This is a genomic window from Acidovorax sp. BoFeN1 (genome assembly GCF_003345135.1).
In the GTDB taxonomy this organism is placed as follows: Bacteria; Pseudomonadota; Gammaproteobacteria; order Burkholderiales; family Burkholderiaceae_C; genus Acidovorax; species Acidovorax defluvii.
The window spans coordinates 1-43,197 of record NZ_QOZT01000026.1; the positions used below are offsets into that span (position 1 = coordinate 1).

35 protein-coding genes and 1 pseudogene are annotated in these 43,197 nt (G+C 66.0%); 14 read left to right on the top strand and 22 right to left on the bottom strand.

Annotated features, from left to right (window positions below):
• Positions 1-167 precede the first annotated feature (167 nt).
• Both DTW89_RS08235 and DTW89_RS08240 read left to right on the top strand, forming a co-directional pair.
• Complete coding sequence (locus DTW89_RS08235; protein ID WP_114655589.1) at positions 168-788, top strand: flavin reductase family protein; 621 nt, start codon at positions 168-170, stop codon at positions 786-788.
• A gap of 109 nt (positions 789-897) precedes the next feature.
• Positions 898-1,980 (top strand): calcium/sodium antiporter, encoded by a 1,083-nt coding sequence (locus DTW89_RS08240; RefSeq protein ID WP_201740969.1) that lies wholly within the window; start codon positions 898-900, stop codon positions 1,978-1,980.
• Here DTW89_RS08240 and DTW89_RS08245 read toward each other — a convergent pair.
• The 7 genes and pseudogenes from DTW89_RS08245 to mnmG form a co-directional block, all read right to left on the bottom strand.
• Positions 1,890-2,619: pseudogene (locus DTW89_RS08245) on the bottom strand (class I SAM-dependent methyltransferase). The gene DTW89_RS08240 and the pseudogene DTW89_RS08245 sit on opposite strands and share 91 nt — an antisense overlap.
• Before the next feature lie 29 nt (positions 2,620-2,648).
• A complete protein-coding gene (locus DTW89_RS08250) occupies positions 2,649-3,572 on the bottom strand; it encodes a ParB/RepB/Spo0J family partition protein (protein WP_024813536.1) in 924 nt (307 codons plus the stop codon).
• A gap of 5 nt (positions 3,573-3,577) precedes the next feature.
• On the bottom strand, positions 3,578-4,117 hold the full coding sequence (locus DTW89_RS08255; protein ID WP_114655590.1) for an RBBP9/YdeN family alpha/beta hydrolase: 540 nt from the start codon (positions 4,115-4,117) through the stop codon (positions 3,578-3,580).
• A 34-nt stretch (positions 4,118-4,151) separates the two neighbouring features.
• Entirely contained in the window at positions 4,152-4,964 is an 813-nt protein-coding gene (locus DTW89_RS08260) for a ParA family protein (protein ID WP_114655591.1), read from the bottom strand.
• A gap of 22 nt (positions 4,965-4,986) precedes the next feature.
• Positions 4,987-5,601 (bottom strand): LysE family translocator, encoded by a 615-nt coding sequence (locus DTW89_RS08265; protein ID WP_024813533.1) that lies wholly within the window; start codon positions 5,599-5,601, stop codon positions 4,987-4,989.
• 95 nt (positions 5,602-5,696) lie between these two features.
• On the bottom strand, positions 5,697-6,377 hold the full coding sequence (rsmG, locus tag DTW89_RS08270; protein WP_114655592.1) for a 16S rRNA (guanine(527)-N(7))-methyltransferase RsmG: 681 nt from the start codon (positions 6,375-6,377) through the stop codon (positions 5,697-5,699).
• A complete protein-coding gene (mnmG, locus tag DTW89_RS08275; RefSeq protein WP_114655593.1) occupies positions 6,374-8,359 on the bottom strand; it encodes a tRNA uridine-5-carboxymethylaminomethyl(34) synthesis enzyme MnmG in 1,986 nt (661 codons plus the stop codon). Before mnmG ends, rsmG begins: the two co-directional genes overlap by 4 nt.
• 366 nt (positions 8,360-8,725) lie before the next feature.
• Between mnmG and DTW89_RS08280 the strand changes: the two genes are divergently transcribed.
• The 4 genes from DTW89_RS08280 to gstA all read left to right on the top strand — a co-directional run bounded on the left by DTW89_RS08280 (position 8,726) and on the right by gstA (position 11,570).
• Entirely contained in the window at positions 8,726-9,319 is a 594-nt protein-coding gene (locus DTW89_RS08280; RefSeq protein WP_114655594.1) for an NADPH-dependent FMN reductase, read from the top strand.
• A 68-nt stretch (positions 9,320-9,387) separates the two neighbouring features.
• Positions 9,388-9,642 carry a YkgJ family cysteine cluster protein gene (locus tag DTW89_RS08285; protein WP_114655614.1) on the top strand — a complete coding sequence of 85 codons (255 nt, stop codon included), beginning with the start codon at positions 9,388-9,390 and terminating at the stop codon, positions 9,640-9,642.
• Positions 9,643-9,885: 243 nt separating this feature from the next.
• Positions 9,886-10,659, top strand: a complete 774-nt coding sequence (locus DTW89_RS08290) for a class II aldolase/adducin family protein (RefSeq protein ID WP_114655595.1) — start codon at positions 9,886-9,888, stop codon at positions 10,657-10,659.
• A 302-nt stretch (positions 10,660-10,961) separates the two neighbouring features.
• Complete coding sequence (gene gstA / locus DTW89_RS08295) at positions 10,962-11,570, top strand: glutathione transferase GstA (RefSeq protein WP_114655596.1); 609 nt, start codon at positions 10,962-10,964, stop codon at positions 11,568-11,570.
• Here the strand turns inward: gstA and DTW89_RS08300 are convergent.
• Entirely contained in the window at positions 11,563-12,858 is a 1,296-nt protein-coding gene (locus tag DTW89_RS08300; protein WP_236637079.1) for a YbfB/YjiJ family MFS transporter, read from the bottom strand. The two genes, gstA and DTW89_RS08300, sit on opposite strands and share 8 nt — an antisense overlap.
• Positions 12,859-13,122: 264 nt before the next feature.
• Between DTW89_RS08300 and DTW89_RS08305 the strand changes: the two genes are divergently transcribed.
• A complete protein-coding gene (locus tag DTW89_RS08305; RefSeq protein ID WP_024813525.1) occupies positions 13,123-14,223 on the top strand; it encodes an alkene reductase in 1,101 nt (366 codons plus the stop codon).
• A gap of 144 nt (positions 14,224-14,367) precedes the next feature.
• Here DTW89_RS08305 and DTW89_RS08310 read toward each other — a convergent pair whose 3' ends face one another.
• Together DTW89_RS08310 and DTW89_RS08315 are read right to left on the bottom strand one after the other, a co-directional pair.
• Positions 14,368-16,023, bottom strand: coding sequence for a methyl-accepting chemotaxis protein (locus DTW89_RS08310; protein ID WP_114655598.1), 1,656 nt, complete (start codon positions 16,021-16,023; stop codon positions 14,368-14,370).
• Positions 16,024-16,143: 120 nt separating this feature from the next.
• Positions 16,144-18,423 (bottom strand): heavy metal translocating P-type ATPase, encoded by a 2,280-nt coding sequence (locus tag DTW89_RS08315; protein ID WP_114655599.1) that lies wholly within the window; start codon positions 18,421-18,423, stop codon positions 16,144-16,146.
• A 151-nt stretch (positions 18,424-18,574) separates the two neighbouring features.
• On the opposite strand from DTW89_RS08315, the gene DTW89_RS08320 reads away from it, so the two are divergent.
• The 4 genes from DTW89_RS08320 (at position 18,575) to DTW89_RS08335 (ending at position 21,742) form a co-directional block, all read left to right on the top strand.
• Complete coding sequence (locus DTW89_RS08320) at positions 18,575-18,772, top strand: heavy-metal-associated domain-containing protein (RefSeq protein ID WP_024813522.1); 198 nt, start codon at positions 18,575-18,577, stop codon at positions 18,770-18,772.
• Positions 18,769-19,236: a Cu(I)-responsive transcriptional regulator gene (gene cueR, locus DTW89_RS08325; protein ID WP_114655600.1), complete on the top strand. Its 468-nt coding sequence runs from the start codon at positions 18,769-18,771 to the stop codon at positions 19,234-19,236. Before DTW89_RS08320 ends, cueR begins: the two co-directional genes overlap by 4 nt.
• Positions 19,237-19,295: 59 nt before the next feature.
• Positions 19,296-20,483: an acetyl-CoA C-acyltransferase family protein gene (locus DTW89_RS08330; protein ID WP_114655601.1), complete on the top strand. Its 1,188-nt coding sequence runs from the start codon at positions 19,296-19,298 to the stop codon at positions 20,481-20,483.
• Between the two features lie 80 nt (positions 20,484-20,563).
• Positions 20,564-21,742: an acyl-CoA dehydrogenase family protein gene (locus DTW89_RS08335; protein WP_114655602.1), complete on the top strand. Its 1,179-nt coding sequence runs from the start codon at positions 20,564-20,566 to the stop codon at positions 21,740-21,742.
• A gap of 21 nt (positions 21,743-21,763) precedes the next feature.
• On the opposite strand, the gene DTW89_RS08340 is transcribed toward DTW89_RS08335, so the two are convergent.
• Positions 21,764-22,828, bottom strand: coding sequence for a recombination-associated protein RdgC (locus DTW89_RS08340; protein WP_114655615.1), 1,065 nt, complete (start codon positions 22,826-22,828; stop codon positions 21,764-21,766).
• 311 nt (positions 22,829-23,139) lie between these two features.
• Here DTW89_RS08340 and DTW89_RS08345 point away from each other — a divergent pair, with 311 nt between their 5' ends.
• A complete protein-coding gene (locus DTW89_RS08345) occupies positions 23,140-23,691 on the top strand; it encodes a Spy/CpxP family protein refolding chaperone (RefSeq protein ID WP_114655603.1) in 552 nt (183 codons plus the stop codon).
• A gap of 393 nt (positions 23,692-24,084) precedes the next feature.
• Entirely contained in the window at positions 24,085-24,471 is a 387-nt protein-coding gene (locus tag DTW89_RS08350) for a YkvA family protein (protein ID WP_114655616.1), read from the top strand.
• Positions 24,472-24,928: 457 nt separating this feature from the next.
• Here DTW89_RS08350 and DTW89_RS08355 read toward each other — a convergent pair whose 3' ends face one another.
• The 3 genes from DTW89_RS08355 to DTW89_RS08365 all read right to left on the bottom strand — a co-directional run bounded on the left by DTW89_RS08355 (position 24,929) and on the right by DTW89_RS08365 (position 31,732).
• A complete protein-coding gene (locus tag DTW89_RS08355; protein WP_114655604.1) occupies positions 24,929-29,803 on the bottom strand; it encodes an EAL domain-containing protein in 4,875 nt (1,624 codons plus the stop codon).
• 275 nt (positions 29,804-30,078) lie between these two features.
• On the bottom strand, positions 30,079-31,185 hold the full coding sequence (locus DTW89_RS08360) for a 3-deoxy-7-phosphoheptulonate synthase (protein ID WP_114655605.1): 1,107 nt from the start codon (positions 31,183-31,185) through the stop codon (positions 30,079-30,081).
• 58 nt (positions 31,186-31,243) lie between these two features.
• On the bottom strand, positions 31,244-31,732 hold the full coding sequence (locus DTW89_RS08365) for a C40 family peptidase (protein ID WP_114655606.1): 489 nt from the start codon (positions 31,730-31,732) through the stop codon (positions 31,244-31,246).
• Between the two features lie 187 nt (positions 31,733-31,919).
• On the opposite strand from DTW89_RS08365, the gene DTW89_RS08370 reads away from it, so the two are divergent.
• The gene (locus DTW89_RS08370; protein WP_114655607.1) at positions 31,920-33,779 is read left to right on the top strand and encodes a choice-of-anchor I family protein; all 1,860 of its coding nucleotides are present in this window, start codon (positions 31,920-31,922) and stop codon (positions 33,777-33,779) included.
• A gap of 288 nt (positions 33,780-34,067) precedes the next feature.
• Here DTW89_RS08370 and DTW89_RS08375 read toward each other — a convergent pair whose 3' ends face one another.
• The 8 genes from DTW89_RS08375 to dinG all read right to left on the bottom strand — a co-directional run bounded on the left by DTW89_RS08375 (position 34,068) and on the right by dinG (position 43,012).
• Complete coding sequence (locus DTW89_RS08375; RefSeq protein ID WP_114655608.1) at positions 34,068-35,990, bottom strand: putative bifunctional diguanylate cyclase/phosphodiesterase; 1,923 nt, start codon at positions 35,988-35,990, stop codon at positions 34,068-34,070.
• Positions 35,987-36,547: a YfiR family protein gene (locus DTW89_RS08380; protein WP_114655609.1), complete on the bottom strand. Its 561-nt coding sequence runs from the start codon at positions 36,545-36,547 to the stop codon at positions 35,987-35,989. Before DTW89_RS08380 ends, DTW89_RS08375 begins: the two co-directional genes overlap by 4 nt.
• A gap of 5 nt (positions 36,548-36,552) precedes the next feature.
• Positions 36,553-37,134: a TonB-dependent receptor domain-containing protein gene (locus DTW89_RS19905; RefSeq protein WP_269089838.1), complete on the bottom strand. Its 582-nt coding sequence runs from the start codon at positions 37,132-37,134 to the stop codon at positions 36,553-36,555.
• Complete coding sequence (locus tag DTW89_RS08385; protein ID WP_269089839.1) at positions 37,031-38,497, bottom strand: TonB-dependent receptor plug domain-containing protein; 1,467 nt, start codon at positions 38,495-38,497, stop codon at positions 37,031-37,033. Before DTW89_RS08385 ends, DTW89_RS19905 begins: the two co-directional genes overlap by 104 nt.
• Positions 38,498-38,960: 463 nt before the next feature.
• On the bottom strand, positions 38,961-39,542 hold the full coding sequence (locus DTW89_RS08390) for an NnrU family protein (RefSeq protein WP_114655610.1): 582 nt from the start codon (positions 39,540-39,542) through the stop codon (positions 38,961-38,963).
• Between the two features lie 152 nt (positions 39,543-39,694).
• Positions 39,695-40,312: a 3'-5' exonuclease gene (locus tag DTW89_RS08395; protein WP_114655611.1), complete on the bottom strand. Its 618-nt coding sequence runs from the start codon at positions 40,310-40,312 to the stop codon at positions 39,695-39,697.
• A 103-nt stretch (positions 40,313-40,415) separates the two neighbouring features.
• On the bottom strand, positions 40,416-40,775 hold the full coding sequence (locus tag DTW89_RS08400; RefSeq protein WP_086910857.1) for a zinc ribbon domain-containing protein YjdM: 360 nt from the start codon (positions 40,773-40,775) through the stop codon (positions 40,416-40,418).
• A 62-nt stretch (positions 40,776-40,837) separates the two neighbouring features.
• Positions 40,838-43,012 (bottom strand): ATP-dependent DNA helicase DinG, encoded by a 2,175-nt coding sequence (dinG, locus tag DTW89_RS08405; protein WP_114655612.1) that lies wholly within the window; start codon positions 43,010-43,012, stop codon positions 40,838-40,840.
• Positions 43,013-43,197 lie beyond the last annotated feature (185 nt).

Below are 43,197 nucleotides of genomic sequence, written 5' to 3' on the forward strand. Positions count from 1 at the left end.
CCCCTTGGTCGCGTCAAACTTTGAACGTTTTTGACCTGTAGCCCTTGCAGATAAAGCGCTATCAGCTATCTAATTAACAGCAATACGGGCCCGGCAGGCGATGAAATGCAGAGCCTCTGGCGCCAAAATATTGAGAAACCCCGCTTCCCCCTACCGCTCCTTTGCCCATGACCGCTGACATCCACACCTACGAACCCCGCCTGGGGCACGGCCTGCCGCACGATCCGTTCAACGCCATCGTGGGTCCCCGCCCCATCGGCTGGATCTCCACCCAAAGCGCCACGGGCGCGTTGAACCTGGCGCCCTACAGCTTCTTCACTGCGTTCAACTACGTGCCGCCCATCGTGGGCTTTGCCAGCATTGGCGCCAAGGACACGCTGCGCAACATCGAGGCCACCGGCGAGTTTGTGTGGAATTTGGCCACTCACGATCTGGCCGACGCCATGAACCAGAGCTGCGCCGCCGTGCCCCCCGAAGTCAGCGAGTTTGAGCTGGCGGGCCTCACCCCCCTGGCCTCCGAGAAAGTGCGCCCACCCCGCGTGGCCGAAAGCCCTGTCACGTTTGAATGCCGCAGCACACAGATCGTGCAGCTGCAGGGCATCGACGGTGAAAAGGTGCCCACCTGGCTGGTGCTGGGCGAAGTGGTGGCCGTGCACATCGCCAAGGCGCTGCTGAAAGACGGCGTGTACGACACGGCAGGCGCCGGCCACATCCTGCGCGGGGGCGGCCCGGCCGACTATTTCACGGTGGGGCCAGAGCAACTGTTCCGCATGCACCGGCCCGCCTGAGAAGGTGTGAACGCCGCAGCGCCGGGGCCGGCCCAATACCCCACAGTGGACGGCCCTGCTCCCCAGCGGGCACACTCGATTCCCTCATGGTTCTGAAGCTGGTGTTTTGATGCTGCATTTTCTGATGTTCGCCGCAGGGCTGGCCGCGCTGGTGGTGGGGGCCGACCTGCTGGTGCGGGGCGCTTCGCGGTTGGCCCTGTCGTTTGGCATTTCGCCGCTGGTGGTGGGGCTGACCATCGTGGCCTTTGGCACCAGCGCCCCCGAGATGGCGGTGTCGACCGGGGCCGTGCTCAATGGCCAGACCGGCCTGGCCATGGGCAATGTGGTGGGCAGCAATATCTTCAATGTGCTGTTCATCCTGGGCCTGAGCGCCCTCATCGCCCCGCTGGTGGTGCATGTGCAGATCATCCGGCAGGAGGTTCCCATCCTCATGGGGGCCTCGCTGTTGCTGCTGGTGCTCGGGCTCGATGGCCGCATCAGCCTGACCGACGCCGCGCTGCTGTTTGGCCTGCTGCTGGCCTACACCGTATTTCTGGTGGTGCAGTCGCGCCGGGAAACCCAGGCCGCCCAGGCCGAGTTCGAGGCCGAAATCCACGCCCCCGCTGCCGGCGCCTGGGATGCCCGCATGCCGGTGCAGATCGCGCTCATCGTCGCCGGGCTCGCGCTGCTGGTGCTGGGCTCGGACTGGCTGGTGGGCGCGGCCGTGGTGTTTGCCAAGGCGCTGGGCGTGAGCGACCTGGTGATCGGCCTGACCATCGTGGCAGCGGGCACCTCCATGCCCGAGGTGGCCACCTCGGTGGCCGCCGCCCTCAAGGGCGAGCGCGACATCGCCGTGGGCAACGTGGTGGGCAGCAGCACCTTCAACATTCTGGGCTGCCTGGGGCTGGCCGGACTGGCGGCGGGCAGCGAAGGCCTGGTCGTGGCGCCCTCGCTGATGGCCTTCGACATCTGGGTGATGCTGGCCGTGGCGCTGGCCTGCCTGCCCATCTTCCTGTCGGGCCGCGAGATCGCCCGCTGGGAAGGCGCCGTGTTCCTGGGCTACTACGCGGCCTACGTGTCCTACCTCATCCTGGCCGCGCAGCAGCACGATGCGCTGCACACCTACTCGGCCGTGATGCTGGGCTTTGTGATCCCGCTCACGGTCGTCACCTTGGTGGTGTCGCTCATCCGGCCCTCCCGGGGCGTGCAGTAAACCCACGCCGCCCTGCCTCCAGGCGCCTGTTGCCGGGCATGCGGCTGCACCCCTGGCACGGGAAATTCCAGACTCACCAGCCAGGCGCCCGGGGCCATTTCGGCGCAGCCTTTGGCCCAGGCACGGGCCATGCTTTCGGGGCGCTGGAACAGGTAGACGAGCTGGTAACCGCTCCAGTCGGCACGCCACATGTCGCCCCAGTGCATCTGCGCCCAGGGGCACCGGCGGGCGCACAGCCAGCGCAGGGGTCGGCTCCATTCCAGCCCCTCCAGCCGGGCCAGGGGGTAGGCCTGGCGCAGCGCAATCAGGCCGTCGCCCAGACCGCAGCCCGCATCGAGCACGCGCGCGCCAGGCGTTCAGGGGGTAGACCAGCAGCAGCAGGGCCAGCGGCACCAGCCAGGCCCAGGCGGGCAGGCCCGCCGCACCCGTGAGGGCCAGCGACAGCGGAAATCCCGCCGCAATCAGCCCACGCTGCCACCAGGTGCCGCCCAACACGCTGGCAGCCGTGCCCAGGCCACAGGCCAGCACCAGCGCCCATGCCGCGGGCAGGTGCGCGCGCTGCAGGGCCACAAACGCCAGCCACGCCGCCGCCCAGGCCAAGAGCGCCGGCAAGGGCCATGGCAAAAAGCGGCGAACCATGTGGGGCAAGGGCCCTGCGTTCGGCCGGGTCAGGCGTTGCCGCGCAGCCGGTCGATCAGTCCGTTCAGGGCTTCCAGCGAGCCGAACTGGATGGACAGCTCGCCCATGTCTTCCATGCGGCCATTGCGTTTGACGCGCTTTTTCACACGCACCTCCACCTCGGCCATGAGCAGGTCCGAGAGTTCTTCTTCCACCCGCTTGAGGTCGCGCGATTTTTCCTTTTTGGGCCGCGTGGCCACCAGGTTGAACTCGGCACCGATCTTTTTGACCAGGGCCTCGGCCTCGCGCACCGAGAGTTTTCGGGCGGCGATCTGGTTGCCGGCGGTGATCTGCGCAGCGCGGTCCAGCGCCAGCAGCGCACGCGCGTGGCCCATGTCGATGTCGCCCGCCATCAGCATGGTCTGCACGGGCTCGGCCAGGTTCAAGAGGCGCAGCAGGTTGCTGGCGGCGCTGCGCGAGCGGCCCACGGCCTGCGCGGCCTGCTCATGCGTGAGGCCGAACTCTTTCACCAACCGCTGCAGGCCCTGCGCCTCTTCCAGCGGATTGAGGTCTTCGCGCTGGATGTTCTCGATGAGGGCCATGGCGGCGGCGGCCTCGTTGGGCACGTCGCGCACCAGCACGGGCACGCTGTCCAGCCCCGCCAGGCGCGCCGCACGAAAGCGCCGCTCGCCCGCAATGATTTCGTACCGGCCCGCGTTGTCGCCCTCGACCAGGCGGCGCACCAGAATCGGCTGCATGATGCCCTGGGCCTTGATGGATTCGGCCAGCTCGTACAGCGCGCCCTCGTCCATGCGGGTGCGCGGCTGGTACATGCCGGGCACCATGTCATCCAGGCGCAGGCTGCTGGGCAGCCCCGCATCGGCGGCCTGCGCCTTTTCAGCCGCCTCGGCCACCTTGGGGCCCAGCAATGCTTCGAGTCCGCGGCCGAGGCCCTTGGGTTTTTTGGTGACCATGTTCGTCAATCTTTCAAAAGGGTGTACAGCAGGTGGTGGCCCTCGGGCCAGTCTGCCAGGCCGGATTCGGCATTGAGGTGGCCGCGTGCGCCGCCGTCGACAAAGCGTGCGCCCCAGGCCTCGCCCAGGCCTTCGGCGCGCTCATAACTGCAATACGGGTCGTTGCGGCTGCCCACCAGCACGGCGGGAAACGTCAGCGGCTGGCGCGCAATGGGCGCCCAGCCGTGGATTTGCGCGGCCAGATCGGGGCGCTCCACATCGCCGGGGGCGACCAGCAGCGCGCCCTGCACGCGGTGGGCGTTGGGCGAATGCGCCGCCCACCAGGCGGTAAGAATGCAGCCCAGGCTGTGCGCCACCAGCACCACGGGGCCGTCAGCATCGACCACGGTTTCTTCCAGCCTTGCCGACCAGTCACCGCGCAGCGGGCGCATCCAGTCGTGCTGCTCGACGCGGTGGTAGCCGTGGCGGGCCTCCCACAGGCTTTGCCAGTGGTCGGGGCCAGAGTTCTGCCAGCCGGGCAGCAGCAAAATGTTGGACGCCTTCATTACTATTGTTTTGATAGCTATCAGCGCTTATCCATCAAGCGCCAGAGGGCATTTTGACCATGGAACTTGCTGCTGCAGGCATGCTTTGCACGCGCTCGACCATCTCTTGCGCAAACTCCACAAAGGCCACGCTGCCCTTGGCGGCCGGGTCAAACACCACGCCCGGCAGCCCATAGCTGGGCGCCTCGGCCAGGCGCACGTTGCGCGGGATCACGCTGTTGAACACCTTGTCGCCAAAGTGGCCCTTGAGCTGGTCGCTCACCTGCTGCTGCAGCGTGATGCGCGGGTCGAACATCACACGCAGCAGGCCGATGATCTGCAGGTCGGTATTGAGGTTGGCGTGCACCTGCTTGATGGTGTTGACCAAATCGGTCAGGCCTTCGAGCGCAAAGTATTCGCACTGCATGGGCACGATGACGCCGTGGGCGCTGCACAGGCCGTTGAGGGTGAGCATCGACAGGGACGGAGGGCAGTCGATGAGCACAAAGTCGTAGTCGCCCCCCACCTCGGCCAGCGCGGCCTTGAGGCGCTTTTCGCGGTGCTCCAGCGCCACCAGTTCCACCTCGGCACCGGCCAGCTCGCGGTTGGCACCCAGCACCCAGTAGCCGCATTTGTCGGACAGCACTGCTGCCTCTTTGACCGACGCAGATTCGAGCAGCACGTCATAGACCGTCAGGTCCAGGCTGCGCTTGTCCACGCCCGAGCCCATGGTGGCATTGCCCTGCGGGTCCAGGTCGACCATCAGCACGCGCTGACCAATCTTGGCCAGGCCCGCAGCCAGGTTGACGGTGGTGGTGGTCTTGCCAACGCCACCCTTCTGGTTGGCAACGCAAAAAATCTTGGCCATGTGGATGCTGTGGTGGTGGGGGTTATTTGGAGATGGCCAGCTTGATGCCAAAGCCGATCAAAAAGACGCCGGCCACTTTTTCAAGCACGCGGGCAATGCGGGGGTTGGCGCGCATGCGCTCGGCCAGGTGGTGCGTAAGCAGCACCACGGTGAGGCCGTAGGCCAGGGTCAGGGCGGCAATGGTGGCGGCCATCACGCCAAAGGTGAGCATGCCCTGATGGCGTGCCGGGTCCACAAACAGCGGGAAGAACGCCATGTAGAACACGATGGCCTTGGGGTTGAGCAAGGTGATGAGTGCAGCCTGCTTGAAATAATGGCGCGGCTGGATGTTGAGGATGGGCTGGGCACCCGGCTTGGCCGTGAGCATCTTGAAGCCCAGCCAGGCCAGATAGGCAGCGCCCAGCCACTGCACGGCATGGAAAGCCGTGGGGTAGGTGGCCAGCAAAGCCGCCACACCAGCCACCGCCGCCCACATCAGCACCTGGTCGCCCGCGATCACACCCAGCGTGGCCGCCAGACCGCCACGCACGCCGCCCTTGCTGGTGGAGGTGATGAGCGCCAGGTTGCCGGGGCCCGGGATGGCCAGAAACAACACAATGGCGGCGACAAAGGCGCCGTAGTCTGCAATGCCGAACATGTGGGATTCCTCTGGAAGGCTGGAAGGTCTGCGCAGCGCTGCGGACCGGAGCCCGAGTTTACGCGACCACCCTTGCCTCGCCTCAAAAAGATCCGTCAGGCGGGCTTCATCCAGACAATGCAGCGCTCGGCATCCAGCCCCGGAACGGTGAGCTGTTCCACGTGAAACACCTGCACTTCGGCGGGCAAGGCGGCGATTTCGTCTGCGGGGTGCTTGCCTTTCATGGCCAGCCAGACCCCGTGCGGCATGGCCAGCGCACTCTGTGACCAGGTCACAAAATCGGGCAACGAGGCAAAGGCGCGGCAGCTGATGATGTCAAACGGCGTCGTGAGGGTCTCGACCCGCGCGTGCACGCCATGCAGGTTGCGAAGTTTCAGGGCCACCGCCGCCTGCTGGATGAACGCCGCCTTCTTGCCCACGGTATCGACACAGCTCACGTCAACATCCGGGCAGCAGATGGCGAACACCACGCCAGGCAATCCACCTCCCGAGCCTACGTCAAGCAGGCGCACGCCCCCCCCGCCCTCGCCAGTCTGCGCAACCACATGGCGGCGCAGCGGCCCCACCGCCGCAAGGCTGTCGAGCAGATGGTGGGTGAGCATCTCCTGCGGGTCCCGCACGGCCGTGAGGTTGTAGACCTTGTTCCACTTTTGCAGCAGGGACAGAAACTCGAGCAACTGGGTGATTTGTGCCTCGGTCAGACCCAGGGCCAGGGCGTCTACACCCGCCTGCAGCTGCTTGCGCAGGGCGTCGTTGTGGACCGCTGCTGTCGTCATGCCACCACCTGCCCTTCGGCCGTGGCAGGCAAAGCCGGGGCCACCGCAAACTCCTTGAACCCGCCCTTCTTCAAATGCACCATCAGCAACGAGATCGCTGCCGGCGTAATGCCCGTGATGCGCGAGGCATGGCCCAGGGTTTCGGGCCGGTGGCGGCTGAGCACCTGGCGCGCCTCGATGCTCAGAGCCGTCACCTGCATGTAGTCCAGGTCTGGGGGCAGGCGCAGCTTTTCGAAATGTGCGGCGCGCTCCACCTCGCCTTTTTGCCGGTCGATGTAGCCCGAGTACTTGGCAGCAATCTCCACCTGCTCCACCACGGGCACGCTCAGCTCTCCCAACGTTTCACGTGAAACATCGGCCGAAGCGTACTTGCCGCCGTCCATCGACATCAGGTTGGCGTAGTTCACGTCGGGGCGGCGCAGCAGCTCGAACAGGTTGTACTCATGCTCGATGCTCTTGCCCAGCACCCGCTCCGACTCGGCCGCAGGCAGGTTGCGCGGGTTCACCCAGGTGGCTTTGAGGCGCTCGGTTTCACGTGAAACCGCATCGCGTTTGCGGCTGAAAGACTCCCAGCGCGCATCGTCCACCAAGCCCATGCGGCGCCCGGCTTCCGTCAGGCGCATGTCGGCGTTGTCCTCGCGCAGCTGCAGGCGGAACTCGGCCCGGCTGGTGAACATGCGGTAAGGCTCGGTCACGCCCTTGGTGATGAGGTCATCCACCAGCACGCCCAGGTAAGCCTCGTCGCGGCCGGGCAGCCAGGGCGCCTCGCCCCGGCACTGCAGCGCGGCGTTGAGCCCGGCGAACAAGCCCTGCGCCGCCGCCTCTTCATAGCCCGTGGTGCCATTGATCTGCCCGGCGAAGAACAGACCCTGAATCTGCCGCGTCTCGAAGCTGCCTTTCAGCGCGCGCGGGTCAAAGTAGTCGTATTCGATGGCGTAGCCGGGGCGCAGAATGTGCGCGTTCTCCAGCCCCGGCATGCTGCGCACCAGCTCGTACTGGATGTCGAACGGCAGGCTGGTGCTAATGCCATTGGGGTAAAACTCGTGCGTGGTCAGCCCCTCGGGTTCCAGAAAAATCTGGTGGCTGTCCTTGTCGGCAAAGCGGTTGATCTTGTCTTCTACGCTCGGGCAGTAGCGCGGGCCCACGCCCTCGATCTTGCCGGTGAACATGGGGCTGCGGTCAAAGCCGCTGCGGATGATCTCGTGCGTGCGCTCGTTGGTGTGGGTGATCCAGCAGGGCACCTGCTGGGGGTGCATCTGTGCATTGCCCATGAAGCTGAATACGGGCACCGTGCCCTCGTTCACGCCGCCGGGCATGCCGTCACCGGGCTGCTCGGTGCATTTGGAGAAGTCGATACTGCGCCCATCCAGCCGGGGTGGTGTACCAGTCTTCAGGCGGCCCTGCGGCAGTTGCAATTCTTTGAGCCGTGCCGACAGCGACACCGCTGGCGGGTCGCCCGCCCGGCCAGCTGCGTAGTTGTTCAGCCCCACATGGATCTTGCCGTCCAGGAAGGTACCCGCCGTCAGCACCACCGTGCGGCTGCGAAATTGGATGCCCACCTGCGTGACGGCGCCCACCACGCGATCGCCCTCCACCATCAGGTCGTCCACCGCCTGCTGAAACAGCCACAGGTTCGGCTGGTTCTCCAGCATGCGGCGGATGGCGGCCTTGTACAAAATGCGGTCGGCCTGCGCGCGCGTGGCCCGCACGGCGGGGCCCTTGCTGCTGTTGAGAATGCGGAACTGGATGCCGCCCTCGTCCGTGGCCAGCGCCATCGCCCCGCCCAGCGCGTCCACCTCTTTTACGAGGTGGCCCTTGCCGATGCCGCCGATGCTGGGGTTGCAGCTCATCTGCCCCAGTGTCTCGATGTTGTGCGTGAGCAGCAGCGTGCGGCTGCCCATGCGCGCTGCGGCCAGCGCGGCCTCGGTGCCGGCATGGCCTCCGCCGACAACGATCACATCAAATTCCTGGGGATACAACATCGGACAACTCCGGGGCCACCGGCCCATAACGACACACACCACACACACCACACGGGCCAAATTCTGGCCAAACACCCACCGAGCACCCGCCGCAGCGGCCCGCCCCGCCTGCCAACCCTGAGGCCCCGCTGCGAGAAACCCGCAATTTTCCCACCTTTGTCTGGCACACGCCCGCCCCCGCTGCAGACAACCTTTGCAGCACACCTGCACTGCGCGCCTGGGGCAGACCGTTTCACGTGAAACACCGCCCGCCAGCAAGGCCCCGAGGCGTTGCAACAAAGGGGCGGCACAAGCCCCCATGCGCCGTCAAAGGCCATGACCAGCCCGCCAGCACCTCCGCCACACGCCTGTGCTCCAATGCCAGACATGCACCAACAACTTCTCGTTTTTGCGGGCAGCACCCGCCAGCAGTCCTTCAACCGCAAGCTGGCCCACGCCGCTGCCGCCATCGCGCGCGAAGCGGGTGCCCGGGTCACAACGCTTGAGTTGTCCGACTTTGACATTCCGATGTACAACGCCGACCTGGAAGCGCAAGGCACGCCCGCCGATGTGCTGCGCCTCAAGCAGGTGCTGCACGACCACCCGGCCTGGATCATCTGCTCGCCCGAGTACAACGGCAGCTACACCGCGCTGCTCAAGAACACCATCGACTGGGCATCCAGCCCCGTCCAGGGCCACCCCGACTGGCAGGACGGCACCCGGTCTTTTCGCGGCAAGGTCGTGGGCATGCTCAGCGCCTCACCGGGCGCCTTGGGAGGCCTGCGCTCGCAAAGCCATCTGGCCCCGCTGCTCATCAACCTGGAATGCTGGCTGGCGCCCCGCGCGTTTGCGCTGGGCGGCGCAGGCACCGCGTTTGACGACAGCGGCACCCTCGTCCAGCCCGCCCACCGCGACCGCGTGCGCGCCGTGGTAGAACAGGTGCTGTGGGCTGCAGAGCGGCTGCAGCCGGCGGTTGGCTGATCATTTCAAGCCAAAACGGCCTCTGGCCTCCGCCTGACCAGCGCAAGCAGCTATCAAAACCGATACCCCTGGATTGCCGCCCCCGATGCGGCGCCTGCTGCACCGCCCCCTCCATCAGCTCGCCCATACCCGGCATGCCACACGGCAAACCGGCGGGCGTGCGCTGCATTCAACTGGGCGATGACGCACGCTGCCTCATTTTTGGGCAACCCGGGCGCCCGGCAGTTTGCAGCGGGCTGATGCCTTCGGCCGAAATGTGCGGGCATGACGCCGACCAGGCCATGCGCTTCCTGGACGAACTGGAAGTCCTCACCCACCCCTGATGCGGACGAAGATGCGCGCATCGATCACTGAAACATGCCGACGAGGCACGCAAGCCGCCAGACGGAAAAAATTGAATCGAATAAGGCTCTGACGCTTATCCAGCAAGCGCTCGCTGCTATTATTTTTTGCATAGTCATGGCACGGCAGCTGTTGTCGCCCGTGTAGCCTGCCGGACAGCCGCCTGCGCCGCGCCGCCCTACAGTGGCGCGTCTTACCTTTCCCCAAACCGCGGAGACAAAACCATGCTCAACATCCCCTCTTTGCAAGCCAGCGTCAGCCCCGAAGAATGGCAACTGCGCTGCGACCTGGCCGCGTGCTACCGGCTGGTGGAGCTGTATGGCTGGAGTGACCTGGTCTTCACCCACATCAGCGCCAAGCTGTCCGAATCAGTGTCGGGCGTGGGCGAGCACCACTTCCTCATCAACCCCTACGGCCTCATGTTCGACGAGATCACTGCGTCAAGCCTGATCAAGGTGGACATGCAGTGCAACCAACTGCACGAATCGCCCTTCCCGGTAAACCCTGCGGGTTTTGTCATCCACAGCGCCGTACACGAGGCGCGGCCCGAGGCGGGCTGTGTGCTGCACACCCACACGCGCGCGGGCGTGGCCGTCAGCGCGCAAAAGGGCGGCGTGCTGCCCATCAGCCAGCAAAGCACCTTTGTTCTGGGCTCGCTGGCGTACCACGCGTACGAGGGTGTAGCCTTTCGCGATGCAGAAAAACCGCGCCTGCAGGCCGACCTGGGCGCGGCCAACTTCCTCATGCTGCGCAACCACGGGTTGCTCACCGTGGGCAAGACGATTGCCGATGCGTTCTTGTCGATGTACACCTTCGAGAACACCTGCCGCATACAGATCGACGCCCAGGCCGGTGGCGAGTTGATCGACGTGAACCCACAAATCGTGAGCGGCGTGGCCCAGGCCATGCGCGTGCAAACGGGTGGCCTGGGCGGGGCGTTTGCCTGGCCGGCGCTGCTGCGCAAAGTGCAGCGCGAATTGCCCGGCTGGAACACCTAACCCCTGTGTCGCCTGCGGCGCCTCGGTGCGGTTGCTAGAGGCGCCAGACCTTCGCGCACGTCATGGCCTGCACAGGCAGGCTCGGAGCTGCGGCCCTCAGCCTCAAGGGGATGCCCACCCGTGCAGCCCAAAGGGAACGCAGCCCTTGCGGCGGGGGTAGCCCTTGCACGGCTGCCGCTGGCTTCGAGGGCACCAGTTGCGCGCCCGGGTATCCCTGCCAGCCTTGCCCCGCGCCAGCAAAAAGCCGGCGCAGCGCATAGCATCGGGCGCTCAAGTTCCGATTTGTTCACAAGGATTCGCCCATGAAGCTTTACTACTCGCCCGGTGCCTGCTCCCTGTCTGCCCACATTGCCCTGCACGAGGCCGGCCTGGCCTGCACGCCCATGCTGGTCAGCACCAAAAGCCACCAACTGCAGGACGGCACCGATTTCTACAGCATCAACCCGCTGGGTTATGTGCCCGTGCTGGAGCTGGACAACGGCGAGCGCCTGCGCGAAGGCCCCGCCATCGTGCAGTACATCGCCGATCAGGTGCCCGCAAAGAACCTGGCCCCCGCCAATGGCTCCATGGCGCGCTACCGCCTGCAAGAGTGGCTGACCTTCATCGGCACCGAACTCCACCAGGGTTTTGGGCCGCTGTTCAACCCCGCCACGCCTGCCGACTACCAACCCCAAGTGCGTGAGCGCCTACTCAAGCGCCTGCAGTGGATAGATGGCCAACTCGCGGGCAAGCCCTACCTGATGGGCGAGCAGTTCACCGTGGCCGATGGTTACCTGTTCACCGTGGCCAACTGGGCCGGGTTTGTGCGCCTGGACATTTCGGGCGTGAAGAACCTCAGCGCCTTTCAGGCCCGCGTGGCCGCCCGCCCCGCCGTGCAGGCGGCCATGAAGGCCGAAGGCCTGCTCAAGTAAGTGCCAGCGGCCGCTGGCGCGCTGCCACCAGCGCCCCCAGCCACAGCGCGCAGGCCGAATACACCAGGCCGCGCGCCAGCCCGCCGGGGCCGTCGGCAATCCAGCCCACCACCGTGGGCCCCACGATCTGCCCGGCAGCGAACACGACAGTGAATGCGCTGATGCCGCCGGCCCACTGCGCGGGCGGCAGGTTGTGGCGCACCAGCGCGGTGGTCGAGGCCACCACCGCCAGGAACACCCCGCCAAACAGCAGGCCCGAAGCCAGCGCTACGGGCCAGGCCGAGGTCAGTGCCGGCAGCAGCGTGGCCACACCCAGCAGACCATTGAGCAGGGCCAGCGCACGCCCGCCGCGGCTGCGGTCCAGCAAGCCCGCCCAGATGCGCGACGACAGCACCACCGCCAGCCCCAGCAAGGCATAAAACAGCGTCACGGTGCCGCTGGCCATGCCCTGCTCGCGCAGCAGCGCCACCACAAAGGTCATGTAGCCGATGTAGCCCACACCAAACAAGGTGTAGCCCAGCAGGGCCGGTGCCAGCGCGCGCAGGGGCACGGCGGGCACGGGCGCGGCCGAAGGGGGCGCCGCGTGTTGCGCAACGGCCTTCGCGCCCTCAGCCCCACTGGCGCCCACACTCAGGCCTTTCGCAGGGGCGGGCGCGGTTGCAGGCGCCGTCAGCCCGCGCAGCGCCCGCACGGGCCACACCAGCACCGCGGTGGCCAGCGCACACACGGCTGCCAGCGCCCACCAGGCCCAGGTCCAACCGTGCAGCGCCGGGGCCACGGCCAGCACGGGCGGCACCAGCAGCGCCGAGGCGCTGATGCCCCAGCCCACGCCACCGTAATACAGGCCCAGCAGCAGGCCACTGCGGCCCACGTCCAGGGCGCCCAGGCGCGCCGCCATCAGCCCGCCAGCGATAAAGATGACGGCGCTGGCCACGCCCGCCAGCAGGCGTTGCAGCAGCAGCGGGGCGGCCTCGATGAAGAAGCCGCTCAAGGCCATGAACAGCGTGGCCAGCACCGCGCCCCACAGCAGCAGGGTGCCGGGCGCCAGGCGCCGCAGCAGCGCGGGGGCGGCCAGGGCGCCCAGCAGGTAACCGAGCGCATTGACGGTGTTCATGGCCCCGGCCAGGGTGTAGCTCCAGCCCAGGTCGGCGCGCATCACGGGCAGCAGCAAGGCATAGGCAAAACGCGTGATGCCCAGCGACACGGCGGCCCCCAGCGACAGTGCCAGCACCACGCCCACCGGGTGGGCGCGCACGCCTTGCAGGTCGCGGGTGGGGTTGGTCTCCATGGGTGCTGATTGTGCCTGCGGGCTCCGCATGGGTTTGCATGCGCGCACACGAAAAATATGCGCAAAATGGCCTGTAACGCTTATGTATAAAGCGCTGACAGCTATCTTTTTTGAAGCTTCCGTTTTCTTGCCGCCATGCGTTTAGCACACAATGGCTTGACCGTGCTGTCCGCCGCGTACTGCAGCGTTTGCGGCGCTGCAGTACCCTTATGCCAAGCCCTGCCCTCGGGCAAGCCCTCTTCACTCTCTCGACGAAAGCCTTTCATGCCCTCTTTGTTCGAACCCGTACAGGCCGGTGACCTGCACCTGGCCAACCGCATCGCCATGGCGCCGCTCACGCGCAACCGCGCGCCCGACGCCATCCCCACGCCGCTCATGGCCACCTACTACACGCAGCGCGCCAGCGCCGGCCTGCTGATCACCGAGGCCACCGCCATCAGCCCCCAAGGCCAGGGCTATGCCGACGTGCCCGGCCTGTATGGCACCGAGCAGCTCGATGGCTGGAAGCGCGTGACCAGCGCCGTGCACGCCGAAGGCGGCAAGATCGTGGTGCAGCTGTGGCATGTGGGCCGCGTCTCGCACACCGACCTGCAGCCGGGCAACGCCGCCCCCGTGGCGCCCTCGGCCATCCGCGCGCACACCAAGACGGTGCTGCTCAAGGACGGGGTGCCCACCTTCACCGACACCTCGATGCCCCGCGCGCTCGATCTGGGCGAGCTGCCCGGCATCGTGCAGGACTACCGCCACGCCGCGCGCAACGCCATTGCCTGCGGTTTTGATGGCGTGGAAATCCACGCGGCCAACGGCTACCTGCTCGACCAGTTCCTGAAAACCGGCGCCAACGAGCGCACCGACGACTACGGCGGCAGCATCAAGAACCGCGCCCGCCTCACCCTCGAAGTGGTGCGCGCCATCGTCGATGAAATCGGTGGGGGCCGCACCGGCATTCGCCTGTCGCCCGTGACACCCGCCAACGACATCGTGGACGAAAATCCCCAGCAGCTGTTTGACTACCTGCTGGCCCAACTCGCCCCGCTGGGGCTGGCCTATGTGCACATCATCGAAGGCGCCACCGGCGGCGCCCGCGAGCTGGCCGACCGCCCGTTTGACTACGCCGCCCTCAAGGCCGTGTACCGCAAGGCCGGCGGCAAGGGTGCCTGGATGGTGAACAACGCCTACGACCGCGCACTGGCCGATGCCGCCGTGGCCGCCGGCGCCGACATCGTGGCCTTTGGCCGACCCTTCATCGCCAACCCCGACCTGGTGACCCGCCTGGAAAAGAACGCGCCCCTGAACGAGCCCGACCGCGCCACCTTCTACGGCGGCGGCGCTGCCGGATACACCGACTACCCCACGCTGTACTGAGACGTAAAATTCAGATCAAAAGTGGCTACAGCGCTTGTTCATAAAGCGCTTACAGCTATCGAATAAATAGCAAACGCCGCCCTCGGGCGGCGTTTTTTCTGGGGCACCGGCAAGCCAGCGGCCTGCCGCTGGTCCCTCGGTCGCTCAGCCCGCCAGCTGGGGCGTGGCGCGGCCGATCAAGGCACGGTCCGGCGCGGAGGCCGGCATGCGGGACAGGGACGCCATGCCGTTGCCTTCATCGGCCAGGCGGAACTGCTGTACCACCTTCGACAGACGGGCCGCCTGCTCGCGCAGCGACTCGGCGGCGGCGGCCGACTCTTCCACCAGCGCCGCGTTCTGCTGCGTCATGCGGTCGATCTCGCCCACCGACTGGTTCACCTGGCCAATGCCGGCCGACTGCTCCGAGGCAGCGGCAGTGATCTCGCCAATGATGTCGCCCACGCGCTGCACGCTGGCCACGATTTCCTTCATTGCGGCGCCCGCATCTTCCACATGGCGCACGCCACCGTCCACGGCGGTCACGCTGTTGTGAATCAGCCCCTTGATGTCGCTGGCCGCCGCGGCCGAGCGTTGCGCGAGGCTGCGCACTTCGCTGGCCACCACGGCAAAGCCCCGGCCCTGCTCACCCGCGCGGGCCGCTTCCACGGCAGCGTTCAGCGCCAGAATGTTGGTCTGGAAGGCAATCGAGTCGATCAGGCCGATGATGTCGCCGATCTTGCGGCTCGATGCCGAGATCTCGTGCATGCTGGCCACGGCCTGCGCCACCACCGAACCGCCGCGCGTGGCCGTGCTGGACGCCGAGCTGGCCAGCTGGTTGGCCATCTGCGACGACGACGCGGTTTGCTGCACGTTGGATGTGATCTGCGACAGCGAAGCCACCGCTTCCTGGGCATTGCTGGCGGTCTGCTCGGTGCGCTGCGACAGGTCCTGGTTGCCCGTGGCGATCTCCTGGCTGGCCGTGGCAATGCTGCCGCTGGCATCGCGCACCTGCGCCACCAGCGCCCCCAGGCCCTGCTGCATGTCGGTCAATGCGCGCTGCAGGTCGGCCACTTCGTCTTTGCCCTCGGCGGCAATGTGCTGCGACAGGTCGCCACCGGCAATCGCCAGCGCCATGCGGCGGGCATCAGCCAGTGGGCGGCAGATGGACAGCATGTTCATCAGCGTGGTGGGCACCACCACCAACACGGTGATCAGCACCGCCAGGGCAAACAGCCACAGGGTCTGGTTGGACACATCGGTCTGGTCGGCCACGGCCGCTGTCACCTCGCCACGCAGCACGCCATCGAGCTCCTTGAGCAGCTTGTCGGCCTCGTCAAACTCGGCCACCGCCTTGCCGCTCATGCGGTTGGCAATGGTGGCCGTGTCGTAGCCCCCGGCTTCCAGCTGGCGCGCCACATGCGCAAACTGGTCGCGGTAGCTGTCCAGGCGCTTGACGATGGCCTGGGCGATGGCGTTGTCGGCGTCCTCTGGGCCTTCAAGGAAGCGGGCCGCCACTTTTTTCGACTGCTCCAGGCTGGCCAGCCACTTGGTGTGGGCCGCCTTCACGCTCTCGGGCTTTTCGTACGCAATGATCATGTCCTTTTCATGCTGGCGGATGGCCCCCATCTCGCCACGCAGCTCGGCCATGTGGCTCACCTCGGCAAACGAGTTGGCCATGAAGTCCTCGCTCATGGCGTGGATGCGGAACATGCCCAGCATGCCCGCACCGCCCAACAGGCCCAACAGCCCCAGCACGACGGCAATGGCACCCAGCATCCGAAAGCGGATGGTGAAAAGCCGCATGAGCGATAAGAGATTCATGGTGTGTCCTCCGTAATGTCTGAAAAGCGCCCCGGCCGCTTGTGATGGCCACGGACATGCAACAAAACGTTGCAGTTTGCCAGACATTGGTGACCGCACCGCGCCAAACTGTCGCGGTGGTCACATGCGCCAGCGCTTGAGCAGCAGGGCGTTGGCCATCACGCTCACCGAACTCAGCGCCATGGCCGCCCCGGCCACCACCGGGTTCAGGTAGCCCAGCGCCGCCAGTGGAATGCCGGCCACGTTGTAGAAAAAGGCCCAGAACAGGTTTTGCCGGATTTTCGCTACGGTGCGCCGCGAGATGTCCAGCGCGGCTGCCACCAGCATCGGGTCGCCCCGCATCAGCGTGATGCCGGCCGCGTGCATGGCCACATCGGTGCCGTTGCCCATGGCCATGCCCACGTCGGCAGCGGCCAGGGCCGGGGCGTCGTTCACGCCGTCGCCCACCATGGCAACAATGTGGGCGCCATGCTGGGCCGCTGCGCTGGGGCGCTGCCCCCCCGGGTGGGCTTCTTCGCCATCGCCTTGCTGCAGCGCCACCACCTGGGCCGCCTTGTCGCCCGGCAATACCTCGGCGCGCACATCGGCGGCGTCCAGCCCCAGGCGCTGCGCCATGGCCAGGGCAGCGCCCCGGTTGTCCCCCGAAATCATCACGGTGCGAATGCCGCGCGCGCGCAGCGCCGCCAACGCCTCGCGCGCCCCGGGCTTGGGCTCGTCGCCAAAGGCCAAAATTGCACGCAGGGCCAACCCGTCGGTGGTGCGCTCGGCCAGGGCCGACACCGTGGCGCCATCGTTTTGCAGGCTTTTCGCCCGCGCCGCCAGCGCGCCCAGCCCAACGCCCAACTCGTCCATCCAGCGCAGGCTGCCCACCAGGTAGCTGCGGGCCTGCACCTCGCCCTCGGTGCCTCGCCCCGGCACGGCGCGCACGCTGTCGGGCGCCATGGGCTGCAGGCCGCGCTCCTGCGCAGCCACCACCACTGCACGGGCCAGCGGGTGCTCGCTGCCACTTTGCACACTGGCCACGGCCGCCAGCACGGCCGCCTCGTCCTGGCCGGGCACCACCTCAAAGGCAGTGAGCCGTGGGCGGCCCACGGTCAGGGTGCCGGTCTTGTCAAACGCCACCACATCCACCTTGTGGGCCAGCTCCAGCGCCTGCGCGTCCTTGATCAAAATGCCATTTTTTGCCGCCACCCCCGTGCCCGTCATGATGGCCGCCGGCGTGGCCAGCCCCAGTGCGCAGGGGCAGGCAATCACCAGCACGGCCACGGCACGGATCATGGCCAGCTCAAAGCCCGCACCCATCCACAGCCAGCCCAGCAGCGTGGCCAGCGCCACCAGCAGCACCACCGGCACAAAGACGGCCGACACCTGGTCAACCATGCGCTGCAAGGGCGCCTTGGCGGCCTGCGCGTCTTCCACCAGTCGGATGATGCGCGACAACACCGTCTCGGCGCCCACCGCCGTCACCTGCATCACCACCCGGCCATCGCCATTGATGGAGCCGCCGGTCAGGGGCGCACCCACCTCGCGCGTCACGGGCAAGGGCTCGCCGGTCAGCATGGACTCGTCCACCTGGGTGTGGCCCTCCAGAATGCTGCCGTCCACCGGAATGCGCTCGCCAGGGCGCACCACCAGCCGGTCGCCCGCCATCACCTCGGCCACCGGCACATCCACCTCGCCGTCACGCCCCAGCATGTGGGCCACATCGGGGCGCAGCGCGTGCAGTGCGCGGATGGCCGCCGTGGTCTGGCGCTTGGCGCGCGCCTCCAGCCACTTGCCCAGCAGCACCAGCGTCACCACCACCGCCGAGGCTTCGAAATACAGGTGCGGGGCATGCCCCTCGTGCGCCGTGAGCCACAGCCACATCGACAGCCCCCAGCCCGCCGAGGTGCCAATCGCCACCAGCAGATCCATGTTGCCCGACAGCGCCTTGAGCGCGTGCCAGCCCGCCTTGTAAAAACGCGCCCCCAGAATGAACTGCACCGGCGTGGCCAGCGCAAACTGCGCCCAGGCAGGCAGCATCCAGTGCGCGCCAAACAGATCGCCCAGCATGGGCAGCACCAACGGGGCCGACAGCAGCAGGCCCACGCCCACCGGCAAAAAACCGGCCCAGGGCGACAAGTCCTCGGGCGCATCGTCCTGCCCCGCCGCGCGCGGCTCGTAGCCCGCATTGCGCACGGCGCGGCGCAGCAGAGCGCCCATGGCCGGGCCTGCCGCATCGGGCGGCACCACATAGGCGATGCGTGCCGACTCGGTGGCCAGGTTCACGGTGGCCTCCTGCACGCCAGGCACCTTGCGCAGCGCGCGCTCGACGCGGCCCACGCAGCTGGCGCAGGTCATGCCGCCAATGCCCAGGTCCAGGGTGTCCAGCGGTTCGGGGGGGATGACAGGTGTGTTCATAAGGGGCTACCGTAATCCTTGCCATGATGGCAAGGTCAAGCCATGGCACGCATCAACCATGCACCTGCCAGTGCCTTTGTGGGCGCTTGACTATGCCACGATGTCAATGTTCATCATGTGCCTCTCGTCCACCATTTAACGGAGAAACCCCATGCAATACACCCTTCAAGTAGAGGGCATGACCTGCGGCCACTGCGAACGCGCCGTCACCCAGGCCGTGCAGCAGATCGACCCGGCCGCCACCGTGCGCATCGACCGCGCACAAAACCGCGTCGATATCGACAGTACCCAGCCCCGCGAGGCACTGGCCGCCGCCATTGCCGAAGAAGGCTACACGGTCGCCGCATGACCGCCCGCGCACCCCGAAACGATGGGCCCGTGCCCATCAGCGAGGCCGCCCGGCGCGCCGGGGTGTCGGCGCGCATGGTGCGCCACTACGAGGCCCTGGGTCTGCTCAACGGCGTGGCGCGCACCGACAGCGGCTACCGCCAGTACACCGGGGCCGACGTGCACGCCCTGCGCTTTATCGGCCGCGCGCGCACGCTGGGCTTTTCGATGGAAGAAATCCGCGAGCTGCTGGGCCTGTGGCAAGACAAGGGGCGCGCCAGCGCCAGCGTCAAGCGCATTGCCCAGGCGCACATCGACGATCTGGCCGAGCGCATCGCCGCCATGCAGGCCATGCAGCGCACCCTGCAGTCGCTGGTGCACTGCTGCCACGGCGACCAGCGGCCAGATTGCCCCATCCTGGATGACCTGGCTGCCGCCCAGGACAACGGCACAACAGCGCGCAAAATGCCTTTACTGATCCAGTAGGCTCCTCTTTCGGGCCCGCTGCACTACGATTTCACCCATTTTTCAACGGAGCCCTTTACATGACCCACCGCGACGTTTTCGTTGTCAGCACCGCCCGCACCGCCATCGGCACCTTTGGCGGCAGCCTCAAAGACGTGCCCAACACCCAGCTCGCAACCACCGCCGTGAAGGCAGCCATCGCCCGCTCGGGCCTGGCGCCCGACGCCGTGGGCCATGTGGTCATGGGCAACGTGATCCCCACCGACACCAAGGACGCGTACCTGAGCCGCGTGGCCGCCATCGACGCGGGCTGCCCGATCGAGACGCCCGCCTTCAACGTCAACCGCCTGTGCGGTTCGGGCCTGCAGGCCATCATTTCGGCCGCGCAGGCTATTGGCTATGGCGACTGCGACGTGGCCGTGGGCGGCGGTTCCGAGTCCATGAGCCGCGGCCCCTACTTCGATACCGCCGCGCGCTACGGCGCGCGCATGGGCGACGCCAAGAGCATCGACTACATGCTCGGCATCCTGCACGACCCCTGGCAAAAAATGCACATGGGCATCACCGCCGAGAACGTGGCCGAGCGCTACAAAATCTCCCGCGCCATGCAGGACGAACTGGCCCTGGCCAGTCAGCAGCGCGCCGCCGCCGCCATCGCCGCCGGCTACTTCAAGGACCAGATCGTCCCGGTTGAAATTGCCACGCGCAAGGGCACCGTGCTGTTCCAGGAAGACGAGCATGTGCGCGCCTCCACCACGCTCGACGTGCTGGCCGGCATGAAACCCGCATTCAAGAAAGACGGCGGCACGGTGACCGCCGGCAACGCCTCGGGCATCAACGACGGCGCCTCCGCCGTGGTGCTGGTGGCGGGCGACCGCATCAGCGCCCTGGGCGTGAAGCCCCTGGCCCGCCTGGTGGGCTACGCGCACGCGGGCGTGGACCCGGCCTACATGGGCATCGGCCCCGTGCCGGCCACGCAGAAGGTGCTGGCGCGCACGGGCCTGAAGGTGCAGGACATGGACGTGATCGAAGCCAACGAAGCCTTCGCCGCCCAGGCCTGCGCCGTGGTGCAGGAGCTGGGCCTGGACCCGACCAAGGTCAACCCGAACGGCTCTGGCATTTCGCTCGGCCACCCGGTGGGCGCCACCGGTGCCATCATCACCACCAAGGCGATCGCCGAACTGCACCGCACCGGCGGGCGCTACGCGCTGGTGACCATGTGCATTGGCGGCGGCCAGGGCATTGCGGCCATCTACGAGCGGGTGTGATCAATATTTGAGTGTTTTTGACCTCCAGCGCTTGTGTATCAAGCGCTGGTAGCTCTTATTTATATAGCAATATTACCGCCATGCTGCCCAATCATTTCATCAGCGCCGACGAGCAGGCCGAACTGCAGCTCTTCACCGAGTCGCTGGAGCGCTTCTGCGACGCCGAGATCGAGCCCCACTACCGCACCTGGGAAAAAGCCGGCCGCGTGCCGCGCGACCTGCTGCGCAAGATGGGCGAGAACGGCTACCTCTGCGCCGACGTGCCCGATGCCTACGGCGGCCCGGGCGCCAGCGTGCCCTTCTCGTTCGCCGTGGTCGAGGTGCTCTCGCGCCGGGGCTACGGCGGCTTTGTCGGTGGGCTGCAGGTGCACAACGACATCATCCCGCCCTACCTGCTGCACTGCGGCACCGAGGCGCAGCGCCAATACTGGCTGCCGCGCATGGCCAGCGGCGAGGCGATTGCCGCCATCGGCATGACCGAACCCGGGGCGGGCAGCGACCTCAAGGCCATCCGCACCACCGCGCGACGGGTAAGTGACAGCGACGGCGACCACTACGTCATCAACGGCAGCAAGATCTTCATCAGCAACGGCCAGAACTGCGACCTGCTGGTGCTCGCCGCCAAGACCGATCCGGCCCTGGGCGCCAAGGGCGTGAGCCTGTTCCTGGTCGATGCGGCCACGCCCGGCTTCACGCGCGGTCAGAACCTCGAAAAAATCGGCCAGCACGCGGGCGACACCTCCGAGCTGTTCTTCAACGACATGCGCGTACCGGCCGATGCGCTGCTCGGCGGCGTGGAAGGCCAGGGCTTTGTGCAGATGATGCGCGAGCTGCCGCGCGAGCGCCTCATCATCGGCGTGCAGGCGGTGCACGGCGCCAAGGGCGCCCTCGATGCCACGCTGAAATACGTGCAGGAGCGCCAGGCCTTCGGCCAAAACCTGGCCCAGTTCCAGAACACCCGCTTCACGCTGGCGCAGTGCGCAACCGACATCGCCGCCGCCGAAGCCTTCCTCAACGCCAGCGTGGCCGCCTACCAGCAAGGCCAGCTCACGCCCGAAGCGGTGAGCGCGCTCAAGCTGCACACCACTGAACTGTTCAGCCGCGTGGCCGACGCCTGCCTGCAATTGTTTGGCGGCTACGGCTACATGGCCGAGTACCCGATCTCGCGCTTCTGGACCGACGCGCGCGTGCTGCGCATTTATGGCGGCACGTCGGAGATCATGAAAGAGCTGGTGGCGCGCTCGCTGCTGGGGCGCTAACGGGCCCTGCGCCCCAGGCGATCAGAACGGCGCCGACTCGGGGTCGGTGTCCACCGGCGCGTCCCTGGGCCCGGTCACCATGCCACCGCCCGCACTTTTGCGTGCGGGTGCGGAGTGTGCGGTAGGCGCGGAGGATGGCGCCGTGACGGCTGCGGGCGCAGCGCCTGCGGCAACCGCCTGCGCTGCACTGGCCACGCCGCTCTCGGCCTCGCCGCCCAGCGCCTCGATCAGGTCGGGGATCAACTTCACCAGCTCGCCCGTGGCAATGGCCACGTCGGTGTCAAAGCCGCCATCGTCGGCCTTGGTGCCTTCGAACACGGTGTCCAGAAACGACACCTTCTTGATCTGCAGGCCTTCGGTCAGCATGAAGCTCACGCGGTCGTCCCAGGTCAGCGCCAGCTTGGTGGGCAGCTTGCCAGCGGCGATGTGGGCCTGCACTTCTTCGATGTCGAGCGGGTGGCGGGCGTAGCGCACCACGGCTTTTTCTTCGCTGGCGCTCTTTAGCTCGCACTCGCGGTCCACCGTGAAGCCCACGGGTGGCTCCTGTTCTTTGAGCCAGTGCGACATCGCGGCCTGCGGGCTGGTCTGGGTGTTGATCAGCGACACCGACAGGCCCGGCAGCGACTCAACCAGCAGCGTCACCACCTCATCGGCGCGGCCTTGGGATGAGGTGTCGAGCACCAGCAGGCGCGACGCGGTGTCGATCCACACCCACATCGAGCCCTGCTTGGTGAAGGCCATGGGCAGCAAATCCAGCTTGGCCTCGTCCTTGAGTTCCTTGCTTTCCTTCTTGCCGGGCTTGCGGCCGGTTTCCTGCTCGATGCGCTCGGCTTTTTCCTTCACGCGGCGGGCCAGCACGCTGCCCGGCAGCACTTTGGACTCGACCATGAAGCGCAATATCCACTGCCCGCCCACCGACTCGGCCAGCGGGCCATGCGCATCACCGCGCGGCGGCACCCAGCCGAGCGACTTTTCCTGCGTGGCACCACATTCCATGAAGGGCGCCTTGGCCAGGGCCTCTTCCACCTGCGTCAATTCCACCTGCCATTGCGGCGCAATGCGGTACACGATCATGTTCTTGAACACGGACAACCTTTGTTTCTTCTGGCCATTTGCAGCCATTGCGGAGTACAGGCGACATTGTCGGGGGTCGGCTGGCCCGCCTGCGGGCACAACGGCTGGCTACACTATATTTTTAATAGCTATCAGCGCTTTACCATCAAGCGCTTGAGGCTATTTTCATGGTGAATACATGAAGGCCGCGCGCGGGACTTCTTGTTGCAACTTTACACAGCCACACCATTACCACACGGGCGGGTTACACGGGCCGCGCACACTGGCTCTCAACCGCTGAAACGGTCGTTCCAGCGGACCAACCCTTGAAAAGGACCCACACCATGTCTTTCTTCCAAAGCCGTATTGCCGCCGCCGCCATGATGGCCGCCCTCGCCCTGCCCGTGCTGGCCCAGCCAGCTCCCTCTGCACTCTCGGCGCCACCCGCCGCAACGGCCTCGGCCGAGCAAGCCCGCACGCCAGGCGACCGGCAAGAGCGCCGCCAGGCCTACATGGCCAAACGCGCCGAGGCCTTCAAGGCACAACTCCAGCTGACACCCGCACAAGAACCGGCCTGGGCCGCCTTCACCGCCGCCATGCAGCCAGGCGAGCGCTCTGCCCGCCTGGGCCGCGCCGACATGGAGAAGCTCACCACCCCGGAGCGCATCGACCGCATGCGCGCCATGCGCGCCCAGCAGGCCGCTGAAGCAGACCGCCGGGGCGAAGCCACCAAGACCTTCTACGCCGCCCTCACGCCAGAGCAGCAAAAGACCTTCGACTCCCGGGGTCAGAACATGCGCGGCAAGGGCGGGCATCGCAGCGACTGGGGCCATGACAACGGCCGCCACGGCGGTATGCGCGGCTGCGACATGCCCATGGGAGGCCCCGGCCGCTAAAAACCTGTTCAAAAGCCTCCAGCAGTTGTCCACACGGACAGCGCTCCCCCGAGCCCGGTGCCCACCAAAGCACCGGGCTTTTTTCATTGTGGACAAGCCTGGGGATAGTTTTGGCACAACCGGGCGGTTATCCACAGACTCACCGCAAAACCCAAAGTTGTTATCTGCCAGCATCCAAGTTCAGGGGGCCCTGCGCACATACTTTCAGGCAACGCAACTGCGCGCCAGCATTCACAAAAATGACCTTGTCCACAAAAAAAGGCGCCCTCTACTACTACTGCTATTTATATATAGAACCATAGAAGAACAACCGAAACCTCCTTCGCGCCGCAGCCAACGCCTTGAATGGCACAAAAAATGGGGGCGCGGCCAGCCCACCCACCGGAAAAGCCTGTGCAACTGGCAAGTCGTCTGAAAACCTGGGCACAGAGCGTCAAGCGCGACGACATCACGCTGTGGTTTGCCGCACGGCACCCGCAGGCACCCTGGTATGCCAAGGCGCTGGGCGTGTTGGTGGTGGCTTATGCCTTGAGCCCCATCGACCTGATCCCAGACTTCATCCCCGTGCTGGGTTGTGTGGACGACCTGCTCTTGCTTCCAGGGCTGATCTGGCTGGCAATCGGGCTGATTTCGGCGCCGGTGCTGCAGCAATGCCGCGACCAGGCCGACCTGTGGATAAAAACCAGCGGCGGCAAACCCACCAGCCGCATCGGCGCGGTGCTGGTGGTGGCCGTCTGGATGGGCGCCGGCCTGGCGTTGTGGCACTGGCTCGCAGCCTGAAAGCCATCAAGATCTGATAGATGCTATTAACTTAATAGCTTATTGCGCTTATTTTCATTGGGCTAGAGGCCGATTTGACCCATATTTTCCCGTCCACCACTGCCCGTGCACAACACTGGGGATAGTTTTGGCACAACCGGGCGGTTATCCACAGAGAACCGGCGATGCACCGTTTTATCCCCGTCGGGCAGACAGCGGCAGCCGGGCCGGGTCCACAGGGTTGGGTGTGGCGCAAGTGGCTGTCAGGCCTGGGCAAAAGACACTTGTCCACAGAAACAGGCGCCTTCTACTACTACGACTATGTATTTATAGAAACCTTTAATTAATAACAACAAAACCACCCGGTGCCGTTTTGGACCCCCTTCACGGACTGCGCCACGGCCTGAACGGGAAAAAGGGCAAAAAAAACCGCAGGCCAGGCTGCGGTGGGTGGAAAAACCGGCGGGCTGAACCTGCCTCAATGCATGGCGGGGTGCAGGAAGGCCTCCAGAAGGTCCGGGGGCAAGGGGCGGCTGAACAGGTAGCCCTGGTAGAGGCGGCAGCCCGCGCGGGCCAGCAGATCGCGTTGTGCGGGAGTTTCCACACCTTCGGCGATGACTTCCAGCCCCAGGCTGCGCGACAGGGCAATGATGGTGTCCACAATGGCCGCATCGTTGGGGTCGGTGAGCAGGTCGCGCACAAAGCTCTGGTCGATCTTGAGCTGGTCCAGTGGCATGCGCTTGAGGTAGCTCAGGCTCGAGTACCCGGTGCCAAAGTCATCCAGCGCAAAACCCACCCCATAGCCGCCCAGGGCCGTCATGGTGGCAATGGTGGTCTCCATGTCTTCGACCAGCAGGCTTTCGGTCAGCTCCAGCTTCAGCAGGCCCGATGGAGCGCCCGTGATGGCCAGCACCCGGGCCACGTCGTCCACAAAGGTGGCATGGCGGAACTGGCTGGAGCTCACGTTGACCGCCATGGTCAGCTCGCGCAGTTCCGGGTCGTCCTGCCAGCCCGCCAGCACCTTGCAGGCGTTGTGCAGCACCCAGCGGCCCAGTGCAAGGATGAGGCCGGTTTCTTCGGCCAACGGAATGAAATCTGCCGGCGACACCATGCCCCGCTGCGGGTGGGCCCAGCGCACCAGCGCCTCCACCCCCACGCATTCGCCGGCAAGGTTGACCTGGGGCTGAAAGTGCAGCAAGAACTCGTCTTTTGCCAGGGCCGCACGCAAGTCTTCCTCGAGCGCCGCGCGGGCCGTCACCACGGCCTGCATTTCGGGGTTGAAAAAGCGCAGGGTGTTGCGCCCGGCCTTTTTGGCCTGGTACATGGCCAGGTCGGCCTGTTTGAGCAATTCGCCCACGCTGGCCTGGTCGCCATCAAAGGGCGCGATGCCGATGCTGGGCGTGCTGCGGTACTGGTAGCCCTTGAGCGCATAAGGCATTGCCAGCGTGGTCAGGATTTTTTCGCCCACGCCGTGGGCTTCCCGGGCCAGGTCGTCGGGATGCTGGCTGAGCTCTTCCAGCATCACCACGAACTCGTCGCCCCCCAGGCGGGCCACGGTGTCCACGTTGCGCACGCATTTGTTCAGGCGCTCGGCCACAAGCTGCAGCAGCAGATCGCCCTGGTCGTGGCCCAGGGTGTCGTTCAGGGTCTTGAAGTTATCGAGGTCGATGAACAACAGCGCACCGCCCTGCTGGCGCCGCTGGGCGCTGGCCAGCGCCTGGGCCATGCGGTCCATCAGCAGCATGCGGTTGGGCAGACCGGTGAGCGCGTCGTAAAACGCCAGGCGCTGGATCTCGCGCTCGGTGGCCTTGCGCTCGCGGATGTCGGTGTTGATGGCCAGCACCGAATGGTTCTGACCCAGATCGTCTTTCACCAGCGTCCAGCGCCCTTCCACATGGATGGCGCTGCCGTCGCGGTGCCGCTGCACGATTTCGCCGGTCCACTCGCCATGCTCCAGGGTGGCCTGGGTGGCGCGGCGAAACTGCGTGGGGTCGTCGTACAGCAGGGTTTCGATGGACTGGCCCAGCACCTGCAGCTGCGTCCAGCCATAAAGCCGCTCGGAACTCTTGTTCCAGTAGATGATGCGGTTTTCGAGGTCGCGCACGATGATGGCGTCCTGGGCTTTGTCGAGCAGCGATGCCTGGTGGCGAATGCGCATGTCGGATGTCTGCCGGTCGATCTCGGCCGAGGCGCGGCTGGCAAAAATGCGCAGTGTCGAGGTAACGAAATCGTGGTTGGTCAGCGGCTGGCGGAACAGCACGAAGATCATGCCCACCACCTCGCCGTCGCCGTTGCACAGCTGCTGCCCGGCATAAGCTTGCGCTGCCAGCTTGCGCAGGATGGGAGCCTCGGGGTACAGCTGCGCCACGTTTTCCGTCACCACCACCTGGGGCTGGTTCAGCAGCAGGAGGCTGGGCGTGCCAGCCAGCGTGTAATCGCTGTTGGGCAGTGTCTGGCCATCAAATACGGCTGCCAGAGTGGTGGCGCGTGGTGCCTGCCCCTGCTGGGCTGGCAGCAGGCGGCCCACGCAGCCGACCTGTGCGCCCAGCGCCTCGGCCATGTTGCTGGCCAGTTGCACAAAGAACTCGGTGCCCGTGCTGGCCGACACGGCAGCGGCCATCTTGAGCACCGAGGCCTGCAGGCGTTGCTGCTCATGGCGGGCCCGCAGGCTCATGATGCCGAAGGCCAGGTCGTTGGCCAGTTGCTGCAGCAAGGTGATTTCGTCGCCGCTGATGTGCAAAATTTCTGGCGCATACAGGTACAGCAGGCCAAAGGTTTGCTCGCGTTCGCGCAGGGGCAGGCAGATCACGGCATGAAACCCGTGCCCCAGCATGCGCTCGGTCCAGTCGGCAAAGCTGTCGTCGGTGCGGATGTCCTGCACGATCACGGGCTGCCCGCTGCGCACGGCCACCCCGGCCGGGCCCCGCCCAAAGGCGCTGCTTTCGGACCAGCTCAGTTGCAGCTGTTCGATATACCCGTGGTTGTAGCCCGCATGGGCCACCGGTTCGATGGTCTGGGCTTCGTCATTGAGCGCAAAGCCCACCCAGCCCATACGGTAGCCACCAATGTCCACGGCAATCTGGCAGATTTCCTGCAGCAGCGTGGTCTCGGAGGTGGCGCGCACCAGGGCCTCGTTGCAGGCGCTGAGCAGGCGCTGTGCCCGGCCCATGCGGCGCAGGTCGTCTTCGGTGCGCAGGCGCTCGGTGATGTCGATGGCCAGCACCTGGCGGGCCGGCGCCCCATTGAAGCTGATGTTGCCCGCCGAAATATCCATGTGCATTGGCACACCGTTTTTGTGCAGATGGCGGCGCACCATGGAGGTGTCGCGTGGCTGCAAAAAAACGTCCTTCAGCCGTTCTCTGAGGCCGGGGCGATCCTCTGGCATACACAGGTCTGTCAGCTCCATCTGCAGCAGCTCGGCCTCGGTGTAGCCATAGTGCGCCACCATGGCCTGGTTCACCGCCAGCAGGCGCAGGCTGTCTTTGGCATACACCCACATGGGATGCGGATGCTCGTCGAACAGCATGCGGTATTGCAGCTCGGAGGCGTGCAGCTTGCTGGCCACCTGGTGCAGTTGCACCATGGTGCCCAGGGATTCGGTCAGGATTTCCAGGTGGGCCACGCTGCGGGCCGAAAAGGCGTGGGGCTGGTCGGAGGTGACCAGCAGCGATCCCACCACGGTATCGCCCGCCCGCAAGGGCACCGCCGCCACCGAGCGCAGGCCGCGCGAGTGGGGAAGGTGCGACAAGTCCCAGCCTTCGGCTTCGATGTCATGGCAAACGATGGTGCGGGCCTGGCTGAGCGTGTGCCACAGCAGGCTCATGTGCACCGGCAACGGGTGGCCCAGGGGGCGCACCATGACCCCGGCAGACGCATAGACCACCAGGTGCTGGCCTTCGAGCAGGTCCACCTGTGCACCGCGCGCGCCGGTCTGGTCCAGCACCGTGCGGGCCACCATGGCCAGCACTTCGGGCAGCGGCAGGTCGATGGATGACATGCGCTGCTGCAGCTGCAGCAGCTGGGTGTGGTTCTGTGCATCGCGTTGCGCTTCGATCTCGGCCAGCCTTTGCGCGCTGATGTCGGCCATGCCGCCCACCATGCGCACCGCACGGCCCTCGCCGTCGCGGATCAGGAAGCCGCGGTCCAGCACCCAGGCATAGCTGTCATCGTGGCGGCGAAAGCGGTATTTGGCCGACCAGTGGCTGGCGCTGCCCCTCACGGCCGCATGGATGCTTTGCAGCACCTCGGCGCTGTCTTCGGGGTGCAGGCGCAGGGTCCACGAGCGGCTGTCGGGCAGCACCTCGTGGGGTGGAATGCCGAACAGGTGCTGCATGCCTTCGTTCCACCACATGGCGTCGGTGGCGAGGTTCCAGTCCCAGATGGCATCGGCCGTGGCGCGCGCCACCAGATGAAAGCGCTCTTCACTCAGGCGCAGCGCCTGGTCAGCCTGGTGCTGCGCGGTGATGTCCTGGAACGCGCCCTGCACGCGTACCACGCGGCCCTGCGCATCGCGCACGGCCAGGCCTGCCGTGCGAACCCAGAAATGCCGCTCACCCGCCAGCAGCGCCTCGGACTGCAGGTCAAAGGGCATGCCATCGCGAATGCACTCCTCCAGGGCCTGTTCAAGGGCCGGGCGGTAGGGTGGGGTGTGCAGCGCCAGGATTTGCGCCACCGGGCCCGTTCGCCCGGCCAGACCGAAAGTGTCAACAATTTCTTGCGACCAGTTCAGCTGCCGCGCTGGCAATTCCAGTGACCACCCGCCAATGCGGGCAATGCTGCCGGCCACGCGCAGGGTTTCGCTCTGGTCCACCAGCTCGGCGTGCATCTGGTCGCGTTCCTGCACCAGCTGGGACAACAGCCGTTGCTGGCGGCGCAGCTCCAGCAACACCATCACCTGGCCGGCCAGGATCTTCAGGCCCTCCAGCTGTTCATCGGTCAGCGCGCGGGGCACGGTGTCCAGCACTGCCAGCGTGCCCAGTGCGGCACCTTCGGGGGTAATCAGCGGCACGCAGGCATACAGCCGGACATGGGGCTCGCCCACCACCAGCGGGTTGTCGGCAAACAGCGGGTGCTGGCGGGCATCTGCCACCACCATCGGGGTGCGGGTGCCGCTCAGCGCGTGCGTGCAAAACGAAATGGCCCGATCGGTCTGCTGAAACGGCACACCCACTGCCGCCTTGAACCACTGGCGTTCGCTGTCCAGAAAATTGACCACCGCCATTGGCGTGCTGCACAGGCGCGCGGCCAGGGTGGCCAGCTGGTCATACGCTTCTTCGGCCGGTGTGTCCAAAATGGCGTAAGACTGCAACGCTTGCAGGCGCTCGGTTTCCTGGGGGGCGTGCACAGGTGCCATGGGCTCTAGCGCCCTGTGCCGCAAGGGCGGCAGGGTGTGGCGGGCATGAAGAGCGGCTTTTCCTGCATGGAGTGACCGTAACGCTAAGAACGGGAAAGTGGTTGAATGCTGAAAAAGCCAGGGCGGCGCCAGAGGCAGGCTTTACCCACCGGCGCCATGCCGGCGTGGGGGCTGCAAAAGGTGCGCCTGTGCAACGGAGTGTTAATGCTACACCGCATGACTGTCATCAAGCGTCTCCAAGGGACCACAGTGCAATCACAGCGCGTGGGCGCCGACTAAGCGGCCAGTTTCTGGCGCCGGGCCCGCACGGCAGCGGCCAGGCCTTCCAGCACCGGCAGCGTCTGCGCCAGGCTGATGCAGGCGTCCGTCACCGAAACCCCGTGCTGCAGCGGCTGGCCGGGCACGATGTCCTGGCGGCCCTCTTGCAGGTGACTTTCGATCATCAGGCCGGTGATGCGTGCGTCGCCCGCGGCAATTTGCTCGGCCACCTCGGCGGCCACCGTGATCTGGCGCTGGTGCTGTTTGCTGCTGTTGGCGTGGCTCACGTCAATCATCACCTGCGGGCGCAGCCCGGCGGCCTGCAGCATGGCGCAGGCGGCGTCCACATCGGCCTTTTGATAGTTGGGCTGCTTGCCGCCGCGCAAAATAACGTGGCAGTCGTGGTTGCCGCGCGTCTCAAAAATGGCGGCCTGGCCCATCTTGGTCATGCCCATGAAAGCGTGCGATGCCTGCGCCGCCTGGATGGCGTCGCTGGCCACCTTCACGCCGCCATCGGTGCCGTTCTTGAAACCCACGGGGCACGACAGGCCGCTGGCGAGCTGGCGGTGGCTCTGGCTCTCGGTGGTGCGCGCACCAATGGCGCCCCAGCTCACCAGGTCGCTGATGAACTGCGGCGACAGCAGGTCGAGGAACTCGGTGCCCACCGGCAGGCCCACGGCCAGCACATCCAGCAGCAGTTGGCGCGCCAGCTCCAGCCCTTCGTTGATGGCAAAGCTGCCATCCAGGCGCGGGTCGTTGATGTAGCCCTTCCAGCCCACGGTGGTGCGCGGCTTTTCAAAATAGACGCGCATCACCACGATCAAATCGTTGCCCAGCGCATCGGCCTGGGCCTTGAGCGCATGCGCGTATTCCATGGCCTGGCCGTGGTCATGGATGGAGCAGGGCCCCACCACCACGATCAGCCGGTCGTCCTGCCCGTGCAGCACGCGCGAGAGGGCGGCGCGGCTGGTCTCCACCAGGGTTTGCGCAGCGTCGGGCGCAGGCAGCCACTCTTGCAGCAGGGCGGGGGTGATGAGCGGGCGCACGGCCTTGATGCGCGTGTCGTCGATGCGCGTGGTGTCGTGCGTGGAAACGGGGGTGGCAGAGTGGTGTGCGTGGGTCATGGTGGCCCCGATTGTCGCGCCGCACCCTCACAGCACCCTGACGGCGCTGCCCAGCGCGTCAAAGTCTGCGAAACGACGCGTTTTGCCGCGACCAGTAACGCGACTGCAGATGGTCCATGCGCACCTCGCCGCCCGCAGAGGGCGCATGCACAAAACGGCCCGCGCCCACGTAGATGCCCGCATGGGTGGGCGTGCGCCCCTTGCCAAACACCACCAGGTCGCCGGTGCGCAACTCGCCATTGGCAACCGGCTGGCCCCAGCCACTGAGCTGCGCCACGGTGCGCGGTGGCGCTGTGCCCACCCGGTGGCGGTAGACATAGCCGATGAGACCGCTGCAGTCAAAGCCCGAATCCGGCGTGTTGCCGCCATAGCGGTAAGGCGTGCCCACCAGTCCCAGCGCGTGGATGGCGATGTCATGCGCCTGTTCGTCCGACAGTTGCGCTGCAGTGCCGCGCAATGGCGCTGAATGTGACGACGGCGGTGGTGTGCTGCAGCCGCCCATCAGCAAGGCGGTGGTGAGGGCGAGGCTAAGGGCGGGTGCGCGCATGGGTCCCGAGCGTAGCGGATGGGGCGCGGGCTCGCAACCGCGGGTGTTCAGACCTCTGCATGGCGCTTGGCGCCGAGGGGCCTCTGTGTGTGCTTGCTTTTCCCCTGGATGGGCGAAGAGCGTCACGGGTTTGTCACCATAGTTGCATACAACCGCAGGTTTTGTTGCCATTTGAAACACCCACCCCATGCAGCACTCCACTTTGGCCTTCTTGCGCACGCCCAGCCGTCTTTTCATTACCACGCTGCTCGCCAGTGCAGCGCTGGTTGCCTGCGGGGGCAGCGATGACGAGCCCCGCACCCCCGTGAGCCTGAAGCTGGAGAAAATCGGCAGCTTTGAGACCGGTATTTTTGGCAAGAGCGCGGCAGAGATTCCGGCGTTTGACGCCGCCTCTAGGCGTGCCTTCGTGGTCAATGCGCAAGCCGGAGCGGTGGATGTGCTGGACCTGAGCAACCCCACGCAACCCAAGCGCCTGGGGCAAATCAGCTCGGCGCAAGTTCTGCCGGGCTCCAGCATCAACAGCATTGCCGTGCACGGCGGTCTGGTGGCAGTGGCCATTCAGGCAGCCGTCAAAACCGACCCGGGCCGCATGGCGCTGTACCGTGCCAGCGACCTGCAACTCGTCAGCCAGGTGACCGTGGGCGCGCTGCCCGACATGGTGACCTTCACCCCCGATGGCCGCACCGTGCTGGTTGCCAACGAGGGCGAGCCCAGCGACGACTACCAGATCGACCCCGAAGGCTCGGTCAGCATCATCGATGTGGGCACGCCCCAGACCCCCGTAGTCAAGACCGCCAGCTTTGCCGCGTTCAATGGCCAAGAGGCCACACTGCGCGCCAAGGGTGTGCGTATTTACGGCCCCGGTGCCACTGCCGCCAAGGACATCGAGCCCGAATACATTGCCGTGGCGGCCGACGGCAAGACCGCCTGGGTCACGCTGCAAGAGAACAATGCCTTGGCCCGCATCGACATCGCCAGTGCCACGGTGAAAGACATCGTGCCGCTGGGGTACAAAGACCACGGGCTGGCCGCCAACGCACTCGACGCGTCCGACACCGACCTGGCCGCCAACCTGCGCGCCTGGCCGGGCGTGCGCGGCCTGTATTTGCCCGACAGCGTGGCCAGCTACCAGGCCGGGGGAAAGACCTACCTGGTCACCGCCAACGAAGGCGATGCACGCGCCTGGGGTGAAGGCAACAGTGCCTATTGGGCGGGCGATGCCAGCAAGGGTTTTGTGGAAGAGTTCCGCGTCAAGCACCTGATCAACAGCAAAGGCTGGTCGGGCCGCGCGGGCGATGACCTTGCGCCCCAGCTCAAGGCGCTGGCCGCCGGTGGTCTGCTCAACCCTGCGGTGTTCGGCTACTGCGGCGCGGTGGCGGGCAACCCCGGCAAATGCCGCGACGACGACCAGCTGGGCCGCCTGAACGTGTCCTGGACCCAGGGCTACCGCACCGATGCCAGCGGCGCGCCGCTGAAGTTCAATGCCGCCGGTGTGCAGGACGCGGCGGGCGACCGCCTGATGTACGACGCGCTCTATGCCTACGGCGGGCGCTCGTTTTCCATCTGGGGCGACGACGGCAAGCTGGTCTGGGATTCGGGCGCTGAAATTGAAAAATTCATCGCCAGCGACGCCTGCCAGGCCGGTGCTCAGCGCAACATCCCCTGCAAAAACTTCTTCAACTCCAACCACGAAGAAGGCGGCACGCTGGACAACCGCAGCGACAACAAGGGCCCCGAGCCCGAAGGCGTTGCCGTGGGCCGTATTGGTGCCAAAACCTTTGCCTTCATTGGGCTGGAACGCATGGGCGGCGTGCTGGTGTATGACATCACCTCTCCCACCGCCCCCGTGCGCGTGGACTACCTGAACACCCGCAACGACTGGACCACCAAGAGCCCCGCTGCAGCTTTGGCCCAGGTGGGCGACCTGGGCCCCGAGGGCCTGGTCTTCATCCCCGCCAGCGACTCCCCCAATGGCAAACCGCTGTTGCTGGTGGGCTATGAAGTCAGCGGCAGCACATCGGTGATCCAGCTCAACCTGGCGTATTGAGCCCGCATTCATCCCGGTTCCGTGGTGCAGCAGCGCCACGGGCTGGGGGTGCCAAGTTTGAAGCAAAAATATCTGATCAGGTACCTGCCTCAGACAGACCGTTCGCCCTGAACCAGCCGAAGGGCTGTTCGCAAGGGGCGCCCTGGCTTCGACGGGCTCAGCCCGAACGGGTGGGGTGAGACACATCTGAGACAAGTCGAAAATCAGAAAAAATAGCCTCTAGCCCTTTATATATAAGCGCTAATAGCTATTAAAATAATAGCAAATCATACCCCTGGGCCGGAGCATTCAGGCCGCCAGGGGGCTTGCGCGCGGACCCGCCTGAAATGCCAGAAACTGCTGTGCCGGCATGGGCCGTGCAAACACATAGCCTTGCAAAATGTCGCAGCCCTGCCCGATGAGGTGGTCTGCCTGCTCGCGTGTCTCCACGCCTTCGGCCGTGACCTGCAGCCCCAAGCCATGCGCCAGCGCCACGATGGCAGTGACGATGGTGCGGCTGTTCTCTTGCTGGGGCAGGTCTTTGACAAAGCTGCGGTCAATCTTGAGCCGCTGCATTGGCAACTGCCGCAGGTACGCCAGTGACGAGTAGCCGGTGCCGAAATCGTCAATGGCCAGGTGGATGCCCAGCTGGCTCAGGCGGTGCAGCGTGTGCGCCCCGGCTTCCATGTTTTCCATGAGCACGGTTTCGGTCAGCTCGATTTCGAGCCGGTGGGCGGGCAGCCCCTCCTCGCGCAGGATGTCCATCACCCGCTGCAGAAACTGCGGGTCGCCCAGTTGCCGGGCCGATATGTTGACGGCCACGCGCAGCGACTTGCCTGCGCCCCAGCTGGCTGCATCGCGGCATGCGGCGCGCATCGTCCAATAGCCCAGCGCAACGATCAGGCCGCAGTCTTCTGCCACCGAAATCGCCTCCATCGGGGACACGTTGCCCAGCTCGGCATGGGTCCAGCGCAGCAAGGCTTCTGCGCCCACCAAAGACGCATCGGCGGCCGAAATCAGGGGCTGGTAGTGCATCGACAGCCCGTCGCCATGCTCCAGCTCGGCGCGCAGCGCTTGTTCGATGGCGTGGCGCCGCGCCGCGGCCTGGTTCATGGATGCCTCAAACCGCACGTAGCGGTTCTTGCCCATTTCTTTGGCGCGGTACATGGCGGTGTCGGCATTGCTGATGAGGCCGTCGATGTCAGGTGCGTCGTCGGGAAAGGTGGCCACACCCGCGCTGCAGGTCACATTCATTTCTTGCCCCCCTTCTGTGTAGGGGGCCTGAAAGACGTTGATGATCCGCTGGCCGTATTTCTGCAGTGCGGCGTCGTCCATGTCGAGTCGCAGGATCAGTGCGAACTCGTCGCCACCCAGGCGTGCAATGGCATCGGTGCCGCGCACCACCGACTGCAGGCGGCGGGCCACCTGGCGCAGCAGGCCGTCGCCTGCGGCGTGGCCGAAGGTGTCGTTGTGGGTCTTGAAATTGTCCAGATCGATATAGACCAGCGCCACCCTGCCGTGCAGCTGGACCGCGCGCCGCATTTCAACAGCAAGCCGCTCGTTGAAGGCGTGCCGGTTGTCGACGCCCGTGACGGCATCGGTGTGGGCCAGGGCCTGCAGGCGGTTTTCGGCATCGCGCACTGCGGTACGGCTTCGCAGCACCATCGCGGTGGCCATGCCCATCACGCCAGCGGCAATCAGCAGGGCACTGAGAAAGCGGATGGCCAGGTTCTGGTAGACCGCGCTCATCGACTTGCGGATGTAAAGCGTGCCGCCCACCGCCGAGGGCGCCACGATGGGCAGGGCGATCTCCAGGGTGCGCAGCCCGGCGCGCTCGGAGGCGTCGCCCATGCCCAGCTCGAAAACAGTGGTCGGAAACCCCGGATCACGCTCGCGCACATAGTGCGCCAGCAGCACGCCATCCGAGTCGTACACACCGGCGCCGATCACCATGGGGGACAACCTCAGGGCGCCAAGCATTTCCTTGGCGACTTCGGTGTCGCGGAACACCACCGCCGCAGAGACGTTGTCCGCCACGATGGCCGCTTCCACCCGGCTGTCCTGCAGCATGGTCGTGCGGGTGCTCCAGTAGTTCACGGCGGTGAGGGCCAGCACCAATGTCAGCAGTGCCAGCCCGGCGGTCAGCAAGCTGGTGTAAGCCAGCCGCGAAGACAGCGTGGTGGGCGACCTTTCCTGTGCCTGCTGCGGCAACTTGTGGGCCTGGGTTTTCATTTGCCCGCCTTGGCCAGTCGCAGCAGCCTGGAGCTCACGGTGAGGCCGGCCCGGGACGCTGCGTTGGCGCTGATGCCGAAGACGATTCGTCCGTCCTGGTGGCTCAGCGTCACCAAGATCTCGGGGTTGGCGAAGGTGACTTCATCGGCGATGGTCAGGATGCCGTGTCCGGAGGGCAGGGCTTGCAGCGCACGCAGCACGGAATCCACGTCGGCATTGCTGAAAACAACCACCCGGCATTTGTGCACTGCGCCGATGTCCAGCAGCCTCACCCGCACGGGCTGGCCCTTGCGTGCGGGTTTGCCTTCCAGGGCGCTCAGCGGTCTTTTCAGGGGGCTGAAGGGCGAAACACAAATGCTCCAGTCGCGGCTGGCAACGGCTTCGTTCTCGGGCCATTCGATGAACTGGATGAAGTTAAAGACATAGGCCGCCTTCAGATCGAGCTCTTCAACCAATGCATCGGCGCGGGCCCCCGTGCCGCAGCTCAACGCCCACAGCCCGATCAGGAGCGTGTTGCGCAGGCGCATGGCTATTGGTGTCGGCTTGGGTGTCGGCATGGCTCTCAAAACGCGTAGGTCAGTTTTACGCGGTAGGTCCGGCCGTCCTGCGCAATGGAGTCCTCGCGGATCTCGTACGAGGCGGGGTCTGCGTTGCGGCGGTTGAACAGGTTGTACACACCCACCGACACATCCACATCCGCAATGCGTGCGGAATAGGTGAGGTTGGTGCGAATGTTGGCTGGCAGGCGTGCGTGTTGCAAGGTTCGGCGCGAGCCGACGCCGATCACCTCGACCGCGTAGCGGCCCGATTGCCAGCCCAACCCGGCAGGGGACCGCACAGAGTCCGACCACTGCAGCTTGAGCAAATGCTCGGGAGAGTATGTCAGCCCGGTGTCTGCCACGGTGTCGCGCAGCTTTTGCCTGCCATAGACTGCGCGCACGCGCGCGCCACCGTCCAGGCGGTGATCTACCGCGGCCTCCAGGCCCTGCATATGCACCCGGCCTGCGTTGGTGAAGGTGTACCGGTCTGGCTGGTGGGTGTTACCCAGGGAAATCAGGTTGGTCACGTTGGACCGGAACACCGTCAGCAGCATGCGGCTTGCGCCCGTGGGGGCGTGTTCCAGCGCCAGCTCGGTGGTGCGCACACGCTGCGGATCGCAGGGCGACCGTGTCCACCACGCCACCGGGGGTGTCAACGCGGTAGTCACGCTCGTAGGCGTTGGGGGGGCGGTAGGCGGTGCCATGCAGCACCTTGATGGCGGTGGTGGGGTTCCACCAGTACACCAGGCCCAGCCGAGGGTTCACAGAGCCCTTGCTGCCCGACTGCCGCCCCCAGCGCAGACCGGCGTGCAGCGTGAGATCGGGGCGAAGCGCAAACTCGTCCTGAACAAAAATGCCCAGGGCATCGCCGGTGCGGCGGGCGTCCAGGTTGTCTGTCCGTGGCTTCAGATCGAAATTGAGCTGATCGATGCGCGTGTCACGCCGGTAGTCCACGCCCCACGAGAGCTTGTGGCGTGCCAGTGCCGTGCTGACCCATTGCCACTCGGTTGCCCACCACTGCCCGGTTCCCACATCGCGGTTCACCGTGAGGGGCGGGTAGTCGTAGACATAGTCGCCCTCGTATTGGTAGCGCCCCGCATGGACCCGGCCGGTCAACGCCAGGGACGGCCGCACCTGGGTGGTGTATTCGGCCGCCAAGCGCGTGGTGGTGTCGGTCAGCCGTGAGCGCGGGTCGTTGAACACCTGGGAGTAGGCCGCCGTGGGCATGCCTTTGTTGCGCTCGCCATGCGCCAACGTCAATGTCAGACCGTTCTGGTGCATCCGGGCAAACAGCTGGGTGCTGCGATCAAAATCCAGCCCCTGGGCCACGCCGTTGTGGGTCGATGGCGTGTCGTAAGAGGGGTAATACTGGTCTGCCCCACGCGTGGTGGCGCGTGTCACGGCAATCAGCCAGTCGCCCCCGTGGGCGTCAACCGTTCCCAGCGAAAACCGCAGCTTGGCGCTGCCGTGGCTGCCGGCCTCGGCGCTCACCTGCGGCCCGGCCAGCTGGCGGCCGTTGCGCGTGATGACATTGATGACGCCAAAGAACGCATTGGCGCCATACACCGCCGACCCGGGCCCGGGCACAAACTCCACCCGGTCCACCAGATCCAGGTCGATCGGAAAATCCGTGCCGATGGTCGCCTGATCGTAGAGGTTGTCGTTGAATCGCACCCCGTTGACCAGCAGCAGCACGCGGGTGTTGTAGTCGCCCGGTGTGGCAAACCCCCGGGTGCCCAGGTAGTGGTTAGTGCGGTCGTACGACACATGCAGCCCGCGCATGCTGCCCAGCACCTCGGAAAGGTTGCGGTAGCCAAAAAGCCGTATGTCGTCGGCGGTGACCACGCTCACGGTGGCGGGCGCTTCGAGGGCCGTTTGCGCATACCGGCTGGCCGTGGTGACCTGCAGCTGCATGAGCTGCTCCAGCGGCAAGTCGGCCATGTCGGCTTGCGCATGGGCGTGGGTCATCCAGACGCAGAGCAGCCAAAGCGCTGTTTGTCGTGGCCACTGTGGCGGGACGTCGGAACCTTGTTTCATTGGGGGTGGCACTGGCTGGAGTGGCTGGCGGGCGCTGGTTCAGGCCACCGTTGGCCGGCGGCAGATTGTGTGAATTGTTACGATAAATTTACAAATTGTATCTAATTGGCTGAAAAAACCAAAACATGAATTGTTAATGGACGTTTGTTCAACCCGGCAAATGGACCCATTCAGGAATCATTGGCCGCGACACGGCGCAGCTCTGCCTCACGGACCTGGGCGTCGCGCCGGTGTTGGGTTGTGTGGGATTTCATTGGTCCGGGCAACCGCCCCGGCGTGCCACCGCACGGGGCGACTGGTGCACACCTGCAGGTAGGGCCGTCTCCGCTCAGGCGTGGAGCGGCAAGCCCCTGCTGGCGCAGCAAATGGTGCTGCGCCTGACTGTCTTGCTGCCTTAACGTCCCAGCGGCGCCACGCCGATCAGCCAGACATGCGCCCAGAACGCAAAGCCTGCCCACGCGGCCGTTCCCACCACCACGGCAATGCCCGTGCCTGCCGCCGTGGCGGGCGCGTACACCGAGTTTTGCGCACGGTCGCGCTGGCGCGCAGCGCGAAAGTCGAGCACTGCCCACAGCAGGAAAGCGCCAAACAGCACCACATCGGCCAGGTTGCCGTTGGAGATCAGGTGCGCCAGCGCCCACACCTTCACGCTCAGCACCATGGGGTGGTGCAGCCGGGCCTTGAACACGTTGCGCGGCACATAGGCGGCGGCCAGCAGCACAAAGGCGATCAGCGTGAGCAGTGAAGCCGCATGGCGCATGCCCACGGGTGGATTCCACAGCACCACGGGCTGCTGGCGCGCCAGGCCGTAGCCCCAGACCACCAGCACCAGGCCCACCACCGAAGCCACCGAGTACAGCCCCTTCCAGGCGCCCTCACCCAGGCGGGCCCGCATCTGCGTGCGCCAGCCATCGGCCACGATGCGCACCGAATGCACGCCCAGAAACAGCACCAAACCAAGAATGAGATACGGCATGAAAGTCCTTTTGTGGGGAAAGATGGCGCGATTATGGGCAAGGGCGGTGGAAACTCCGCTTTAAGAGCCAAAAAGACATGTAGCCCTTAACGGATAAGCGCTAACAGCTATCAAAATAATAGTAAATGAGCCCAGCGCCGGGGCATGGGGGCTCATTCGCTGGCCGTATGTTGCGCCAGCAGCTTGCCCACCGCGGGCCGGGCGCAGCGCTGCAGCGCCATCAACAGGGAATGGTCGGGCTGGGCCACGCGCCATTGCGTGCGCAGGTCGTGCTGCATGCGCGCCAGCAGGGCGGCGGCCATTTCGGCATCGGCCAGCGCCCGGTGGGCCTGGCCCGTGCGCGGCAGGCCGTGGTAATCGACCAGCACACCCAGCTTGTGGCTGGGCGCCTGCGGGTACAGCCGGCGCGACAGCAGCACCGTGCAGGCAAAGGGCTGCGGCGCGGGCACTCCGGCCAGTGCCAGCTCGGCCTGCCAGAACTTGCTGTCAAACGACGCGTTGTGCGCCACCATGGGCGCGTTGCCCACAAAGCGCGCGGCCTGTGCCATTACCTCGGCTGCAGCGGGCGCGGCGTTCACCATGGCATTGGTGATGCCGGTGAGCTGGGTGATGAAGGGTGGAATCCACGCGCCGGTTTTCATCAGGCTCTGGAACCGGTCCACCACCACCCCGCCCTCCAGCAGCACGATGGCCACCTCGGTGGCGCGCGCACCCTGGCCGGGCGAGATGCCGGTGGTTTCAAAGTCGATGACGGCGATGGGGTGGGACATGCTGCAGCGCAGGTACGGTGGACGGGTAGTCGGCGCTGATATCAAGTGTTTTTGGCCTGTAGCGCTTATGCAACATGCGCTAGCAGCTATCAAAAACAAAGCATCAGGCCTTCTTCAGAAACTCCGATTTGAGCAGCATGCTGCCCAGGTCGGTCTTGCAGTCCACGTTGTGGCCATCTGCACCATCGACCAGGCGGATGCTCTTGATCTTGGTGCCCTTTTTCAGGGTGGAGGACGAGCCCTTGACCTTGAGATCTTTCACCAGAATCACCGCGTCGCCGTCGGCCAGGGGGTTGCCATTGGCGTCACGCACCACGCCGTCGCCTGCTTCTGCCGCATCGGTTTCGGCGGCATCGGCCACCTGCGGCCATTCAAATGCGCAGTCGGGGCACACGTAGTTGCTGCCATCGGGGTAGGTGTTTTCCTGGCCGCATTGGGGGCAGGCGGGAATGGTGTGGGGCATGGTGGTTCCTCTCTATGGTTTGTTGTTGTGGTTGGAAATATGGCGTGGGAAGTGTCGCCCAATCACAGCGGAGCCCGTTGCTCCAGCGCAAACGGCGGCAGCCCTTTGAGCAGCCGCTGCCCATAGCTGGTGCGCGTCAGGCGCTTGTCGTAGCAGTACACATGCGCCTGGTCTTCCTCGGTGCGGATGGCGCGGCCCACCCATTGCGCCAGGCGGATGGCGGTAGCGGGCACCACCAGTTCGCTGAACGGGTCGCGGCCCACGGCGCGAAGCCATTCGGCGCGGGCTTCGCCCACCGGGTCGTCGGGCGGTGCAAAGGGTAGCTTGGTAATGAACACCGATTCGCACAGCCGCCCGGGCAAATCCAGCCCTTCGCCAAACGACTGCATGCCAAAGATGACCGAGGGCTCACCGCCCTCCACCCGCTCGCGGTGCCGCTTGAGCAGCTGCGCGCGCGGCAGCGCGTTTTGCACCAGCACCACGCTGCGCATGGCGGTGGGCAGCGCATCCACGGCCTGGCGCATCTGTTCGCGTGAGGTGAAAAGTACCAGCGCGCCGTATTCCACGCGCGCAATGTCGTGCAACAGGGCATCGACCATCTCGGCGGTGAACTGCGCGGCGTTCTTGGGGTCGGCGCGCGTTTCGGCGGCAATCAGTGTGCCCTGCGCGGCGTAGTTGAAGGGGCTGGCCACCTCCAGCGTGGTGGCGGCCTCGTCACCGTGCAGGCCGGCTTCGCGCAAAAAGAAATCGAAATTGCCGCAGCTGGTGAGCGTGGCCGATGTCAGCACCGCGCCGCGCACCGCGCTCCACAGGTGGTTGCGCAGCGTGGTGCCGGGCAAGATGGGGCTGGCGTGCGCCTTCACCACGATGAAGTCGCCATCCATCTCCAGCGTGAACCACTTGGCGGCGGGCACAAAGCTGCGGTCGGCGCCCTCGGGGGCATCCTGCAGCAGCAGTTGCGCGGTGGCGTGCAGCTCTTCCAGGCGCGGCGCCAGCATGCCGATCTGTGCATACAGCGTGGACAGGCGCTTGGCCTCGTCGGGCTTGTCGCGCATCTCGGCGCGCAGGGCTTTGCTGATGGCGCGCAGCGCTTCCAGAAAACCATCGGCACTGGCGGCCAGCAGGCCCAGCGGGGCAATCAGGGGCTCGGGCAGTTCGCCGCGCGGCACGCGCACGCGCGCGGGGCCCCAGGTGTCCTTCAGGCTTTTGAGGTGGTCGCCATACACGTCCATCACGATGCGCGCCAGGTCCTGCAGCGTTTGCCGCAGCTGGGCCGCATGGCGCGGGATGTCGGCAATCTCTTCCACCTCCAGCAGCGCGCCAATGCGCAGGCCCCGGCTGGAGAGCCGCTCGATCCAGGTGATGCGCGACAAATCCATGCTGCACGCAAACTGGGCAAGCGCGGTGGCGGGCAAGTGGTGGGCTTCGTCCAGCACCAGGAGGCAATTGTCCAGCTCGGGCAGCACGCGCGCGCCCAGCGACGACAGCAGCAAATCGTGGTTGGCCACGATCACCTGCGCACCCACCAGCTCCTTGCGCTTGTCGTAATAGGTGCACTGGCTGAAGGCCGGGCAGTGCTTGCCCGTGCACGATGCACCTTCGGCAGCCACGGGGCTCCACACCTCGGGCTCAGGCGGGGTGTCCAGGCTGTCGCGGTCGCCGTCCCAGGCGCCCTTCGATAGCGTCTGCGCCATGGTCGAATAAAACTGCATGCGCGCCTCGGTCTCCTGGTGAGATCGTTTGCGGCGGGCGTTGGCGGCCTCTTCGGGAAACAGGTCGTCATCGTCCTCGCCGTGCGCCTCGCCCGTGCCGGCCAGCCGGTCAAGCTTGAGCTTGCACACATAGCGCCCACGCCCCTTGGCCAGCGCAAACTTGAACGGCTGCGGCATGCGCGCGGCCAGCGCCGGCAGGTCTTTGTTGACCAGCTGCTCCTGCAGCGCCACCGTGGCGGTCGAGATCAGCACCCGCGTGCCCCGTGCCAGCGCCAGCGCAATGGCGGGCGCGCAATACGCCAGCGACTTGCCCACCCCCGTGCCCGCCTGGATCACGGCAATGGAGCGCGTAGGCGCGGCCTCGCCGCCCTCTTCATCCACCTTGCCCAGCGTGGCCGTGCTGAAGGTGCGCGCCACCTGCTCGGCCATCAGCCGCTGCCCGGCGCGGCTGCGAAACCCCTCGGTGGCCTGCACCACCGCATCAAACGACTGCAGGGCCGCCTGGGCCCACTCTGTAGAAGACATAACCACCTGTTGTAAGGGCAAGAGTGTGGCACGGGTCAAGCGGCAGGCCCTGCCCAAAGTCTCCATCCCCCGGCGGCCGCATGGCATGTGGGCCTACACGCCTGCATTGCGGGCGTTTCTACGATGGCCAGGTTGGCAATCCTGTCATCCACTTCAAGGAGACCCCCATGCCCCCAACCGACACC

Bases quoted from the DNA above. Each gene is read 5' to 3' on its own strand.
- DTW89_RS08235 (WP_114655589.1), top strand. From the start codon at position 168: ATGACCGCTGACATCCACACCTACGAACCCCGCCTGGGGCACGGCCTG.
- DTW89_RS08240 (WP_201740969.1), top strand. From the start codon at position 898: ATGCTGCATTTTCTGATGTTCGCCGCAGGGCTGGCCGCGCTGGTGGTG.
- DTW89_RS08250 (WP_024813536.1), bottom strand. From the start codon at position 3,572: ATGGTCACCAAAAAACCCAAGGGCCTCGGCCGCGGACTCGAAGCATTG.
- DTW89_RS08255 (WP_114655590.1), bottom strand. From the start codon at position 4,117: ATGAAGGCGTCCAACATTTTGCTGCTGCCCGGCTGGCAGAACTCTGGC.
- DTW89_RS08260 (WP_114655591.1), bottom strand. From the start codon at position 4,964: ATGGCCAAGATTTTTTGCGTTGCCAACCAGAAGGGTGGCGTTGGCAAG.
- DTW89_RS08265 (WP_024813533.1), bottom strand. From the start codon at position 5,601: ATGTTCGGCATTGCAGACTACGGCGCCTTTGTCGCCGCCATTGTGTTG.
- rsmG (WP_114655592.1), bottom strand. From the start codon at position 6,377: ATGACGACAGCAGCGGTCCACAACGACGCCCTGCGCAAGCAGCTGCAG.
- mnmG (WP_114655593.1), bottom strand. From the start codon at position 8,359: ATGTTGTATCCCCAGGAATTTGATGTGATCGTTGTCGGCGGAGGCCAT.
- DTW89_RS08280 (WP_114655594.1), top strand. From the start codon at position 8,726: ATGCACCAACAACTTCTCGTTTTTGCGGGCAGCACCCGCCAGCAGTCC.
- DTW89_RS08290 (WP_114655595.1), top strand. From the start codon at position 9,886: ATGCTCAACATCCCCTCTTTGCAAGCCAGCGTCAGCCCCGAAGAATGG.
- gstA (WP_114655596.1), top strand. From the start codon at position 10,962: ATGAAGCTTTACTACTCGCCCGGTGCCTGCTCCCTGTCTGCCCACATT.
- DTW89_RS08300 (WP_236637079.1), bottom strand. From the start codon at position 12,858: ATGGAGACCAACCCCACCCGCGACCTGCAAGGCGTGCGCGCCCACCCG.
- DTW89_RS08305 (WP_024813525.1), top strand. From the start codon at position 13,123: ATGCCCTCTTTGTTCGAACCCGTACAGGCCGGTGACCTGCACCTGGCC.
- DTW89_RS08310 (WP_114655598.1), bottom strand. From the start codon at position 16,023: ATGAATCTCTTATCGCTCATGCGGCTTTTCACCATCCGCTTTCGGATG.
- DTW89_RS08315 (WP_114655599.1), bottom strand. From the start codon at position 18,423: ATGAACACACCTGTCATCCCCCCCGAACCGCTGGACACCCTGGACCTG.
- DTW89_RS08320 (WP_024813522.1), top strand. From the start codon at position 18,575: ATGCAATACACCCTTCAAGTAGAGGGCATGACCTGCGGCCACTGCGAA.
- cueR (WP_114655600.1), top strand. From the start codon at position 18,769: ATGACCGCCCGCGCACCCCGAAACGATGGGCCCGTGCCCATCAGCGAG.
- DTW89_RS08330 (WP_114655601.1), top strand. From the start codon at position 19,296: ATGACCCACCGCGACGTTTTCGTTGTCAGCACCGCCCGCACCGCCATC.
- DTW89_RS08335 (WP_114655602.1), top strand. From the start codon at position 20,564: ATGCTGCCCAATCATTTCATCAGCGCCGACGAGCAGGCCGAACTGCAG.
- DTW89_RS08345 (WP_114655603.1), top strand. From the start codon at position 23,140: ATGTCTTTCTTCCAAAGCCGTATTGCCGCCGCCGCCATGATGGCCGCC.
- DTW89_RS08355 (WP_114655604.1), bottom strand. From the start codon at position 29,803: ATGGCACCTGTGCACGCCCCCCAGGAAACCGAGCGCCTGCAAGCGTTG.
- DTW89_RS08360 (WP_114655605.1), bottom strand. From the start codon at position 31,185: ATGACCCACGCACACCACTCTGCCACCCCCGTTTCCACGCACGACACC.
- DTW89_RS08365 (WP_114655606.1), bottom strand. From the start codon at position 31,732: ATGCGCGCACCCGCCCTTAGCCTCGCCCTCACCACCGCCTTGCTGATG.
- DTW89_RS08370 (WP_114655607.1), top strand. From the start codon at position 31,920: ATGCAGCACTCCACTTTGGCCTTCTTGCGCACGCCCAGCCGTCTTTTC.
- DTW89_RS08375 (WP_114655608.1), bottom strand. From the start codon at position 35,990: ATGAAAACCCAGGCCCACAAGTTGCCGCAGCAGGCACAGGAAAGGTCG.
- DTW89_RS08380 (WP_114655609.1), bottom strand. From the start codon at position 36,547: ATGCCGACACCCAAGCCGACACCAATAGCCATGCGCCTGCGCAACACG.
- DTW89_RS08385 (WP_269089839.1), bottom strand. From the start codon at position 38,497: ATGACCCACGCCCATGCGCAAGCCGACATGGCCGACTTGCCGCTGGAG.
- DTW89_RS08390 (WP_114655610.1), bottom strand. From the start codon at position 39,542: ATGCCGTATCTCATTCTTGGTTTGGTGCTGTTTCTGGGCGTGCATTCG.
- DTW89_RS08395 (WP_114655611.1), bottom strand. From the start codon at position 40,312: ATGTCCCACCCCATCGCCGTCATCGACTTTGAAACCACCGGCATCTCG.
- DTW89_RS08400 (WP_086910857.1), bottom strand. From the start codon at position 40,775: ATGCCCCACACCATTCCCGCCTGCCCCCAATGCGGCCAGGAAAACACC.
- dinG (WP_114655612.1), bottom strand. From the start codon at position 43,012: ATGTCTTCTACAGAGTGGGCCCAGGCGGCCCTGCAGTCGTTTGATGCG.